We start from the raw sequence: 45,878 nt of genomic DNA, 5'->3' as shown, positions 1-45,878 counted from the left end.
GCGGTCAGCGCCCGGCCGAGCCCGCCGCGGTGGGCCGACGGGTCCACACCGAGGACGTAGACCTCGCCGATCCGGGCCGAGCCGGGTCGTTCGTGGACCTTCGTCCAGTGGAAGCCGAGCAGCCGGCCGGTGGACCCGTCGACGGCGAGCAGGAAGCCCTCCGGGTCGAACCACGGCTCGTCGGGGCGTACCCGCAGGTCGGCGGGGGACCAGCGGCCCTGTTCCGGGTGCTCCGCGAAGGCCCGCGCGTTGAGCGCCAGCCACTCCTCGTCGTCGGCGCCGGGCCGGTACGCGCGCAGCGTCACCCCGTCCGGCAGCGGGTGGTCGGGGATCGGGGCGGTCAGCGGCCGGCGCAGCTGCCAGAGCACCCGGGCCCGGCGCAGGCCCAGGTCGACGCCGAGCGCGGCGGCGGAGGGGTGGTCGCCGTGCGCCCAGACCCGCAGCGGGCCGTCGGCCGCCGCCAGGACGCCCCGGGCCAGCGCGCGGCCCGTCCCGCGCCGCCGGTACGCCGGGTGCACCACCAGTTCCACGCCGATCCCCGCGCCCGGGTCGGTGGTGTCCAGGTGCGCGTACCCGGTCAGGGTGCCGTCGTCCGCCCGGGTGGTCAGGTGCACGGCGGGCGCGTCCGGGTCGCGCAGCCGGAGCAGGACGTGCTCGTCGAACGGGTCCGCCCCGTCCGCGTCGCCGGCGACCCGGGCGAGGGTCGTCACGTCGGCGATCTCCGTGGGGCTGAGGCGGTCGGACCGGGTCACCCGGCCGCTGCTCGCTTCGGGGTTGCTCATGTCGTCACCGTAGTCCGGTCGATCCCCGCGCCGCCGCGCTCGGCCGGCCGCCGGGGCGGTGCGGCGGTCGCCTGGCCGGACCGCCCGTGGTCGGGCCGTCCGCCGGCCGGCTCACGTCCCCCCGTCGGGCAGCGCCTCCACCTCGAACCGGCTGGTCAGGTCGGGCAGGATGCGGTGCAGGGCGTCCACCGTGCCCTGCCGGTCGCCGCCGGCGTCGTGCAACAGCACGACCGAGCCGGGTACGACGTCCGCCACGACCGTCGCCGCGATCCGGCTGGCTCCCGGCAGCTCCCAGTCCGCCGGGTCCACGGTCCAGTGCAGCGGCGTCATGCCGAGTTCGTGGGACACCGACACCACCTGGCCCGTCCAGGCGCCGCCGGGCTGCCGGTAGTACGCGATCGGCGCGTCGGGCACCGCCGCCCGGATCGCCTCGCTGGTGCGCAGCAGGTCCGCCCGGATGGCGGCCGGCGACCGGCGGCCGAGGTCGACGTCGTGGTTCCAGCTGTGGTTGCACAGGGTGTGCCCGTCGGCCGCGATGGCCCGGATCAGGTCCGGGTGGCGCTGGGCGTTCTCGCCGACCACGCAGAAGGTGGCCCGCACCTGGTGCTCGCGGAGCAGGGCGAGCACCTGCGGCGTGTACCGCGGGTCCGGTCCGTCGTCGAAGGTCAGCGCGACCAGCGAGGTGCCGCTGGTGGTCTGCGCGCCGAACGGCCCGTCGGCCGGTACCGGCGACGGCGTGCCCTGGGGGCTGGCGCCGCCGTCCTGCCCGGCCTCCGCCGGGCTGGTGCTCGGCGCACCCTCCGGGGTCCGGCGCGGGGTGTCCTTCGTCGGCGGCTGGTCGGCGTAGTGCGGGCCGGTGGCGCTGGTGGTCACGCTGGACCGGGACGTCGGCGGGTCGGGGACCAGGCTGCGCCCGAGGGCGTACGCGGAACCGAGCAGCGCGGCGACCACCAGCGTGACGAGCCCGATGGTGCGCGCGGCCGAGGGGTCCCGGATCAGTGGGCCCCATCGCGTCGATCCGCCGCCGCCCCCGTGGTCGATGCGCACTCCGCCGCCCCCTTTTTGTCGCAAACCCGGCAGTCAGAATAGAACCGGCTAGCAGCGCAAAAAGGGCATATGCGAAACCGTCCCTGAAAGGGACGGGGAGGTCAGACCGGCAGGGGCGCGTGCTCGCTCTCCGGCAGGGACCGCGAGGGCGGTACGACGAACTTGTAGCCCACCTGCCGCACCGTGCCGATCATCGACTCGTACTCGGAGCCGAGCTTGGCGCGCAGCCGCCGGACGTGCACGTCGACGGTGCGCGTGCCGCCGAAGTAGTCGTAGCCCCACACCTCGCGCAGGAGCTGGTCCCGGGTGAACACCCGGCCCGGGTGCTGGGCCAGGAACTTCAGCAGCTCGAACTCCTTGTAGGTGAGGTCGAGCGGCCGGCCCTTGAGCTTCGCGGCGTAGGTGTCCGGGTCGATCGTCAGCTCGCCGGCGCGGATCGAGCCGCCGGCCCCGGAGGTGGCGTTGTTCAGCCGCCCGACGGCGAGCCGCAGCCGGGCCTCCACCTCGGCCGGCCCGGCGGCGGCGAGGATGACGTCGTCGACGCCCCAGTCGGCGTTGAGCGCGATCAGGCCGGCCTCGGTGACCACCGCGACCAGGGGCACTCCGAGCCCGGTGGCGTGCAGCATCCGGCAGGTCGCCCGCGCCTCGCTCAGCTCGGAGCGGGCGTCGACCAGCACCGCGTCCGGACTGGGGCCGGCGACCAGGGTGCGGACGTCGCGTGGCGCGGTGCGGACCGAGTGCGGCAGCAGGTCGAGCGCCGGCAGCACAGCGGATGGTTCGCCTGCGCGCGCGGTCACCAGCAGCAGGATCTCCACGATCACCTCCGTCCCGGCGGCCGTCGGCCGCGCGCGACCAGCGCACTCCGTGGCGGGGCGTGACGCTGATGAACTTGCGTGGGTCCCGGCGTCGCTGACGGGCGGGTAACGGCTTGAGCGTAACCGAAGGCCCCGGTCGCGCCTCCGCGTCCTTTCCCGTTTGCCCGGCTTGCCCCTGATCGTGACCCCAGGTTTTAACGTTGCCGAAACCGTGGCCCCCGCATCGGCCGGCGGGTCTGGCACGATCGGGGCGTGTTTCCCTCCAGCTCGCCCGAGACCGGCCGCGACCAGTGGCCCGACGGGCCCCGCCCCGGGCCGTCCGGCCCGTCCCGTGGCCAGCCGCCGGCGCCGCGCACCGGGCCGGCCCCCGACGACGACGGCGAGCGCCGGGAGCGCAGCGGCCCGCGCCGCGCCCGGCGGGCCGGTGAGCCGGCCCGGCGACCCGACGACGAGCCGGACGACGAGCCGGACGAGGAGCTGGTGGAGCCGGTCGAGGTGCGCCGCCCGCTCGCGCTGACCGTCGCCGGGTTCGCCACGCTGCTCGGGGTGGGTCTGGTGCTCGGGGCGCAGACCGCCGGCCCGGGGCACCGCCTGCCCTTCGCGTTCGTCGTCTTCGGCGTGCAGTTGCTCTTCGTGCTGGCCTGGACGATGGCCATGCGACCGCCCGCGCTGCTGCTGGTGGCCGCCGTCAGCGCCGCCGCCGCGGTGGCGGCCGACACCGCGGCCGTGCAGACGGACGTCGCCGGCCTGGCGCCGCTGGGCTACGTCGCGGCGGGCGGCTTCGCCCTCGGGGTGCTCGGCCAGCTCGTCCGGCGGGTCGACCGGGTGCGGGTGACCGACTCGCTCGGCAGCACCCTGCTGATCGTGGTCGGCGTCGTCGCCTTCGCCACCCTGATCGTGCTCAGCCGGATCCCGGCGGGCACCCAGGCCATCACGGTGTGCCTCACCGCCAGCGCGGTCGCGCTCACCGTCGCCCGGCTGACCGACGCGGTCGCGCCGTGGCCGCGGCTGGCCCCCCAGGTGCCCCGGGGCGCGGCCGGCGTGGTCGCCGGCGCGATGGTCGGCACGCTGGTCAGCGCCGTCCTCGGCAGCTACCTGGTGACGCCCTTCACCCCGACCCGGGCCGCGATCATCGGGCTGGTCGCGGCGGTCACCGCCGTGCTGGCCGACCTTGCCGTGGGCTACGCCGAGGCGGGCCGGCTGATGGCGGGGGAGCCGCCGACCATGTGGGTGGCCCGGCACATGCAGGGGCCCCTCGGTGGCTTCGCCCTGGCCGCGCCGGCCGCGTACGCCATGTGCAAGCTCGTTCTCTGACACGGCGGTTGAGCTTTTCCCCGATCGGGTACCACCGGTGGGCCGCTCCGCGGCACCCTCGGCACTGACGACAGGAGGCGGCGTGGCGCACGACGACACGTACGAGGAGCGGCCCCGGCGACGCGGGCGCAAGGTGCTCATCACCCTCGTCGTGCTGCTGCTGGTCCTGGGCGGACTGATCGTGGTGGCCGACCGGGTCGCCGTGGGGGTGGCCGAGCGGGCCATCGCCGACCAGGTCCGACAGGAGATCGCCAAGCAGGGGGCGCAGTCCTCGCCGCCGGAGGTGGAGGTCGGCGGGGTCCCGTTCCTCACCCAGGTGCTCGACGGCCGGTACGAGCGCATCTCCATCGCGCTGCGCGACGTGCAGGGCTCGGTGCGGGGCGACGCGGTCGCGCTGCCGAAGCTCGACGTGGACGCCCGCAACGTGCGCGCCTCGCTCGACACCATCCGCTCGGGGCAGGGCGACGTGGTCGCCGAGACCGTCGACGGGACGGGCACCATCAGCTACGACAGCCTCGCCAAGCTGCTCGACCGGCCGGGGCTGACCCTCGGCGAGCAGAACGGCCGGCTGGCCGTCACCGCCCCGGTCGACATCCTCGGCCAGCGTCTCACCGTGACCGGCACCGCCGACATCACGGTCGGCAAGGAGGGGCAGGTGGCGCTGAAGTTCAACGACCTGAGCGCCGACGGCCTGCCGAACCTGCCGCTGGCCCGGACGCTGCTCAGCAACTACGCCCGCAGCATCTCCATCGACGTGCCCCTGCCCGAGCTGCCGTTCCAGCTCGCCGTCCGGGAGGTCCGGCCGCTGCCCGAGGGGCTGACCGTCACCGCGGACGCCAGGAACGTGCCGATCAACTCCGCCGCCGGCTGACCGACCCGACCGATCCACCGCCTCCGGCCCCGGCCCCGAGCCGCCCGCGCTTGCGCCCGCGTCCGCCCGCGCCTGCCGGTCAGGAAGGGTCCCTTCCTCCACCGATTGCGACAGGAAGGCGCCCTTCCCTGCACCCCGGGCTACCAGTACGTGCGTCCCGGATGCTGGTCGGCCCCCTGGTGTGGCCGTGCCCGGCTGGTAGGCTCCCTGCTCATGGGGACGCTCCTCACCAAACGGCGCGCGGTCGACCTGTGCCGCGTGGCCACCTGCCTGTGTCGCCCCGTCATCTGACGGCGGGGCTGTCCTCGGCCGCCTAGCGGCCACCGGCACACAGGGATTTTTCTTCTCCCGTGCTCTCTTTCAACGCCCGGCAGCGGCGCCGTCGCACGAACCCGTGATCCGTCCATACGGTGGATCCCGCGCGTGGTGCGATCGTCACGACTTTCGATGCCCTCGTGCTGGTTCACCATCCATCCTCACCAGGGAGTGATCTGATGAGTCGCGACACCGCACTCGTCTCGGCCGAATGGGCCGAGAAGAACCTCGACGCCCCGGGCGTCGTCTTTGTCGAGGTAGACGAGGACACCTCGGCCTACGACACCGGCCACATCGCCGGCGCGATCAAGCTGGACTGGAAGACCGACCTCCAGGACCAGGTGCGCCGGGACTTCGTCAACAAGAGCCAGTTCGAGGCGCTGCTCTCCGAGCGGGGCATCAGCAACGACGACACCGTCATCCTCTACGGCGGCAACAACAACTGGTTCGCCGCGTACGCGTACTGGTACTTCAAGCTCTACGGCCACCGCGACGTGAAGCTGCTCGACGGCGGTCGCAAGAAGTGGGAGCTGGACGCCCGTCCGCTGGTTGGGGACGCGGTGACCCGCCCGGCGACGCAGTACGTGGCGCAGGAGCCGGACACCTCGATCCGGGCCTTCCGTGACGAGGTCGTGGCCGCCATCGGCACCAAGAACCTGGTCGACGTGCGCAGCCCCGACGAGTTCGCCGGCCGGCTGCTCGCCCCCGCCCACCTGCCGCAGGAGCAGGCGCAGCGGGCCGGGCACATCCCCACGGCGATCAGCGTGCCGTGGTCCAAGGCGGCCAACGAGGACGGCACCTTCAAGTCCGACGACGAGCTGCGCAAGATCTACGCCGACGCCGGGCTGGACGACAGCCGCGAGACCATCGCGTACTGCCGGATCGGCGAGCGCTCCTCGCACTCCTGGTTCGTGCTCCAGGAGCTGCTCGGCCACCGCAACGTGAAGAACTACGACGGATCCTGGACCGAGTACGGCTCGCTGGTCGGCGTGCCGGTCGCGCTCGGCGACGAGCCCGGGGAGGCCTGAGCCATGACCGCACCCACCGCTGCCGGCTGCGCCGCGCCCGACCAGGCCGCCCCGCTGCCCGCGAGCCTGGACCTGGAGAAGGAAACCGTGATCACCGGCGTCGTCCGCTCCGACGCGGGCGAGGCCGTCCCGGGCGCGTACGTCCGGCTGCTCGACTCGACCGGTGAGTTCACCGCCGAGGTGGTGACCTCGCCGGCCGGCCAGTTCCGGTTCTTCGCCGCGCCGGGTGCCTGGACCCTGCGGGCGCTCTCCCGGCACGGCAACGGCGACACCGCCGTGACCGCCGCCCGGGGCATCAACGAGGTCGCCGTCACGGTCGCCTCCTGACCCTTCCACGCTCTGATCGGTCCGTGGCCCGTCGCCTTCGCAGGTGGCGGGCCGCGACCGTCTCCGGGCACGGTCGACCGGCGTGACACGATTGCCCCCGTGAACGGCGTGGAAGCGGCGGGGCAGGCCCCGCCTACCGGTCCCGATCGGCCGGCGGCCCCCCGACGGTGGCTGCCCTGGCTGCTCGCCGGCACGGTGGCGTGGGCGGTGCTGCTGGCGGCGCTGACCTGGCTCTCGGTGCGCAACGATCCGCCGACCGTCCGGGAGCAGCGCACCCTGACCGAGGCCGGCCCGCTCGTCGACCGCGCGGTCGGCGCACTGGTCGCGGCGGCCGGCGACACCGCCGTGCTGACCCCGCCCGTGGTCGACCGGGGCTGCCGCGTCACCCCGTTCGCCGAGGGCGCCACCCTGACCCGCGGGGTGGACGTGTTCGTTCCCAGCGGCCTGGAGCGGTCGCTGCTGGAGCGGGTCGCCGACCGACTCCCCGAGGGCTGGCGGGCCGGGGTCCGGGTGACGGCGGAGGACGGCCCCCGGCTGCGCGCCGACGCGGGCGAGTTCGTCACCGTCTCCGGCGGGGTCGAGGCGGACGGCCTCGTCCGGCTGACCGCCGACACGGGCTGCCGGCCGGTCGGCGAGGGCTACACCGCGCCGGCGGTCGGCGCCGACGGCGCCGAGGCCGAGGCCCTGGCCGCGGCGCTGCGGGCGCTCGGCGGCCCGCCCGGGTCGGCCGCCGAGGTGGTCGTCGCGCCGTGCCCCACCGGCGGCACGGCCCGCACCGCCCGCGCCGCCGCCATCCCGGCCCCGCCGTCGCCGGCCGACGCGCTCGCCTCCGTGGCCCGCGTCCCGATGCTGGACACCGCGCAGGCGTACGCCTACCGGCGCGGCGCCGCCATGGTCGTCGCCGACCTCTCGGGCGACCAGGTCGTCGTCTCCGTCAACACCGGCTGCCCCGCCTGAGGAGGTGGTCAGCGGCCGCGCGGGTGGTCGTGCGGGGCGCGGCTGCGGCCCAGGGCGTCGACGTGGCCCCAGCGGCCGGGGATGTCGAGCAGCTCGATCCGCCCCATCCCCTCGGGCACGGCGGGGTCGATGATCAGGTGGTCGCCCTGCGGCTCCAGGCCCAGCATCACCCGGAGCAGCAGCAGCGGCGTGCCCGCCGACCAGGCCTGCGGGCTGCACGCGGTGGGGTACTCCACCGGGTAGTCGGTGAGGTCCCGCTCGTAGCCGGCGAAGGCCTCCGGCAGTCGTCCGTCGAAGAACGGGGACGCGGCCAGCATGGCCTCGCAGATCTGCCCGGCCTCCCGGCGGAAGCCGTACCGCCACAGCCCCCAGGCGATGATCGAGTTGTCGAACGGCCACACCGTCCCGACGTGGTAGCCGACGGGGTTGTAGCGCCCCTGGTCGTCGGCGAGGGTCCGGACGCCCCAACCGGAGTAGAGCCGTGGCCCCATCAGGTGTTCGGCGATCCGGCCGGCCCGTGACTCGTCGACGATGCCGCTCCACAGCAGGTGCCCGATGTTGGAGGTGAGCGCGTCCACCTGCCGGCCGTCGGCGTCCAGGGCGAGCGCGTAGTACTCCCGTTCCGGGATCCAGAAGTCCCGGTTGAACCGGATCTTGAGCTCGGCCGCCTCCCGCTCCAGCCGGTCGGCGTACGCGGGGTCGCCCCAGAACTCCCGGGCCAGTCGGGCGCCGCGGATCTTCGCGTCGTACGCGTAGCCCTGGAGTTCGCAGGTGGCGCGGGGGAAGCCGGGGAACCGGCCGTCGCGGTACGAGATCGAGTCCCAGGAGTCCTTCCAGCACTGGTTCGCCAATCCGGTGTCCGGGTTGCGCGTCTGGTACCAGAGGTAGCCGGTGCCGAGCAGGTCCCCGTACGTGTCGATCCAGGCGAGGGCGGCCCGGGTCTGGGCCTCCAGTCCCCGTACCAGCTTGTCGTTGCCGGTCCACCGCTCGTACTCGTCGAGCAGGATGACGAACAGCGGCGTCGAGTCCGCCGAGCCGTAGTACGGCGAGTGGGGCTGTTCCTCGAAGCCCGCCGTCTCGCCGTAGCGCAGCTCGTGCAGGATCTTGCCCGGCTCCTCGTCCCGGAAGTCGTCGATCCGGTGCCCCTGGAGGCCGGCCAGCATCATGAGGGTCGGCGGGATCAGCTCCGGCAGGAAGGGCAGAACCTGGAGCGAGGTGATGATGCTGTCCCGGCCGAACAGCGTCATGAACCACGGCAGGCCGGCGGCCACCAGGCGTACGCCGAGGGTGATCGACTCGTAGCGCAGCGCCGCCAGGTCGTGGAGGCTCTGCCGGTACGCCCCGGCCAGCGGCTGGCAGTCGCAGCCGAGCTTGGGCGCCCGGGCGACGAGCTCGTCCTGCTCGGCCCGGATCGCGTCCGGGCTGCGGCTGCCCCCGTACTGCGGGAGGTTGGCCCGGATGTCCTCGCCGCGCGCGCCGTAGACGACTGTGGACACGTGCAGCCGCGTCGTCCACTCGCCGCGCGGGCCGACCCGGACCCGGTAGGTCATGCCGGAGACCTCGATGTGCGCGGGCATGCTGGTGCGGATGACCGTCTCGCGGTGGAACCTCTCCCGGCGGTAGGTCAGGCGCAGCTCGTTCTCGCCGACGGTGGCGGTGGAGTGGCCCTCCTTGCGCCGGACATGCTTGATCTCGAACAGGTCCGCGAAGTCGGCGCCCATGGCGAGGTGGACGACGAACTCCATGTCCTCGCCGGAGTGGTTGAGCAGCGTCAGCTCCTCCTCGAAGCTGCCGCCGATGGCCCGGCTCCGGATCATCGAGACCTTCGCGTCCAGGTAGTGCGTCGGTTCGCCGGGCACGAGGAAGAAGCGGGTGCGGAAGGACTCCGCGGTGTCGACGGAGAGGGCGTGCAGCCGTTCGCCGTCGAGGGTCAGCAACCAGGTGGAGAGGTGCCGGGTGTCGAACGAGAAGAGCCCGGTCGGGAAGTCGAGGGACGGCTCGATGTCGCCGCGGCTGTCGCTGACCAGGAAGGTGTTGCCGTCCAGGATGCTGACCAGTTCCTTCACGGCAGCCGCCCGGCCTGTTTGCGGGCGACCGTGCGGGGGTCCCGGGTGCCGGGCGGGTCGGGGAAGAACCGGTGGAACAGCAGGAAGAGCACGATGTCGCCGCTGAAGCTGCTCTCGTTGCGCAGCACCGACGAGATCGCCTGGGCCCGGCCGGTGACGAGCCGGTCGAACAGGTCCGCGCTGGTGTACCAGATCGCGTCGGCGGGCCCCCGGTCGCGGCTCACCTCGATCTCGCCCGGACGAAGGCGGACCAGCCAGTGCACCGTCTGACCGCCCTCCGCGAGGTCGATCTGCATCGTTCCGCTGACCGGGCTGACCAGCACCTTGGGGGCGCGCGCCGGCAGTGATTCGAAGAATCGCTCCGTCGCCTCGGTCACACCCGAATCGTAGGCATCTGTCCGACCTGTCGGGCCGGTATCGGCGGGCGGCGGTCAGTAGACCAGGGCCTGGGCCCCCTCGGCCATCGTCTCCTCGACGAACACCGCCGCGCCGGCGATGCGGACACCCGGCAGCACGTCGTCCGGCCCGATGTCCCGCCGGGCGGCGCACTGCGTGCAGGCGGTCACCGTTCCGGTGGTGAGGATCACGTGCAGCAGCTCGGCCAGCGGGGCCGAGTGCGGCAGCTCGAACTCCTGTGCCTTGCCCGGCAGCGCGAACCAGGTCGACTCCCCGGTCAGCCAGAGCGACACGTGCACCCCGGCGGCGGCTGCGGTGGCGGCGACGGTGAATGCCTGGGCGCACCGCTCCGGGGCGTCCGCGCCGGCGGTGGCCTTGACGACGAGAGTGCGGGCCATGGGGCCCAGCATAGGATGGTCACGATGGTTACCGAGATCGGGTTCGTCAGCCTGCTGGTCGCCGGCCTGGGCGCGCTCGCCGGTGGCCTGGTCTACCTGGCCGTACGCATGTCAAGAGGGCGCTGGTGAGCTGTCGTGGCCGCCGGCGGAGAGGCGGAGTGAACCGGTGAGCGACGAGAACCCCCTGCAGCCGCCGCCGTGGCTGAACGCGCCGCCGGTCGACCCGTACCCCTACGAGGAGAGCCACGACCTGCGCGTGGGCCCGAAGCTGCATCCCGCGCTGGACGGCCTGCTGCCGTACGTCGGGGTGTGGCGCGGCCGGGGGCGGGGTGGCTTCCCCACCATCGAGGACTTCGACTTCGCGCAGGAGATCCGGATCAGCCACGACGGCCGGCCGTTCCTGTCCTACGAGTCGCGCGCCTGGCTGCTCGACGAGCAGAGCCGCCCGGTCCGCCCGGCGGGTCGCGAGGTCGGCTGGTGGCGGCCGGTGATGGACGGCGACCGGGCCACCGACGAGCTGGAGGCGCTGATGAGCGTCCCCACCGGCGTGATGGAGCTGCACATCGGCAAGCGCAAGGGCACCCAGATCGAGTTCGTCACCGACGCGGTGGTCCGTACGGCGACCGCCAAGGAGGTCACCGCCGGTCACCGCCTCTTCGGCATCGTCGAGGGCGCGCTGCTCTACGCCCAGGAGATGGCGGCCCTGGGCCACTCCCTCTCCCCCCACCTCTCCGCCCGCCTCACCCGGGTGGCCGGCTGACCCTCCTCCCGGGGGTCACGGGCGGGGAAAGCCCAGGAGCGCCTGGAGGGCGGGGGTGTGCGCGCAGCGGCGCAGCGGGACGGCGTCCAGGGTGCGGATCTCCGCGAGGCCACGGACGGACGAGCTGAGCCAGACGCCGTCGGCGGTACGCAGCTCGGCCGGGGTGACCAGGCGCTCCTCGGCGCGCAGGCCGAGTGCGTGGGCGTGCGCGAGCAGCCAGGCGGCGGTCACGCCCGGCAGGATGCCGGTCTCGGCGGCGGGCACCGTGCAGAGGGTGTCACCGGCCAGCCAGACCAGGTTGGCCGTCGGCCCCTCCAGCGCGTACCCGTCGGAGGAGACCCAGAGCGCGTCGTCCACGCCGGCGCGGGCGGTCCACCGGCGGGCGGCGGTGCTCACCGCGTACGAGATGGACTTGACCCCGGCCGGCAGCCAGTCGAGTTCGGCGCGGGCCCGCGCCGCGACGCCGAGCGGCAGGGTCGCCACGGTGATCCCGTGCCGGCGCGCCGCCCGGGTCGCCGCCGGCACCTCGCCCAGCGTGGCGTAGCCGGTGGGCGAGGTGCCGCCCTCCGGGCCCCGGGTGCAGACCAGGCGCAGCGCCCCCTCCACCTCGGCGGGCCAGCCGGCGCGGACGGCGTCCAGCAGTTCGTCCAGCACGTCGGCGGCGGGCAGCGTCAGGTCGACGGCCGCCGCCGCCCGGGCGAGCCGGGCCAGGTGCGCGTCGCGCAGCCACGGCCGCCCGTCCCGCAGGTGCATCGTCTCGAAGAGCCCGTCGCCGTGCAGCACGCCCCGGTCGTCGCCGCGCAGCACCGGCTCGCCGGGCGGCACCAGCCCGCGGCCCGGCACGGCGATCCTCGACGCCACCATGACCGCCGAGCCTAGCCGCGGACCGGTCGACACCGGCGGCGCGCGTGGCGGGGCGAACTATGATCGGACGGTGTCCGAATCCTCCCTCGCGGAAATGCTCCGCGCCCGTGGGCTACGGCTGACGGCGCAACGGCAGTTGATCCTCCAGGCCGTGCTGGACCTTGGGCACGCCACCCCGGAGCAGGTGCACACCGCCGTCCGGGAGGTGGCCGCAGGGGTCAACATCACCACCATCTACCGCACGCTGGAGCTGCTGGAACGGCTCGGCCTGGTCACCCACACCCACCTCTCGCACGGCTCGCCGACCTATCACGCGGCCGGCGAGGACCAGCACGTCCACCTCGTCTGCCGGGGCTGTGGCGCGATCGACGAGATCGATCCGGAGCTGCTACGCCCGCTGGCCGACCAGTTGGCGAGCCAGCGCGGGTTCCGGGTGGACATCGGCCACGTCTCGTTCTTCGGCCTCTGCGTCCGCTGCGAGAACGGGGACCGGAAATGATCGACATCGCGGGCGCGGTGAGCGTCGAGAGCATCGACGAGGCCAGCCGCGACCAGCCCGAGCCGGCGCACGCGGCGGCCGGCGTGCGGGGCGTGGCGGCGCACTACGGCGACCCGATGCGCGAGCAGCGCACCCTCGACACGGCGGTCGGCCTCGTCGACCGGTCGCACCGGGGCGTCGTCGCGGTGCCGGGCGAGGAACGGATCGGCTGGCTGCACACCCTCACCAGCCAGCACCTCGCGCAGCTCGGTGCCGGCCAGGGCACCGAGCTGCTGGTGCTCTCCCCGCACGGGCACGTCGAGCAGCACGCCATGGTCGCCGAGGACGGCATCACCACCTGGCTCGACACCGAGCCGGGCGCCACCGCCGGCCTGCTGTCGTACCTGGAGCGGATGCGGTTCTTCAGCAAGGTCGAGCCGCGCGACGTGACGCCCGAGCACGCGCTGCTCTCCCTGGTCGGGCCGGAGGCGCCCGCCGCGGTGGAGACGCTCGGCGCGACCGGGCTGGCCGCGCCCGACGTGGTCGCGGTGCCGGGCCCGAAGTTCCGCTCCGGCGAGCTGCCGCCACGGCCGACCGCGCTGTACGACGTACGCCCGCTGCCCGTGGGCGGCTGGGCCCGCCGGGGCCCGCTCGGCGTGGACCTGCTGGTGCCCCGGGCCGCGATGGAGCAGGTGGTCACCCAGCTGCGGGGCAACGGGGTGCCGGTCGCCGGGCTGTGGGCGTACGAGGCGGTGCGGGTGGCCGCCCGGCGGGCCCGGGTCGGGGTGGACACCGACCACCGGACCATCCCCGCCGAGGTGGACCTGGTCGCCCCGGCCGTGCACCTGGACAAGGGCTGCTACCGGGGCCAGGAGACCGTGGCCCGGGTGCACAACATGGGCCGGCCGCCGCGTCGGCTCGTACTCCTGCACCTGGACGGGGTGACCACCGACCAGCCGCCGGTCGCCGGCACGCCGGTGACCCTCGACGGCCGGGCGGTCGGCTTCGTCGGCACGGCCGTGCACCACCACGAGCTGGGCCAGGTCGCCCTGGCCGTGGTCAAGCGCAACGTCGCCGACGACGCCCGCCTCCTGATCGGGGAGACCGCCGCCGCGATCGATCCGGCCTGACCGCCGATCGGCGAAAGAATCTCTGCTTCGTGGCGCTGAGGCCGGAAAAGTTCCGGTCGACTGGCTCGCTGACCTCGGTCTAGGATCCGGGCATGACGACAGGGACGTTGATCACGGTTGCCCCCACCGGCGCGGAGTCGGCCAAGGCCGAGGTGCCGGCGCTGCCGGTGACGCTCGACGAGCTGCTGCTGACCGCCAAGGAGTGCGAGGCGCTCGGCGCCGCCGTGATCCACGTCCACATCCGCGACGACGAGGCCAGGCCCACCCTGGACCAGGGGCGGCTGCGGGAGACCGTGACGGCGCTGCGGGAGAGCACCGACCTCGTCGTGCAGCTCTCCTCGGGCGGCGCGGTGACCGACCCGGAGGCCGACCGGCTCGCCGTGCTCGACGCCGGGCCGGACATGGCCTCCTGCACCATGGGCACGCTCAACTTCGGTGACGACGTCTTCCTCAACCGGTGGGAGTTCATCGTCGACCTGCACACCCGCATGCAGGAGCGCGGCATCGTGCCCGAGTACGAGATCTTCGACCTCGGCCACCTGACGGCCCTGCAACGGCTGCTCGGCAAGTACGGCCTGCCGGCCGGTGGGCACGTGCACGTCGACTTCGTGATGGGCGTGCCGGGCGGCATGCCGGGCACCACCCCGGCCCTGGTCGCCGCCCACCAGGCACTGCGCGACCTGCCCGAGGGCACCACCTTCTCCGCCACCGGCATCGGCCGCAGCACCATCCCGGTCATGCTGGCCTCGCTCTCGGCCGGCGGGCACCTGCGGGTCGGCATGGAGGACACGGTGAACTACGCCAAGGGCCGCCCGGTCGAGTCCAACATGCAGCTCGTCGCCCGGGCGGTCGGCTTCGCCCAGCTCGCCCAGCGGCCGCCGCTGACCACCGCCGAGGCGCGCGGGCTGCTCGGCGTGCCGGCCACCGGGCGGTAAGCGGCGACCCGGGCCGGCACTGCTGTACACCGGGTCGCCGACGACCTGCTCACCCGCCCGCCGACCGCTGCCGGAGCTGCCGGTACCGTCCACCCTGTGGGAAAGACGTACGAGGGCGGCGCGCCGCTCGCCGAGGTGGTCCGGTCGGGGTTCGTCGAGGGCGTGCACCGGGGCTCGGTGGTGGTGCTCGACGCCTCGGGTCAGACGGTGGCCGGCGCCGGGGACGTGACCTCCCCGGTCTTCCCGCGCTCGTCCAACAAGCCGATGCAGACGGTCGGGATGCTCCGCGCCGGGCTGACGCTGGCCGACCCCGCCGACGTGGCGCTGGTCTCGGCCAGCCACGCCGGCGAGGAGTTCCACCTGGCCCGGGTGGGCGCGCTACTCGCCCGCGCCGGGCTGGACGAGTCGGCCCTGCACTGCCCGCCGGACCTGCCCGTGGGCGACGAGGCGCGGACGGCCGTGCTGCGGGCCGGCGGCGGCCCCACCCGTACGCAGATGAACTGCTCCGGCAAGCACAGCGGGATGCTGCTGACCTGCCTGGCCGCCGGCTGGCCGCTCGACGGGTACTGGCGTCCGGAGCACCCGTTGCAGCAGCGGCTCCGGGACGCGGTGGAGGAGTTCACGGGCGAGCCGGCTGCGGCGGTCGGGGTGGACGGCTGCGGCGCTCCGGTGCTCGCCGTCTCGCTGACCGGCCTGGCCGGGGCGTACCTCCGGCTCGTCTCGGCGGAGCCCGGCTCCGTGCCACGGACGGTGGCCGACGCGATGCGCGCCCACCCGGATCTGGTCGGCGGCACCCGGGCCGAGGACAGCCGGCTGATGCGGGGCGTGCCCGGGCTGCTCGCCAAGATCGGCGCCGAGGGGGTTGTCGCGGCGGCGGTGCCCGGGGTCGGCGCGGTCGCCCTCAAGATCGACGACGGCGCGGGCCGCGCCCGGATGCCGGTGCTGGTCTCCGCCCTGCGCCGCCTCGGGCTGGACGCGCCGGTGCTGACCGAGTACGCCGAACTGCCGCTCTTCGGCGGCGGCCTGCCGGTCGGTGCCGTCCGGCCGCTCTCGTAGCCGTTTCCCGCCTCGTCGCGACGTTCACCGGGCGTTCGAGGGGCGCGACGCGGCGTCGTCAGGGTGGAGGGTCATGGTCGTCACTCGTATCCCATGGCCGGGATGACCTTGCCGAGTGCTTCCTCGATGAACTCGCGGGTTTCGTCGTCGAACTGGTTGTTGCGCTGCGCCAGCTTGTGCGACTGGAACGCCGAACGGGTTTCGAAGTCGTCGACGTCGAGCCGTTCGAACAGGGCGCGGCGCTGCCCGGGCCAGTCGGCTGCGAGATCTTCCGCCTTCACCTCGACGTATCGCCTGCCCGTCAGGTCGACCGTGTCCTTCCAGGTGAGCCACCGATCGTAGATCGGCTTGAGGTAGGCGAGCGCGCCGTCGACCGTGGCCGGCGCCCATGGCTGGGCCAGGTGGGATGCGAGCACTGAGACCGGGTGACGCTTGATGTGCACGATGGTCGCCTCGGGGACCAGTTCCCAGAGGAACTCCATGCACAGCAGGTTGAACGGCGTCTTCTCGCACCAGGTCGGCTTGCCCGCGTCGGCGGCTGCTCCGCCGAAGATGGTGTCGACCAGGCCCCGCAGGATTCCGAGTAGTTCGCTCCGGTCGCTGAAGTACCGGGGAACCACCCGCCGGCGGCTCAGCGGCTCGAACGGTCCGGCAGGACGGTCGGCGTTGCCGAAGCCTTCGGCGGGCGCGGGTTCGTCGAAGGTGTACGCGATCAACTGAGGCCAGAGCTGTTCCACCGCGTCCCGGTAGCGTCGCTCGCCGACCAGTTCGGGAACGGTCTTGCCGCGATCGTCGCGCCGGCCGGGCACTCGTACGGTGAGGAAGTCGCTCAGCCGGTGCAGGGCGTCCTCACCGACGGTGGGGTCGTATCGACCGGTGAGCGCGTCGGCCAGGTCCCGCAGGCCGCCCGGGTCGACGAGGAACCTGGTCTCCATGGGAATCCGGTGGATCAGCGGATGTTCGCCGATGATGTCGGCGAGCCGTGACGTTCCCGAACGACCCGTACCCGCAACGAAGACGGGTGAGGGGGAAGGAGACATGGCGAGCAGTCAAACTCCCAGCCCGGCGCCCGTGCAATCCATTTATCCCCTTCAACCGTTGAGTGCGGGCCGAGAGGCTGGCGGGCTGATCGGCAAGGACCGCCACGACCGCCCACCTCCGCACCCCGCGGAGGCGGACGACGGGCCGTACCGCACCGTCGTCGACGACGGTGCGGGTGTCAGGGCAGGAAGTCGAGCAGGGCGGCGTTGACCGGGGCGGGTCGCTCCAGCGGCAGCAGGTGTCCGGCGTCGGGCACGTCGGGCAGGCGGACAGCGTCGGGCGCCTCGGCGGCGATCCGGTCGGCGAGGCGGCTGATGTCGGGCACGTCGGCCGCGCCGGCGCCGACCAGGACGGGCATCCGCAGCTCGTGGAGGCGGCCGATCGCGGGCGGGTCGAGTTCGGCGACGTCGACCGCGCTGAGCGCCAACTCGGCGGCGAGCGCCCGCTGGTCCATCTCGCGGGCGAAGGCGAGCAGCTCCGGGTCGACGTCGGCGGGCTCGCGGCCCGGGCCGACCACCCAGAAGCGCACCTCGCCGGCGGCGCTGGCGGCGAAGTCCTCCGGGTCGACCTCGCCCACCAGGCTCTCCCAGAGGTCGTTCGCCTCGTCCGACCATTCGTGGCCCGAGGCGGCGGTGCCGAGGAGGGCGAGCGCGCTCACCCGCTCCGGGTGGGCCAGCGCGGTGTCGATGGCGACGGCGCCGCCGAACGAGCAGCCGACCAGGGCGGCCCGGGGGAGGTCGAGCGCGTCGAGCAGTCCGGCCACGTCGTCGTGGTGGGCGAACGGGGTCGGCGGCAGCTCGGAGTCCCCGTACCCGCGCAGGTCGAGGGCGATCACCCGGTGCCGCGCGGCCAGCGGGCCGACCTGCTCCCGCCACATCCGCCGGTCCGCGATGCCGGCGTGCAGCAGGACGACGGGCGTGCCGCTGCCGGTGTCGTCGTACGCGAGCAGGGCGCCGTTCACCTCGATCTTGGTCACTGCGGCAAGGTACGCACCGGGAGACCGGGGCGCAACCGCCTTGTGCCGGCGCGGGCGTCGGGCGAGCGGCCCCAGGCGCGACTGCCGGGTGGTGCGGGGATCCCGGTCAGAGGCCGAACATCGGCAGGCAGGCCGCCACGGCGTGGACCGTCGCCGCCGGCCGCTCCTGTCGGCGCCACTTCGCGCGGGTGAGCCGTAGGCGATCGGACACCAGGGCCTCGTCACCGCGGGCGTCGACGGAGATGCCGTCGTGCTCGTAGCCGAGCTTGCGGGACACCCCCTGGGACGAGTGGTTGTCCTGGAAGACCTCGGTGAGCGCGGCATCGGCGCCGAGGTGGTCGAAGGCCAGCGTGAGCAGGCCGGCGCGGGCCTCGGTTCCGTAGCCCCTGCCCTGGTGTTCGATCCCGAGCCACGCCGACGTCGTGACCTGCCGGACGACCCGGAAGTCGCGCGCGCCGAGCGTGACCACGCCGAGCGGATTCCCGAGCCGGAAGACGCCGAGCCCGAGCCGCCACGCCGAGTCGCTCCACTCGGCGAGCCGGCCCCAGTGCCCCTGCAACACGGCGCGCGCCCGCTCCTCCGGGCCGCCGTCGGTCCACGGCGTCAGGAACGGGCGCTCGTCCGGACGGTGCACGCCCCGGCCCGCGAGATTCGCGAGTGCCGCCAGCTCCTCCTCGCGGGGCAGGCGAAGCTCAAGTCGTGGCGTGGAGATGGTGAGGCCGTAGAGGGGCCACAGGTCGGCGAGCACGGCTTGATCGTGACGATCGGGACCGCCGTGACGCCACCGGTTTACCGACGGCGACCGGCCCGCCGAAGCCTGCGCGGGCGTGGCCGGGGCGGCGGGATGAGACGTCGCTAACTCTGGTTAGCATTCTGCTTGCAGGAGCTAGCAGGGCGCGTTAGCGTCGGGCCATGGCCACTGGTAAGGACCTTCCCGACGTCGGCGGGTTCATTCGCGACCTGCGCCGCAACGCGAAGATCTCGCTGCGGCAGCTCGCCGAGCAGGCGGGGGTCAGCAACCCGTACCTCAGTCAGATCGAGCGCGGTCTGCGCAAGCCGAGCGCGGAGGTGCTCCAGCAGCTCGCCAGCGCGCTGCGCGTCTCCACCCCCGCGATGTACCTGCGGGCGGGGCTGCTCGACGACAAGGAGGGCCAGGGCGTGCTCGCGGCCATCTCCGTCGACCCCGACCTGACCATGGCGCAGAAGCAGTCGCTCACCCAGATCTACGAGACGTTCCGCCGGGAGAACGCGCGGCTCGCCGAGGCGACCGCGGCGGCCACCGGCGCGACGCCCACCGCCGGGGCCGAGGCCGCCGGCACGGGCACGCCGGATCCCGTCGGGGCCGCGCCCGACCTGGCCAACCTCGCCGCCACGGGCCCCACGACACCGGAGGGCACCCCGACCGAGGCCGTGCTGGAGTCGGTTGCCGTCACCGAGGCCGGCCCCGCCCCCGCACCGATCGACACCCCCGAGAAGAAGGCCGCCCGCGACGCGGCCCGGAAGGCCGCCGACGCGGCCGAAGAGGAGAAGTGATGACCCAGCCGAAGACCAGCCGCATCCCGGCCCCGATCTACGCCGCCGCGGGCGCGGGCGAGCTCGCCCTCCAGCAGCTGCGCAAGCTCCCCGCCGTGGTGACCGACCTCGGCACCAAGGTCGTCGCCGACCTGGGTGGCAAGGCCGTCGTCACCGGCGTCGAGCTGCGCCAGAAGGCCAACGACACGCTGCGTACGGCGAACCTGACCGCCGAGGGCCTGCGCGAGAAGGCCGTCCCGGCCGAGCTGGACCTGAAGCGCCTGCGTGAGGCCGCCGACCTGAACAAGCTGCGCGAGGTCGCCGACCTGGAGCGGCTGCGCGAGGTCGCCGACCTCGACCGGCTCCGTGCGCTGGCCACCCGCAACGCCGCCGTGGTGGTCGCCGGCGCCCAGGCCGCGCAGGAGCGGGCGCAGGCCGCGTACGTCGCGCTGGTCGCCCGGGGTGAGCGGGTCGTCGGGGCCGGCGTGCTGGAGGCCGCCGAGACCGTGAACGCCGACATCGAGGCGACCGGGGCCGAGACCGAGCCGGCCGAGGCCGTCGCGAAGCCGGCCACCGTGCGGTCCGTCACCGCCGACGTGCCGACCCCGGCCGTGACCACCGACGTGCCGACCCAGGCCGCGACCGACGAGGTGCCGACCCCGGCCGACGTGGCCGAGGTGCTGGAGGCCAAGCCGGCCGCCGCGAAGAAGGCGACGACCCGGGCCACCAAGGCCGCCAAGGCCGCCGCCGAGCCGGCCGCCACCCCGTCGGCGAAGCTGCCCCGGGCCACCAAGCGGACCCGCCCGGCCGCCGAGTAGTTCGTTCCGCCGGTGACCCCGGATGCGTCCTGTCGGACGATCCGGGGTCACCGGCATAAGCTTGCCGACATGGCCTACGCCGCGCCGCTCTTCGCCTTCGATGTTCGCTACGTGATCGAGCTGATCCTGCTCGTCTTCGCGTTGGTCGTGCAGGGCATCGCCCTGGTGCACGCCATCACCCAGCGTTCCGACGCCTTCTCCGCCATCGGCACCCTGCCCAAGGGCGGCTGGATCGCCATCCTCGCCGTCTGCCTGGTGCTGACCCTGCTCGGCTTCGGCCCGATCAGCCTCTTCGGGCTCGTCGGCATCGCCGCCGGCCTGATCTACCTGCTCGACGTCCGGGTGGGGCTGCGCGACCTGAGCGACGGCAAAGGCTTCTGGTGAGGGGTTTCCGCTGGCCGCCCCCGCCGGACGGCGGGCCCCGCACCTGGGGGCCGGGCCCGGGTGGCCCGCGTACCGGCCGACCGGCCCTGCCGGAGCCGGACACCGAGCTGGTCGCCACGCCGCACGGCGTACACCTGGAGCAGCTCCTCACCGGCGCGGGTGACCCGGTCACGGTGTTCGCCCACGGGTTGGGCAACGGCATCGCCACCACCCGGCCCTTCGGCAGCGGGGTGACGGGCCGCAAGCTGTTCTTCCAGTTCCGCGGGCACGGCCGCTCCGACGCGCCGCCCGGCCCGTGGAGCTACCTGGACCTCGCCCGCGACCTGCGCGCGGTCGCCGACCTCGGCGGCGCCACCCGGGCCTTCGGCGCCAGCCTCGGCGCGGGCGCGCTCTGCCGGCTGCTCGCCGAGAGCCCCGAACGCTTCGAGCGACTCGTCGTCTTCCTGCCCGCGGCGCTCGACCGGCCGCGCGGCGAGGTCGCCCGGGCCCGGCTGACCGCCCTGTTCGAGGCCGTGGAGAGCGGCGACGCCGCCGCCGTGGCCGACGTGGTCCAGGCCGAGCTGCCGCCCGCCGTACGCAACACCCCGGCCGGCTGGGCCTACCTGCGCCAACGCCTCGACCAGCTCCTGCGCGACGGGCTCGCCCCGGGGCTGGCGAGCCTGCCCGAGCAGGCACCCCTGCGCGACGCCGGTTCGCTGGCCGCCGTCACCGCGCCGGCCCTGGTGATCGGCTGTGCCGGCGACGACCTGCACCCGGTCGAGGTCGCCGAGCAGCTCGCCGCCGCGCTGCCCCGGGCCACCCTGCACGTGTACGACCGGCCCGGCGTCCTCTGGACGGAACGCGCCGACCTGCGAAGCCGGATATCCGCCTTCCTCAACGAGTAACGTGCCCTGACATGGGCGTCACACACCACGGTCGTACGCACCGGCTGGACCTCGCCGATCCGACACTGCGGGAGTGGGAGTGCACGGTGCTGCACGCCGATCCCGCGCAGGGCATCGTGCTGGACCGGTCGGCGTTCTATCCGGGCGGCGGCGGGCAGCCGCCGGACCACGGCGTACTGCTCTGGCAGGGGGTGCAGACCCGCATCGCCGGCACCCGCAAGGGCGACGACCTCTGGCTGATCCCGGTCGAGGGCGACCCGTTGCCGCCGGCCGGCACGGCGGTCACCGGCGCGGTCGAGGACGACCGGCGCACCCGGCTGATGCGGACCCACTCCGGGCTGCACGTGCTCTGCGGGGTGGTGTTCCGCGACTTCGGCGCGCTCGTCACGGGCGGCAACATGGAGCCGGGCGAGGCCCGGATGGACTTCAACCTGCCCGAGGTGCCGTCCGACTTCAAGAGCCGCATCGAGGAGCTGGTCAACGCCGAGGTCGCCGCCGACCGGGCGGTGGCCGTGCGGGTGCTGCCCCGCGACGAGGCGCTCGCCCTGCCCGACATCATCCGTACCCAGTCGAACCTGATCCCGCCGGAGGAGCAGGAGGTGCGGATCGTCGACATCGTCGGGCTGGACGTCCAGGCCGACGGCGGCACGCACGTCGCCTCCACCGCGCAGATCGGCAAGGTGCAGGTGGTCAAGGTGGAGAGCAAGGGGCGGGCCAACCGTCGGGTCCGCGTACGCCTGGCCGACTGAACCGGGTGGCTCCCGGCGCCGGTCGTCGGCGCCGGGAGCCGGGCCGTCACACGAGATCGATGCGTTCCCGCTCGATCGGGTAGCCCGCCTGGGCGAAGGCGGCGGCCATCGGGTGGTTCGTCTGGTCGGTGGCCGCCACGATCTCGGTCACTCCCGCCTCGACGAGCAGGTGGGTGGCCTCGACCAGTAGGTCGTACGCGTAGCCGTGCCCGCGCTGCTCGGGCACCACGCCGACGAAGCCGACGACCGGATCGCTGTGGTTGCGGGCCGGCACGGTGACGCCGACCAGTTCACCGGCCGGCGTCCAGGCCAGCCGCCACCAGTCGCGCGGGCTCGGCAGCCAGCGCAACAGGTCGAGCTCCTCCCGCGCCGCCGCCTCCGGCCCGTGCTCGGCGGCGGCGCGGCGGGTGTGGGCGTCGAGACTCCCCTCGCCGATGCGGCGCAGCACGTCGAGGATCACGGCGTCGTCGGGTTCCGGGCGGAACTCCAACCGGCCGGGCCGGGCGGGCAGCCCGTGCTCTCGCGTCCACCGGTACCGGTACCGCGCGACCAGCGGGGACATGCCGGCGGCGGTCGCCGCGTCGATCCGGGCCTGCGCCTCCGCCCGGACGGCCGGGTCGTTCCGCCAGCCGGATGGCAACGAGAGGGAGTACTCGGCCCGCAGCGGCGCGGCGCGCAGCAGCCGGACCGCGGCCTCGTGGTCGGTGAAGTCGAGCCAGTCGAGGGCCAGCGGAGACTCGTCGTCCGGCCCACCCCACCAGGCGGCGCGGGCCACCACGGTGCCGGCGCGCAGGGCGACCCAGCTCCACTCGGGACGGTACTGGCCGTCGGCGGCCATGTCGGAGTAGTTGTCGCCGAAGGCGGCGCGCCCCACCAGCCTGGTGTGGGGCAGGGAGTCGAACAGTGCTTCCTCGCCCGCGGTGAGCGGGCGGATGACCAGGTCGGTCATGAGGTCCTTCCGGGTTTCGTGCCCCCGGCTCAGAACCGTGGTGCCCTCGTGGCCGGGCGGGAGCACAGCGATGTCGTGGACACGGCGCTCACCTCCCTTTCCTCGACGAGGGCGTGCCGGAACCCTAACAGCGGACCGCGGCCGCCGGGCAACGGGTTTACTCGGCGCGGCGGGCGCGCAGCGAGCGGACCTTGTGCCGGTTGCCGCAGCGCTCCATCGCGCACCAGCGTCGCCGGCCGGGGCGCGAGGTGTCCACGAAGACGAGGTAGCAGTCGTGCGTGGCGCACTCGCGGATGCGGTCGCGGTACGGGCCGGTGAACAGGTCCACCGCGTCCCGGGCGATGCTGGCCAGCGGCTGTCCGCCGCGCCGCCCCGCCAGGATCGGCCCGGGGGGTCAGGGCGTGGCGGGAGCCGGTGGCAGGTGGGCGGCGCGCACGTCGAGCAGCCAGCGTTCCACGGCCGCCTCGTCCGGGCGGTCCGGCAGCGGGGTGCGGATCCGGTCGAAGTCCCGCTCCGCCTCGGCGATCAGCGTCCGGGCCTCGGCCAACGCGCCGCCGGCCACCCGCTCGCCGAAGCTGCGGAACCACTGCGGGTCGGCGAGCCGGATCTCCAGCACGCCGGTGGCGTAGAGCAGCCGGCCCTGGTGCACCAGCCGGGCCAGGTGCCGGGCGTGCTTGGCGGTGCGCCGCCGGGTGTCGGCGGAGAACGTGCCGTCGCCCCGGGACTCCAGCTTGCGGAACTGCTGGCCGGCGTAGCCCAGGTAGGCGTCGCGGACGCGGGGCGCGCTGAGGAACGCCGAGCGGATGGCGACCAGCCGGTCGCCGAACTCCGTACGGGTCTCGTAGCAGTCCTCCGGCAACCAGGCCAGCTCGGTGGCGGTCGGGTTGCCGCTCAGCGCCAGGCGGCACCACTTCGCCGCCTCGTGCAGGGTGATGTCGGGATCGGTGGTCACCACCGACTCGCGGGGCGGGCGCAGCCCGTGGAAGGCGACGGTGGGCGCGGCGAAGACGCCGATCCGGTCGACGTCGGAGCCCGGCCCGGCCAGCCCGTACGCGACCGAGCCGACGATCCCGGAGAGCAGCAGGTGCATGCCGGCGAGCATGCCGGACGACACGGCTTCGCGAAACCGGACTTCGGCTGTCAGGTATCGCTGACAGGCTCGCCGCATGACGAAACCGCTGACAGGAAAGATCGCGCTCGTCGCCGGGGCGACACGGGGCGCCGGCCGGCAGATCGCGGTGCAGCTCGGCGCCGCCGGTGCCACGGTCTACGCCACCGGCCGCAGTAGCCGGGCCGGCCGCTCCGAGATGGACCGCCCGGAGACCATCGAGGAGACCGCCGAGCTGGTCACCGCCGCCGGCGGCACCGGCATCGCGGTCCGGGTCGACCACCTCGTCCCCGAGCAGGTCCGCGACCTCGTCGCCAGGATCGACGCCGAGCAGGGCCGCCTCGACGTGCTGGTCAACGACATCTGGGGCGGCGATCCCCTGACCACCTGGGAGAAGCCGGTCTGGGAGCAGCCGCTGGAGGCCGGCTTCCGCAGCCTGCGCCTGGCGATCGACACGCACGTCGTGACCGCCCACTTCGCCCTGCCGCTGCTGATCCGCCGCCCCGGCGGCCTGGTGGTGGAGGTCGGCGACGGCACGAAGGCGTACAACGACGACCACTACCGGCTGTCGGTCTTCTACGACCTGGCGAAGACGTCGGTCAACCGGCTCGCGTACGTCTGGGGGCACGAGCTGAAGCCGCACGGCGGCACCGCCGTGGCGCTGACACCGGGCTGGATCCGGTCCGAGGCGATGCTGGAGCACTTCGGGGTCACCGAGGAGAACTGGCGGGACGGCGCCGCCAAGGATCCGCACTTCCTCATCTCGGAGACCCCGGCCTTCGTCGGGCGCGCGGTCGCCGCGCTCGCCGCCGACGAGGACCGGGCCCGCTGGAACCAGGCGTCCGTCTCAGCCGGCGAGCTGTCCCAGGTGTACGGGTTCACCGACGTCGACGGCAGCCGGCCGGACGGGTTCCGCTACATCACCGAGGTGGTGGAGACGGACAGACCGGCCGACGTGACCGGCTACCGCTGACCGGGCGCCACCCGGTAGACCGCGGCGGACCGCCTGGCGGCGTCGACCATCAGCTCCCGCAGGTCCGGCGGGCCGAGCACCTCCACCTCCGGCCCCAGGGACAGCAACTGGGGGTACGCGACGTCGACGGACTCGACGGGCAGGCGGGTCACCACCCACCCCTGCCCGTCGGGCTCGCCGGCCGCGGCGAGCGCCTCGTCGTACGCGAAGGGGGCGTCGGCGACGAAGCGGAGCCGGCGCAGGCCGACGGGGCTCAGCCGCATCGTGACCTCGGCCCGGAGCATGCCGCGCAGGAACTCCTCGGCCTGCTCCCGCCAGTATCCGGCCAGGTCGAAGCCGGCGTCCCGGTCGAAGGTCGCGGTCTGGACCCCGACGTGGGTGACCCGGTCCACCCGGTACGTGCGGTACGCGCCGCCGACCCGGCCGACGAGATACCAGACCCCGCTCTTGAGGACCAGCCCGTACGGGTGCGCCTCCCGTTCGACCTCGCGGTCGCCGCGCCGGTAGCGCAGCTCGACCACCCGGTCCCGCCAGACCGCGCCGGCCAGCTCGGTCAGCCACGGTGGCGGCCCTGCCTCCCGGAACCAGCCCGGCACGTCCAGGTGGAAGCGCTGCCCGGTGCGCACCGGCGCGTCGCGCAGGCTCGGTGGAAGCGCGGCGAGCACCTTCAGCTCGGCCGAGGCCACCGCGTCGGCGAGCCCCATGTCGCCCGCCGGTCCGGGCAGCCCGGCCAGGAAGAGCGCCTCCGCCTCGTCGCGGGTCAGCCCGGTCAGCCGGGTCCGGTAGCCGCCGAGCAGCCGGTAGCCGCCGGCCCGGCCCCGGTCGGCGTAGACCGGCACCCCGGCGGCGGAGAGCGCCAGCACGTCCCGGTAGACGGTCCGCTCGGAGACCTCCAGCTCCCGCGCCAGCTCCGCCGCGGTCATCGTCTCCCGCGCCTGGAGCAGCAGGACCAACGAGATCAACCGGGCCGCCCGCACGTATCCATCCTGCCGTGCCCGCTCGACGTCCCCAGCCGGCGGTCCGCCTACCGGGTGTACGGCGGCCACGACGTTGGCCGCGGCCAGCGGTAGGACCGGCACCGATGCGGCTTGACCCTCACGCTGCGTAAGGCCCCAGGGTGGGGTACATGAGTGACTACTACGACGCTTTCGAGATGAGTCCCGTGCCCGATCCCGGCCCGGACGCGGTTGCGCCTGAGCCGTTCCGAGGCATCTACGGGATGCCCGCGTTCGTGACGATCCCCACGAGCGACCTGGCGGCGTCGGTGGATTTCTGGACTCGTGGGCTCGGGTTCTTCGAGCTGTTCAGCATCCCCGGCACGCTCGTGCACCTGCGCCGGTGGGCGTTCCAGGACGTGCTCCTCCGCTCGGCGGAGAGCGTCCCGGCGCAGCCACCAGCGATGAGCTTCAGCTTCTCGGGCGTGCTCAGCCAGATCGATCCTCTTGTCGAGGCATGTCGTGCATTGAACCCGGACTCGGTCGACGGCCCACGGGACACCCCTTGGAACACCCGCGACGTGGAGGTGATCACCCCCGAGAACGCACGGATCGTCTTCACGGCGGCGAAGCCCTTCGATCCGGCCAGCCAGGAGGCGCGGAACCTTGAAGCCATGGGGATCACCCCACCGGGCGGCGGTCGCGGCGACAATGCGGAGCATGCCTGATGCCACCGACGCCGATGGCCTGACCGTCGGCCAGGTCTCGACGCGTCTGGGCGTGACGGTCCGCGCGCTGCACCACTGGGATGACATCGGTCTGGCGCGACCGTCGCTGCGCACGACTGCCGGCTACCGGCTCTACACCGCCGGCGACCTGGAACGCCTGCACCGCATCGTCGTCTACCGGGAGATCGGCCTCGGTCTGGACAGCATCCGGGCCATCCTGGACGACTCGACCGCGGACGTGCCCGGCGCACTGCGCGCGCAGCGCATCCAGGTCGCCCAGCGGATCGACCGTCTCCAGCAGCTCAGCGCCGGACTGGATCGCATGATCGACGCCCACGAGCGCGGCCTGCTGCTGACCGTCGAGCAGCAGGCCGCGATCTTCGGCCCCCAGTGGGACCCGGACCGGCACGCCCAGGCCCGTCACCGCTACGGAGACACGACGCAGTGGCAGCAGTACGCCGAACGCGCAGCCTCTCGCAGCCCGGAGGAATGGCAGGCCGTCGCCGACACCGTTGCCGACCTCGACCGTGCCCTCGGCGACGCGATGGACGCCGGGGTCACCCCTGGCAGCCCGGAGGCGAATCGACTCGTCGAGCGGCACCGCGAGGTCTTTTCCTCGTACTTTCCCCTCACCAGGCAGATGCAGGTCTGTCTCGGCCGCAGGTACGAGGCCGATCCGGCATTCGCCGCCCACTACGACGGCATCCGTGCCGGCCTCACCACGTGGTTCCGGCAGAGCATCGACGCCAGCGCACGCGCCCACGACATCGACCCCGACACCGCCACCTGGCAGTAGAGCGCGGGTCCGGAGGCCCGCCGTCAGTCGGCTGGCTGCGATGACCCTCATGACCGGGTACAACTAGGCTCTGCGGTCGTGAACGCACCCCGCATCGCCGCGCCCGTGACCGGCGCCGCCGGCCGGTTCTTCACCGGCGTGGGCCTGCTCCTGCGCGGCCTCGGCCTCTACGTCCGCAGCCCCGGGCTGATGCTGCTCGGCGTCATCCCGGCGTTGATCTCGGGCGCGATCTTCGTGGCCGCGTTCGCCACCCTGGCGTACTTCGTCGAGGACCTGGCCGCGCTGGTCACGCCGTTCGCCGACGACTGGTCGACCACCGGGCGCAGCCTCGTCCGGGTGATCGCCGGGCTGGCCTTCCTCGGCCTCGGCGGCCTGCTCGCGGTGGTCACCTTCACCGCCGTCACCCTGGTCATCGGCGACCCGTTCTACGAGAAGATCTCCGAACGCGTCGAGGAGCGCCTCGGCGGCACGCCCGGCGCGGTCGACGTGCCGTTCTGGCCGTCGCTGCGGCGCAGCATCGCCGACTCGGTGCGGCTGGTGGGCCTGTCGATCCTCTTCGGCATCCCGCTCTTCGCCGCCGGCTTCATCCCGGTGGTCGGCCAGACCGTGGTGCCGGTGATCGGGGCGGCGGTCGGCGGCTGGCTGCTCGCCGTGGAGCTGGTCGGAGCCCCCTTCTACCGGCGCGGGATGCGGCTGCCGGAGCGGCGGGCGCACCTCAAGGCGGACCGGCCGACCACGCTCGGCTTCGGCGTGGCGGTCTTCGTCTGCTTCCTGATCCCGCTCGGCGCGGTGCTCGTCATGCCGGCCGCCGTCGCCGGGGCGACCCTGCTGGCCCGCCGCTCGCTCGGCCAGTCCGTCACAGAGGGCTGACGTGGAGATCACCCTGGTCGGGGGCGACATCACGACGCAGCGGGTGGACGTGATCGTCAACGCCGCCAACTCGTCGCTGCTCGGCGGCGGGGGAGTGGACGGCGCCATCCACCGGCGGGGCGGGCCGGCCATCCTCGACGAGTGCCGGGCGCTGCGCGCCTCCCGGTACGGCCGGGGCCTGCCGACCGGCCGGGCGGTGGCCACCACCGCGGGCGACCTGCCGGCCCGCTGGGTGGTGCACACGGTCGGGCCGGTCTGGTCGGCCGACGAGGACCGCTCGGCGCTGCTGCGCGACTGCTACGCGAACAGCCTGCGGGTCGCCGACGAGCTGGGCGCGGGCACCGTGGCGTTCCCGCTGATCTCGGCCGGCGTCTACGGCTGGCCGGTCGAGGACGCCGTACGGCAGGCCCTGTCGGTGCTCGGCTCGGCCACCCCGGCGCACGTCACCGAGGCCCGGCTGGTGCTCTTCGGCGCCGAGACCCTGGCGGTCGCCCAGCGGGTGCGGGCCGCCGGCTGACCCCGGCCCTCGGGGCGGGCCGCCGGCTGGCCCTGGACCTCGGTGCGGGCCGTCGGCCGAATCGGACCGTCAGGAAGGCTCGCGCAGGCAGGACCAGCTCGAACCGACCGGGCGGTAGCCGAGCCCGACGTTGACCGCCAGCATCGGCGCGTTCGCCTCGTCGTTCGAGGTGTAGGCGACGCGTACGCCGCCGGCGGCGGCGCGGTGCAGCGCCGCCGCCTTGACCAGGCGGGCCAGCCCACGCCCCCGGTGCGTCGGCAGCGTGCCGGTGTAGTCCGACCACATCCGGTCGCCGTCGCGCTGGACGAGGCTGAAGGACGCCACCTCGCCGCCGATTTCCGCCACCGTGCTGGCCGCGCGGTCCAGGCCCGGGCTGTCCCAGATCTCGGAGCGCCAGCTCTCGTAGCTGATCGCGTCGGCGGGCACGTCCTCCGGCTCGTCGGCCGCCGCCGCCACCTCGGTCAGGTAGACCCGACGCGGCTCGACGTCGGTCAGCGCAAGCAGCCGTACGCCCGGCGGCGACTCCGGCATCGGCGGGGCCGGCCGCAGGTCGAGGGCCGAGTAGCGCATCTCCCGGCTCGGCGTGAAGCCGTGCCGGCGGGCGAACGGCAGCGACTCCGGCAGCGCCCAGGTACGGATCCGGCGCGCCCCGATGTCGCGCAGGTGCCCCAGCGCGGCGGTCAGCAGCGCGGTGCCGGCGCCCCGGCGCCGGTGCTCCGGGTGGACGTGCAGGGTGGAGATCTCGCCGACGTCGGGCTCCGAGGTCCGGTCGTTGCGGTACGCCGACACCCAGCCGACCACGGCGTCGTCGACCTCGGCGACGTACGCGGTCCACTGCTCGCCGGGCGGGGGCTGGGCGATCATCTGCCGGGTCGACTCGACGCCGCGCACCAGGTAGGGGTGCACGATCGCACGCATCGCCACCACGGCGGGCGCGTCGTCGGGGCGGGCGGTCCGGATCTTCACGTCAGTTCTCCCCGCGTACGGCTGCGACGGCCTCGACCTCGACGAGCTGGTCGGAGTAGCCGAGCACGGCCACCCCGAGCAGGGTGCTGGGCGGCTCGTGGTCGCCGAACGCGTCCCGGACCACCTCCCACACGGCCACCAGGTCCTCCTGGCGGGACGACGCCACGTACACGGTGGTCTTGACGACGTCGGTGAGTCGGGCCCCGGCCGCCGCGAGGGCGGTCTCCAGGTTGGCCATCACCTGCCGGGCCTGTCCGACGGGGTCTCCGGGCGCGACGGTCCGCCCCTCGGCGTCGAGCGGGCAGGCGCCGGCGGTGAACACCAGCCGGGCCGGTGGCTCGACCGTGGCCGCGTACGCGTACTCGGCGACGTCGGAGAGGGCGGGTACGCGGATCAGCTTCACGGTCACGCGCGCGACGCTACCGGCGCCCGCACAGCGCCTCCACGGATTAACTCCGGCGCTCGTCGGGCGGGGGCGTCAGGAAGGGACCCTTCCCTGCACCTCAGGCCGACTCGCGGAGGATCAGCTCGGTGGGGAGCACCACGGATTCGATGGCCTCGCCGGCGGCCAGCCGCAGCAGCAGCCGGGTCATCTGCCGGCCCAGCTGCACGATGGGCTGCCGGACGGTGGTCAGCGGCGGCTCGGTGTACGCCGCCGTCTCGATGTCGTCGAAGCCGATCACCGCCACGTCGTCCGGCACCCGCCGCCCCGCCTCGCGCAGCGCCCGCAGGGCGGCGTGCGCCATCAGGTCGGAGGCGGCGAAGACGGCGTCCAGGTCGGGGTGCTCGGCGAGGAGCTGCCGCATGGCCGTCGCCCCGGACTCGCGGGTGAAGTCGCCGGTCGCCACCAGCTCCGGCAGGCCGGCCTCGGCGACCGTGTTCCGGTAGCCGGCGAGGCGCTCGATGCCGGCCACCATGTCCTGCGGGCCGGCGATGGTGGCGATGCGGCGGCGTCCGCTGTCGAGCAGGTGCCGCACCGCCGTGGCCACCCCGCCGACGTGGTCGACGTCGACGTAGGGCACGTCGGCGCCGTCGAGCGGCCGGCCGCTGCACACGACCGGGATGCCCAGCCGGGCGAGCCGGCCGGGCAGCGGGTCCTCGCCGTGCAGCGAGGCGAAGAGCACCCCGTCGACGTGTCGCCCGGTCGTGTAGCGCTCGACCCGGTCGTGGCCGGCGGGCGAGCCGGCCAGCATCAGCACGAGCTGCTTGTCGGCCGCCTCCAGCTCCTGCGCCGCGCCCCGGATGATCCCGGGGAAGACCTGGTCGTCGGAGAAGACCCGGGTGGCGGCCTCCGGCAGCACCAGGGCGATCGAGTCGGTCCGCTGGGTGACCAGGCTGCGGGCGGCCAGGTTCGGCACGTACCCCAGCTCGGCCACCGCCCGGCGGACCGCGTCCCGGATGGGCTCGGCGACCGTCGTGGAGCCGTTCACCACCCGGGACACGGTTGCCCGCGAGACGCCCGCCCGCCGGGCCACTGCTTCCAGCGTCGGCCGCTGCGCCGTCGTCATCCCCGTTACCACCCTCGTCACAGCCCGTTCCGGGAGATCACCTCCTGGTACCACCGGGCGCTGGACTTCGGTGTGCGTCGCTGCGTCAGGTAGTCGACGTGGATGATGCCGAACCGTCGACGGTAGCCCTCGGCCCACTCGAAGTTGTCGAGTAACGACCATACGAGATAGCCCCGGAGGTCCACGCCCCGGGAGATCGCCTCGTGCACGGCGCGCAGGTGCCCGTCGAGGTAGGCGATGCGGTCCGCGTCCATCACCTGCCCGGCACCGTCGGCGTCGGCCTTGTCGGGGAACGCCGCGCCGTTCTCGGTGACCATCAGCGGCACGCCGGGGTAGTCCGTGGCGATGCGTTCCAGCAGCCGGGTCAGCCCGGCCGGTTCGATCATCCACCCCATGTCGGTCAGCGGCCCGGTCGGCGGGAGGAACTCCACCGCGCCGTCGGTGCCCGGGTAGGCGCTGCCGCCCGCGCCGTCCGGCCGGCCGGCGACGTAGGTGGGGGCGTAGTAGTTGACGCCGAGCAGGTCGATCGGGGCGGCGATCAGCTTCTCGTCGCCGTCGCGGATGAACGTCGGCTCGACGATGCGGGCCACGTGCTCCAGCACGTCGTCGGGGTAGGCCGCGCGCAGCAGGGGGTCGAGGAAGATCCGGTTGTGCAGGCCGTCGACGAGGCGGACCGCCGCCGCGTCCGCGGCGCTGTCCGGGTCGGCCGCGCGTACGTCGGCCGGGTTGACCGTGATCCCGACGGTCTGCGCGCCGGCCGCGCGCAGCGCGCGGGCCGCCAGGCCGTGCCCGAGCAGCAGATGGTGTACGGCGGTGAAGGCCGCGCCCGCGTCCTGCTCGCCGGGGGCGTGCACCCCGTTGCCGTAGCCGAGGTAGGCCGAGCACCACGGCTCGTTGAGGGTCGTCCAGGTGCGGATCCGGTCGCCGAGCCGCGTGTGCACCGCCGTGGCGTACGTGGCGAAGTGCTCGGCGGTCTCGCGGTTGGTCCAGCCGCCCCGGTCCTGGAGGGCCTGCGGCAGGTCCCAGTGGTAGAGGGTGACGATCGGGTCGATGCCCCGGGCCAGCAGCGTGTCGGTCAGCCGGTCGTAGAAGTCCAGGCCGCGCGGGTTGACCGGGCCGGTGCCGTCCGGCTGGATCCGGGGCCAGGCCACCGAGAAGCGGTACGCCTTCAGCCCCAGCTCCGCCATCAGCGCCACGTCGTCGACGTAGCGGTGGTAGTGGTCGCAGGCGACGTCGCCGGTGTGGCCGTGGTGGACCTTTCCCGGCGTACGGCTGAAGGTGTCCCAGATCGACGGGCCGCGACCGTCGTCGGTGGCCGCCCCCTCGATCTGGTACGCGGCGGTGGCCGCCCCCCAGACGAAGTTGTCGGGGAATCGCAGAGTGCTCACGCCTTGACCGCACCTTCCATGATGCCGCCGATGATCTGGCGGCCGAACAGGACGAAGACCAGCAACAGCGGGAGGGTGGCGATGGCCGTTCCCGTGAACACCTGGGACATGTCCGTGTAGTACCCGTCGGACAGCGTGCGCAGGGCGAGCTGCACGGTGGGGTTCTCCGGGTCGTTGAGGACAGCGTACGGCCACAGGAAGTCGTTCCAGGTGGTCATGAACGTGAGCAGCCCCAGCACGGCGGCGGCCGGGCGCAGTGCCGGCAGCACGACGTTCCAGTAGATCCGTGCGGTGTTGCAGCCGTCCACCCGGGCCGCCTCGATCAGCTCGTTGCTGACCGCCTGGCCGGCGTACTGCCGCATCATGAACACCCCGAAGCCGGTGACCAGGGCCGGTACGATCACCGCCGGCAGCCGGTCGTTCCAGTTCAGCTTCGTCATCAGCAGGTAGAGCGGGATGACGCCGAGCTGGGTGGGCACCATCATCGTCGCGATGATCACCATGAGCAGCGCGTTGCGTCCCCGGAACCGCAGCTTGGCGAAGGCGAACCCGGCCAGCGTGGAGAAGAAGACCACCGAGACGGTGACCGTGACCGCCACGATCGCCGAGTTGACCAGGCCGGCGACGAAGTACGCGTCGGTGTTGTTCAGCAGCCGGGACACGTTCGCGCCGAAGTTGCCGCCGGGGGTGACCGGTGGTGGCAGCTGGCCCATCGCGTCGTTGGAGCGGCTCGCCACCACGAACATCCAGTAGATCGGGAAGATCGACAGGACCCCGGCGGCGATCAGCGCGGCGTAGGTGAGCCGGCTGGCGGCCCAGAGGCGGGTCATCGCGCTCCCTCCTTCGACTTCGCGTGATCCTTCGGGGGCTTCGCGCCGCCGAGCCGGCGCAGGAGCAGCACGTTGATCGCCGCGACGACCGCGATCAGGGCGAAGAGCAGCCACGCCACCGCCGAGCCGTAGCCGAAGTTGTAGTGGGGCGCGAAGGCGTTCTCGAACATGTACATGGTCACGGTCTGCGACTCCCGTAGCGTTCCGCCCCGGATCGGGTTGGTTCCGGAGTGGAACAGCCGGGGCTCGGTGAAGAGCTGGAGCCCGCCGATGGTGGAGATGATGACGGTGAAGATGATCGTCGGCTTGAGCAGCGGCACGGTGATCGACCAGAACTGGCGGGCCCGGCCGGCCCCGTCGATGGCGGCCGACTCGTAGAGGTCGCGCGGGATGGCCTGCATCGCGGCCAGGAAGATCAGCGCGTTGTAGCCGGTCCACCGCCAGTCGACCATGGTGGAGATGGCCACCCAGGACGCGAACCGGTTCGACTTCCACTCGATCGCGTCGATCCCGACCAGGTCGAGCAGCCAGTTGACCATGCCGAACTCGCGGCCGAAGAGCACCCCGAAGACGATCGCGACCGCTGCCGTCGACGTGATGTTCGGGATCAGCACCGCCATCCGGAACGTCGTCCGGGCCCGCAGCTGCCGGTTGAGCAGGTTGGCCAGCCAGAGCGCGGCCAGCAACTGCGGGACGGTGGAGATGACGAAGATGCCGAGGGTGTTGACGACGGCGTGCCAGAAGTCGGGGTCCTCCAGCAGCCGGCTGTAGTTCTCCAGCCCGACGAACGGGTGGTTGCTGCCGAGCAGGTCCCAGTCGTGCAGGGAGACCCAGAAGGTGTAGATCAGCGGGTACGCCCCGAACACCCCGAAGAGCACGAAGAACGGGGCGATGAACAGGTAGGGCGAGTACTTCGTGTCGAGGCGGCTGAACCGCATCGCCGGTGTGCGTCGACCGGTGCGGGGCGCCGGTGCGACCGGCGGGCGCGGGTCGAGCTGGACGGTCATGCCCGGACCACTCCTTTCCCGGGTGCGGGCGGGACCGGCGCCCCCGGCGCCCTCCCGCCCGCACTCCGGCTCGGGCTACTTGGCGGCGGCCTTCTTCGCGTTGTTGACCGCGTCCGTCCAGCCCTGGTCGGGCTTGCGCTGACCCAGTTCCACCGTCCGGACGGCGTTCTCGACCTCGGTGCGGACGGCCTGGTTCTTCGGCCCCATGTAGACGGGCTTCAGCGTCTTGGCGCCCTCGCCGAAGATCTGCCCGACGGGGGCGTCGGAGAAGTACGCGTTCTTGGCGTCGACGATCGCGGGGTCGGCCAGCGCCTGCGGCGAGGAGGGCAGCGGGCCCTTGGCCTTGAACGCCCCGATCTGGCCCTTGGCGCTGGTCAGGAACTTCGCCAGCTCGATCGCCTCGGCGCGGTGCTTGCTCTGGGTCGGCACGGCGAGCCACGAGCCGCCCCAGTTGCCGCCGTTGCCGGGCACCCGGGCGATGTCCCACTTGCCCTTGGCCTCGGCGCCGGCGTTGCCCTCGATGACGCCCATCATCCAGGCCGGGCAGGCGATGGTGGCGAACTTGGCCTGCTTGAAGGCCGACACCCACTCCTCGGACCAGGAGCCGTACTTGCCGGAGAGGCCGGAGTCGATGATGTCCATGGTGGTGTCCCAGGCCTGCCGTACCGCCGGGTTGCTGTCCACCACCAGGTTTCCGCTGGTGTCGTAGTAGTGGTAGCCCTGCGCGTTGCCGGCCGTCTGGAGCACGATCGTGTTGAAGATGTTGGTCGCGGCGTCCAGGAACGAGGCGCCGGTGTTCTTCGCCTTGAACTGCTCACCGACCTTGACGTAGTCCTGCCAGGTCGGCCAGAGCTTCGACACGGCCTCGCGGTCGGTGGGCAGGCCGGCCTTGGCGAACAGGTCCGTGCGGTAGCACATGGCCATGCCGCCGACGTCGGTGCCCAGACCGATCAGCTTGCCGTCCTGGGTCATCCCGCCCTTCCACTTCCACTCCAGGAAGTTGCCCTGGAGCTCGGCCCCGCCGTGGTCGAGCAGGTTGACGAAGTTGTCGGGGTTGGCCTTGTACTCGACCATCAACCCCTCTTCGATGGCGACGACGTCGCCCGCGCCCTTGCCGGCGGCGAGCCACTGGGTCAGCTTCGGCGAGTAGTCGTCGAGGTTGGTGCCGGTGCCACGCTCGACGATCTTCACGTTCGGGTGGCTGGCCATGTACTCCTTGTAGAGCTCTTCATAGCCGAACTGGCTGAACACGTCCACGGTCAACGTGATCTTGCCGTCCTTGGCGGGTTCGTCGCCGGCGCAGCCGGCGGTGGCGAACAGCGCGGTGGCGGCGACGAGGGCCACCGCCGCCAGGCGGCGGCGCGGAAAGACACCCATATCGGTCGGACCCCTCTCAGGTCGTCTGAGGTGGTGAGGCAGGTGGTGGAGCAGAGCTGAGAGAGCGCTCTCACGACAGGGTGGTGGTTGGTCCGGTCCGGTGTCAAGAGAGCGCTCTCCGCTGGTTGCGGATCGAGACCGGACGCAAAGAGAGTGGCCGCCTGTGCCGGGCGGCCACTCTCGTCGTACGTGCGGTGGGAACTGCGCGGAGCCCTCGGGGCCCGGCTCCGCGCGGCGGTGGATCAGCCGACGCGGAGGCCCTCCAGCAGGGCCCGGTCGCCGGCCACGTCCAGCGTGTCGAGGCCGACCCGGCCCCAGAGCGCCAGCAGCAGGTCGCTCGCGGTGCCGCTGACCTGCGCCCGCGCGTGGTGGTCGTCGTGGTCGAAGATGGTGGCCGTGTCGAGCAGCGCCACGCCCTCGCCGCGCAGCCGCAGGAACCACTCCTGACCGGCGTCGACGGCGGAGATCTGCACCACCCCGCGCCACTGGCCGGCCGTGCGGCGCCGACCGGCCGGCAGCCAGGTGTCCAGGATCTCGCTCACCCCGTCGGCGGCGAGCTTCGCCTCGACCGGCTCGCCCGCCGCGATGGCGAGCTGGGCGTCCCACCGGTGCACCGCGGTCTCGTGCGCCATCCGGCGCGGCCAGAAGCCCGCCTTCTTCGGCTGCGGCGCCCAGTTCCACGCCGGGGCCTCCGGGTCGAGGCCGTCGAAGAGGGTCATCAGCCGGTCGTACGCCTGCTGCCAGAGCTGGAGCGGGGCGACGCCCGGCTCCAGCTCGACCGGCTCGGACCCGCCGGGCGAGGGGGTGGCCGCGCCGGTGCCCGCGAACGAGTGCACCCAGCGGTAGAGGGAGGTGAGGTGCAGGGTCAGGTCGGCGACTGTCCAGCCGGGACAGGACAGCACCGGTGTCTCCGGCGGGGCTTCCGCCACGGCGGCGGCGAACGCCGGGCCCTCCGCCCGGAGCGCTCCCAACCAGAAGTCCTTCGTTGCGTGCAGTCTGCTCATCGCCATCCTCCCGGGGGTGACCGGGCCACCAGTGGGCGCCGCGGCTACCCCTCAGCCTAGGGTGAAAGGCGTGTCAGACGTCTACGCCCAGCCGACAACCGGAACCGAACCCGCCACGACGTGCGACCTGGCGCGATACACCACCCTACGCCTGGGCGGTCCCGCCGCCCGTGTCGTCGCCGGCACCGACGCCGACGCGATCGTGCGGGCCGTACGGGAGGCGGCCGGACGCGACGAGCAGGTCCTGCTCCTCGCCGGGGGCAGCAACGTCGTGATCGGGGACGCCGGCTTCCCCGGCACCGTCGTCCTGGTGCGCTCCCGGGGCGTGCGGGTGGTCGCCGAGGACGCCGACGCCGTCACCGTACGCGTCGAGGCCGGCGAGCCCTGGGACGAGCTGGTCGCCACCACCGTCGCCAACGGCTGGTCCGGCCTGGAGTGCCTCTCCGGCATCCCCGGCTCGACCGGCGCCACCCCCATCCAGAACGTCGGCGCGTACGGCCAGGAGGTCGCCGAGACCATCGTCGGCGTCGGAGTCCACGACCGGGTCGAGGGGACCGTCGGGCGGATCGACGCCGCCGACTGCGGGTTCGCGTACCGGTCCAGCATCTTCAAGTACAGCGACCGCTGGGTGGTGCTCTCCGTCGACTTCCGGCTCGCCCGCTCGCCGCTGTCCGGCCCCGTGCGCTACGCGGAACTGGCCCGGGCGCTCGGCGTGCAGGTGGGGGACCGGGTGCCGCTGGCCGACGCCCGGGCCACGGTCCTGCGGCTGCGCGCCGGCAAGGGCATGGTGCTCGACGCCACCGACCCGGACACCCGCTCGGTCGGCTCGTTCTTCACCAACCCGGTGCTCGACGTGGCCGCGTACGAGCTGCTGCGGGAGCGCGCCGCCGACATCGGCGAGCCGCCGTCCTGGCCTTGCCCCGGGGACATGGTCAAGGTCAGCGCCGCCTGGCTCATCGACCGGGCCGGCTTCGGCAAGGGCCATCCGGGGCCGGAGGGCGTCGCCATCTCCAGCAAGCACACCCTCGCCCTGACCAACCGCAGCGGCACCGCCAGCACGGCGTCCCTGGTCGAGCTGGCCCGGGAGATCCGCGACGGCGTCCACGACCGCTTCGGCGTGACCCTGCACCCCGAACCGATCCTCATCAACTGCACCATCTGACCCGCCGCCGGGCAGCCGTCAGGCGGGGGCGATCTCGGGCCAGGGGAGGGTGAGTTCGCCGTGGCGCCAGCGGCGGGGGCCGTCCAGGACCGGCCAGCCCGCCGCCCGTACCGCGGCGACCGCGCGCAGCCAGCGTTGGCGCGGGCCGTACGGGGCGTAGCCGGCGGCGGCGTGCCAGGCGTCGTCGAGCGCGCGGATGAGGTCGTGGATCCGCTCGCCGGGGACGTTGCGGTGGATCAGCGCCTTGGGCAGCCGTTCGGCCAGCTCCGCGGGGGTGTCGAGGGTGGTGAGCTTCGCGGCGAGGGTGAGCGTACGGGGGCCGTCGGCGTCGATCAGCAGCCAGCCGCCGAGCCGCCCCAACTCGTCGCAGGTGCCCTCGACCAGCAGCCCGCCCGGGGCCAGCCCGGCGGTCATGGTGCGCCAGGCATCGGCGACCTCGCGCTCGTCGTACTGGCGCAGGACGTTGAACGCGCGGACCAGGGCGGGTCGCAGCCCGGCCAGCTCGAAGCCGCCCCGGGCGAAGGTGAGCCGGGGTGGGTCGGCGGACGGCTGGGCGGCGGCGACGCGTACCGGATCGATCTCCAGCCCGACGACCCGCACGTCGGGGCGGACCGCGGTGGCGAGCCGGGCGCGCAGTTCGACGGCGGTCACCGGGCTGGCGCCGTAGCCGAGGTCCACCACCAGCGGGTCGGCCGCCTCGCGCAGCGCCTCCCGGCAGGTCTCGACGATCCAGTTGTCCACCCGGCGGAGCCGGTTCGGGTTCGTCGTGCCCCGGGTCACCACGCCGAGCGGCCGGTGCCGCGCCGTGCCCGTCATCGTCCGCGACCGTCCGGGCCGGCTCAGCCGACCCGGTGCACCTTGTGCTGGGCGGCCTGGGCCAGCGGCCGTACGACGAGGCGGTCCACGTTGACGTGCTGCGGGCGCGTCGCGCACCAGGCGACGCAGTCGGCGACGTCCTCGGCGACCAGCGGCTCGGCGACCCCGGCGTAGACGGCCGCCGCCCGCTCGGCGTCCCCCGCGAAGCGGACCAGCCCGAACTCGTCGGTCCGGACCATGCCCGGGTCGATCTCGATCACGCGCACCGGTCGGCCGCAGAGTTCCAGCCGCAGCGTGCCGGCGATCGCCGTCTGCGCGTGCTTCGCGGCGGCGTAGCCGCCCCCGCCCTCGTACACGGTGAAGCCGGCGGTCGAGGAGACGACCACGATGGTGCCGGCCCCGGACGCCTCCAGCGCGGGCAGCAGCGCCTGGGTGACACGCAGCGTGCCGAGCACGTTGACGTCGTACATCCACTGCCAGTCGCCGACCGACCCGGACTCGACCGGGTCCAGGCCGCGCGCGCCGCCCGCGTTGTTGACCAGGAGGGTGACCGGGCCCAGGGCCGTCGCCGCCCCGGCCAGGCCGGCCACCGACTCGTCGGAGGTGACGTCGCAGGCCACGGCGGTGGCCGCACCCCCCGCGGCCTCGATCTCGGCCACCAGGGCGGCCAACCGGTCGGTACGCCGCGCGGCGGCGAGGACGTGGAACCCCTCGGCGGCGAGCCGGCGGGCGGTGGCCGCCCCGATTCCGCTGGAGGCTCCGGTGACGACGGCGACAGAGGTCATCCGGCCATTCTCCCCCGGGCCACCGGGGCGGGTGCCGGCGGCGTGGTGATGAGGTCCGTCACGCCCGGGCGCCGCCCCGGCGCATTACAGGTGCCCGATGGGGAAGATGACATCGGCCGGGGACGTTGTCCGAAGGGCGCCGGGCGTGCGGACGGCATCAACCGTGACAAAGGGGAGCGGACGTGGCGGAATTGCACACCGGTGTGGGTCGTCAGCGCGGTGCGCGCCCGTGGCCCCGCCCCCGGCGGATCGCGACGCTCTCGGTGCACACCTCACCCCTGCACCAGCCGGGCACCGGCGACGCCGGCGGCATGAACGTCTACATCCTGGAGGTCGCCCGGCGGCTGGCCGAGGCGGGCGTCGAGGTGGAGATCTTCACCCGGGCCACCTCCGGCGACCTGCCCCCGGTGGTCGAGACGGCACCCGGCGTGCACGTCCGGCACGTCACCTCCGGCCCCCTCGAAGGGCTCACCAAGGAGGAGCTGCCTGGGCAGCTCTGTGCCTTCACCGCCGGCGTGCTCCGCGCCGAGGCGTCCCGGCCCCCGGGCCACTACGACCTGATCCACTCCCACTACTGGCTCTCCGGGCAGGTCGGCTGGCTGGCCAAGGAGCGCTGGGGGGTGCCGCTGGTGCACACCGCGCACACGCTGGCGAAGGTCAAGAACGCCCAGCTCGCCGCCGGGGACCGGCCCGAACCGAAGGCCCGCGTCATCGGCGAGGAACAGGTGGTCACCGAGGCCGACCGGCTGGTCGCGAACACGACGGTCGAGGCCCGTGACCTCATCGACCGGTACGACGCCGATCCGGCCCGCGTCGCCGTGGTCGAGCCCGGCGTGGACCTGGACCGGTTCCGCCCGGCCCCGGGCAACCGCGACCGCGTCGCCGTCGAGGCCCGCCGCCGGCTCGGGCTGCCCGCCACCGGGTACGTGGTGGCCTTCGTCGGCCGCATCCAGCCGCTGAAGGCCCCGGACGTGCTCATCCGCGCGGTGGCCGCGCTGCGCGAGCGCGACCCGGTTCTCGCCGACGAGGTGACCGTGGTGATCTGCGGGGGCCCCAGCGGCAGCGGGCTGGACCGGCCGACCGCCCTGATGGAGCTGGCCGGCACGCTCGGCGTCGCCGACCGGGTGTGTTTCCTGCCCCCGCAGACCGGTGACGACCTGCCCGCCCTGTACCGGGCCGCCGACCTGGTCGCGGTGCCGTCGTACAACGAGTCCTTCGGCCTGGTCGCGCTGGAGGCACAGGCCTGCGGTACGCCGGTGGTGGCCGCCGCCGTCGGCGGCCTCGTGACCGCCGTGCGGGACCAGGTCAGCGGCGTGCTGATCGACGGCCACGACCCGGCCGACTGGGCCCGTACGCTCGGCCGCCTGCTGCCGGACCGGCCCCACCGCGCCGAGCTGGCCCGGGGCGCCGCGCGGCACGCCCGCAACTTCTCCTGGCACCGCACCGCCTCCGGGCTGCTCACCGTCTACGGCGAGGCGATCGCCGCGCACCGGGCCCGGCTCGCCTCCGAGCTGGCCTGCGGCCCGGCGATGTCCTGCTCCTGGTGACCGCTCGCGCGCCTGCCTGCCGGCCTACGGTCGCGCGCCGACCCCCGTTGCCTGATGCCGACCGTCGTTGCCTGGGCCGGCCGCTCTCGTGCCGGCCGTCGTCGCCTGGCGCCCGCCGCTGTCGCGTTGGCCGTCGTCGCCGGCCGTCGTCGCCTGGTGCCGGCTGCTGTCGTGCCGGCCGTCGTCGTCCGGTGCCGGGGCGGTGCCGGCCGTAGAGTGGATCCGATGAGCGGGAAGAGTGATCTTGCGGCCCTGATCGAGTCGGTCTGCGACGAGCGGGAGCTGGCCTGGGAGTCGACCGGCCCGGGCTCGTACGCGGTCACGCTGCCGGGCACCCACAAGCTGAAGACGGTCTGCAACCTCATCCTCGGCGAGCACGCGCTGCGCATCGAGGCGTTCGTGATGCGCCAGCCGGACGAGCGGCGCGAGGAGCTGTGGGCCTGGCTGTTGCAGCGCAACGCCCGCATGTACGGCGTGTCCTTCTCCGTCGACGCGGTCGGCGACGTCTACCTGACAGGTCGCGTCAACCCGGCCGGGATCGACGCCGACGAGCTGGACCGGCTCCTGGGCGCGGTGCTGACGTACGCCGACGAGTCCTTCGACACGATGCTGGAGATCGGCTTCGGCAGCTCGATCCGGCGGGAGTGGGAGTGGCGGGTCAAGCGGGGCGAGTCCACCGCCAACCTCGCGGCGTTCGCCCACCTCTTCGAGCCCTCCCCGGGCGCGGCCGGGCAGCCGGGCACGGCAGGGTAGGTCGGGCGTCGTCGGGCAGCCCTGTGCCGTTGGGCAGCCTGGTGCCCGCCGGGCAGTCGGATGCCGTCGGGCCGTACCGGTGTCGCCGGGCCGATCGGGGGTGCCGCCGACGACCGCCTCGGGTCGTGCTCGCCGGGAGGGTCCTGGCCGCGCTCGTCGACCGGCCTGGACCACGGGTGCCCCGGTCGGAGGTTCGGACCGGTCCTGACGGGTATGCCGCACTGCGCGGTGCGGCACTGGGACCCGCCGCGCGCCGAGGACCAACTGTCGAGGAGCGTGAGCGTCCCATGGCTCAGCGGAACAGCTCAGGTCGCGGCGGGACTGCGACCAGGACGAAACGGCAGCCGGGCAACCAGACCCCGAACACCCCGTCGATCTCCGAATCCGAGATCTCCGGGATGAAGGTGGACGAGATCCGGGGGCAGCTGCGCAAGCGCGGGGTCTCCGGCATCTCCGCCCTGCGCAAGCCGGAACTGGTGAAGACGCTGGCGAAGACCCTGCGGGCGGAGCGTCCCTCGGGCGGTGCCGCGCGTCGCAGCACCGGGCCCGCCGGTCGGGCGACGGGGACGCGGGCGTCCGCCGGACGGGCCGCCGCCACGAAGAAGGCGGCGTCGGGCCGGGCGGCGAACAAGGCAGCCCCGGGCCGGGCACAGGCGGCGAACAAGGCCGCTCCGGCGAAGAAGGCTGCGGCGAAGAAGACGGCCCCGGCGGCGAAGAAGGCTGCGGCGAAGAAGACGGCGGCTGCGAAGAAGGCACCGGCTGCGAAGAGAGCTCCGGCGGCGAAGAAGGCGGCGGCGAGGAAGACCGCTCCGCCGGCGAAGGCGGCGGCGAAGCGGGCTCCGGCCAGGAAGGCCGCCCCGGCGAAGAAGACCACGTCGGCGGCCCGGAAGTCCACGGCGGCCCGTACGTCCGCGTCGGCGTCGTCGCGGGCGGGCACGGCGCGCGGCGGTACGGCGACCGGTGTCCGGACCGGGCGGAGCACCTCGCGGTCGGTGCGCTCCTCGCAGCTCATCTCGTCCACCGCCGACCGGCCGGAGCGCCCCGGCCGAAGCCTGGTGACCACCAACCACGACGTGATCCGCAACTGGGCGCGGGAGCGCGGCGCCGCACCGGCGACGATCGCGGGAACCGAGCGGGAGGGGCGGCCCGGCGTACTCACCTTCAACATGCCCGGTTACCGCGAGAGCAGCCGGGTACGTGAGATCACCTGGGACGAGTGGTTCCGGACCTTCGACGAGCGGAAGCTGAACCTGATCTACCAGGAGCAGCTCCGTGACGGCCGGCCGAGCAACTTCTTCCGTACGGAATCGCCCGATCGTGAGGACGCCTGACGTGTTTGGGGGAATGGTCGACGGGTAACCGCTGTTGGCCACCACCGAGGCCCGAAGTGACGGTACTCCCGGTGGGAATCGGAGCTGTGACCGGCGAGACAGCCCGTCCAGGTTGTCTTCGTAATCCCGGGCGAACTAACTTTATTGCACCGCGCCACGCTTGGAACCGTTCGGGGGAGCGGTGGATCGATCAGATCCGTGCACCGAGTGAGGCGCGGGGGACGGGTGGAACAACACCGTTGGGGGACGGTGGCCACCTGTTTGGACCGGCGGCGCGAGCGGGCGACGCCTACGGGGGTGGGCTTCGCCCGCCGCCGCCGGTCATACGGTGCGAACGCCCATCGCGATCACGAGTCGCGGTGGGCGTTCTGCTGTCCCCCCCACCCGGGCTTTCCTTCCCGCCCGCCGCCTGCGTTGATCATGATGTCGGCGGCGATGTCGATCTCCCAGGGCCGCCAACCTGATGATCACCGCACCGAGGACGGGGCGGGGGTCGGGGATGGGGGAAGGGGGGTGGAGAGCTGGCGGAGGGCCGCTACGCGGCGTTCGCGGGGTGGGCCGGCGAGCAGATGGCAGCCGGCGGCCAGCAGCCCGAGTCCGCCGACGATGAGCCAGTGCCGGTCCCCGAGATACTGGAGGCTGACCCCGCCCAGGGTGGGCGCCACGAACGACGCCGCCGGGAAGGCCAGGTAGAACACCGACTGGTAGCGGGCCCGCAGCTCGAGCGGGGCGAGGTCGGCGTTGATCTGCGCGTTGGGCGGCGCGGCGAGCATCTGGCCGACCGTCCAGACCACCGCCGCGGCCAGGTAGACCGCCACGTCGTCGGCGAACGCGAGAGTGGCGAAGCCGAGCGCCAGCAGCGCGGTGGAGACGGCCAGGACGCGGTCCTTGCGGTGCCGTTCGATCAGCCGCGGCACGAAGAGCTGCCCGAGCACGATCAGGACTCCGCCGAGCGCCACCACCGCGCCGTACGCCGACGGGCGCAGGCCGTCCGACCGCATCGCCAGGGGCATGATCGTTGACGTCTGCATGGTCAGCACGGCCAACACGAAGGTCAGGCCCACGAAGGTGAGGAAGGTGCGGTCGGTCAGCGCCGTGTGCAGCCCCGGCTCCCGCTCCCGCCCCGCCTGCCGCTCCCGCCCCGCCTGCCGCTCCCGCCCCGCCCGCCGCTCTTGCCCCGCCCGCCGCGGCCACCCCACTCGCCGCTGCCGCTCCCGCCCCACCCGCCGCGGCACCGCTCCGCTGCCGCGGACCGGTGCCACCCGAAGATCTTGGACACTTTCTGACCGGTCGGAGCGGAAAGTGTCCAAGATCGGGGCAGCCTTGGCGGCGAGGCGGGGGAGCGTCTCCGGGACCTTCCAGGCGATGACCACCGCCGCGAGCGCGGTGGCGGCGGCGTCGACCAGGAAGAGCGCGACGAAGCTCGCCTCGGCGAGGAGGCCGGCCAGCAGCGAGGCGACGGCCATGCCCAGGTTGAACGCCCAGAACTGGAGGTTGAAGGCCCGGGAGCGCCGGCGTTCGGGCACCACGTCGACGATCGCCGCCACGAAGGCGGGGCTGGGCATCGAGTGCGCCACCCCGACCAGGGCGGCGAGCGCCGCGATCATCACCAGGTGCCGGCTGAAGGCCAGCCCGACCATCAGTCCGGCGGTGGCCAGGTGGGCGGCGAGCAGGGTGGACCGCCGCCCCCACCGGTCGGCCAGCACCCCACCGAGCAGCACGCCGCCCGCCCCGCCCAGCCCGTACGCCCCGACGACCGTGCCGGTGAGCGCCTCGCTCGCTCCCCGCGCCTCGGTCAGGTAGAGCGACAGGAAGAGCATCGCGAAGGCGCCGGCCCGGTTGATCAGCAGTCCGGCCCAGAGGTACCAGAAGGTGGCGGGGAGCCCGCCCGCGGTGTCGTCCAGCCAGCGGCGCAGGGCCCGCACCCGTCCTCCCGACAGTTCTGTTTCCTAACCGAGGCGTCCTCGGCCGAAGCGTCCTCGACCGTAGGAAGCCGAGGGCTGCCGCGCCAGCGTGTCGCTGGTCACCGCGCTCCCGTCGGCTCCGGCGCCCGCCCCGGGCCTCTGTCCGGCAGGCCGTCGCTCCCGGCCGGACCGACCGGCCCTGCCGGGCCCTTGTCCGGCAGGCCGTCGTCCCCTGCTGGGCCGATCGGCCGCCCCGGGTCCCTGTCCGGCAGGCCGTCGCTCCCTGCCGGGCCGACCGGCCGCCCCGGGCCCCTGTCCGGCAGGCCGTCGTCCCCTGCCGGGCCGACCGGCTCGGCGGGGGCCGTCGCCGCCGCCTCGGCGGCCTGCGGGGCGGGCGGGCGGATCGCCACCACCGGCACGACGGGACCGGTGGCCGCCCGCAGCAGCGTGGCCCGCCGCTCCCGGGCCGGGCCGGAGATCAGGTGGGCGAGCGCCATCAGCCCGCCGATGGCGGCGCAGCCGAACCAGAGCTGGGCGTTGCCGGCCTGCTCCCGGACCAGGCCGCCGAGGACGGGCGCGACCGCGGCGGCTCCCTGCCAGGAGAGCGAGAAGACGCCCTGGTAGCGGCCGCGCAGCTCGGCGGGGGAGAGTTCGGCGATCAGGGTGGCGTTGGACGGCGAGTTGAGCATCTCGCCGACCGTCCAGACCAGCACGGTCAGGC

The 45,878-nt window shown here is 73.7% G+C and carries 49 protein-coding genes and 3 pseudogenes (1 of these 52 only partly in view); 26 read left to right on the top strand and 26 right to left on the bottom strand.

Going from position 1 to position 45,878, the window contains the following annotated elements; all coding sequences use genetic code 11:
- The 3 genes from mshD to ABZ573_RS22885 all read right to left on the bottom strand — a co-directional run.
- A partial coding sequence (mshD, locus tag ABZ573_RS22895) for a mycothiol synthase (protein ID WP_358120733.1) occupies positions 1-782 on the bottom strand: 782 nt, incomplete at its 3' end.
- A gap of 111 nt (positions 783-893) precedes the next feature.
- Entirely contained in the window at positions 894-1,781 is an 888-nt protein-coding gene (locus tag ABZ573_RS22890) for a polysaccharide deacetylase family protein (protein ID WP_327031105.1), read from the bottom strand.
- 149 nt (positions 1,782-1,930) lie between these two features.
- Positions 1,931-2,650, bottom strand: coding sequence for a response regulator transcription factor (locus tag ABZ573_RS22885; protein WP_192581269.1), 720 nt, complete (start codon positions 2,648-2,650; stop codon positions 1,931-1,933).
- Between the two features lie 246 nt (positions 2,651-2,896).
- On the opposite strand from ABZ573_RS22885, the gene ABZ573_RS22880 reads away from it, so the two are divergent.
- The 6 genes from ABZ573_RS22880 to ABZ573_RS22855 all read left to right on the top strand — a co-directional run bounded on the left by ABZ573_RS22880 (position 2,897) and on the right by ABZ573_RS22855 (position 7,456).
- Positions 2,897-3,958, top strand: coding sequence for a hypothetical protein (locus ABZ573_RS22880; protein ID WP_358120729.1), 1,062 nt, complete (start codon positions 2,897-2,899; stop codon positions 3,956-3,958).
- Positions 3,959-4,040: 82 nt separating this feature from the next.
- A complete protein-coding gene (locus ABZ573_RS22875) occupies positions 4,041-4,829 on the top strand; it encodes a DUF2993 domain-containing protein (protein ID WP_327029758.1) in 789 nt (262 codons plus the stop codon).
- Between the two features lie 213 nt (positions 4,830-5,042).
- Entirely contained in the window at positions 5,043-5,120 is a 78-nt protein-coding gene (locus ABZ573_RS22870; protein WP_311202345.1) for an Ms5788A family Cys-rich leader peptide, read from the top strand.
- A 203-nt stretch (positions 5,121-5,323) separates the two neighbouring features.
- A complete protein-coding gene (locus ABZ573_RS22865; RefSeq protein ID WP_151452967.1) occupies positions 5,324-6,172 on the top strand; it encodes a sulfurtransferase in 849 nt (282 codons plus the stop codon).
- Between the two features lie 3 nt (positions 6,173-6,175).
- Positions 6,176-6,499, top strand: a complete 324-nt coding sequence (locus ABZ573_RS22860) for a DUF1416 domain-containing protein (RefSeq protein ID WP_132230747.1) — start codon at positions 6,176-6,178, stop codon at positions 6,497-6,499.
- Positions 6,500-6,598: 99 nt separating this feature from the next.
- The gene (locus ABZ573_RS22855) at positions 6,599-7,456 is read left to right on the top strand and encodes a hypothetical protein (protein ID WP_151452969.1); all 858 of its coding nucleotides are present in this window, start codon (positions 6,599-6,601) and stop codon (positions 7,454-7,456) included.
- Between the two features lie 8 nt (positions 7,457-7,464).
- On the opposite strand, the gene ABZ573_RS22850 is transcribed toward ABZ573_RS22855, so the two are convergent.
- Genes ABZ573_RS22850 through ABZ573_RS22840 form a run of 3 tightly spaced genes read right to left on the bottom strand, consistent with a single transcriptional unit; the run spans position 7,465 to position 10,328 of the window.
- Positions 7,465-9,522, bottom strand: a complete 2,058-nt coding sequence (locus tag ABZ573_RS22850) for a glycogen debranching N-terminal domain-containing protein (protein WP_358120724.1) — start codon at positions 9,520-9,522, stop codon at positions 7,465-7,467.
- Positions 9,519-9,899, bottom strand: coding sequence for an SCP2 sterol-binding domain-containing protein (locus tag ABZ573_RS22845; RefSeq protein ID WP_151452971.1), 381 nt, complete (start codon positions 9,897-9,899; stop codon positions 9,519-9,521). The genes ABZ573_RS22850 and ABZ573_RS22845 overlap by 4 nt, the downstream gene beginning before the upstream one ends.
- Before the next feature lie 54 nt (positions 9,900-9,953).
- Positions 9,954-10,328, bottom strand: coding sequence for a DsrE family protein (locus tag ABZ573_RS22840; RefSeq protein WP_132230751.1), 375 nt, complete (start codon positions 10,326-10,328; stop codon positions 9,954-9,956).
- A gap of 12 nt (positions 10,329-10,340) precedes the next feature.
- Here ABZ573_RS22840 and mtfM point away from each other — a divergent pair, with 12 nt between their 5' ends.
- Positions 10,341-10,445: a small membrane protein MtfM gene (mtfM, locus tag ABZ573_RS22835; RefSeq protein ID WP_036376929.1), complete on the top strand. Its 105-nt coding sequence runs from the start codon at positions 10,341-10,343 to the stop codon at positions 10,443-10,445.
- 37 nt (positions 10,446-10,482) lie between these two features.
- The gene (locus tag ABZ573_RS22830; RefSeq protein ID WP_151452972.1) at positions 10,483-11,076 is read left to right on the top strand and encodes an FABP family protein; all 594 of its coding nucleotides are present in this window, start codon (positions 10,483-10,485) and stop codon (positions 11,074-11,076) included.
- A gap of 15 nt (positions 11,077-11,091) precedes the next feature.
- Here the strand turns inward: ABZ573_RS22830 and ABZ573_RS22825 are convergent, their stop codons facing one another.
- Complete coding sequence (locus ABZ573_RS22825; protein WP_358120718.1) at positions 11,092-11,940, bottom strand: aminotransferase class IV; 849 nt, start codon at positions 11,938-11,940, stop codon at positions 11,092-11,094.
- Between the two features lie 70 nt (positions 11,941-12,010).
- Here ABZ573_RS22825 and ABZ573_RS22820 point away from each other — a divergent pair, with 70 nt between their 5' ends.
- The 4 genes from ABZ573_RS22820 (at position 12,011) to ABZ573_RS22805 (ending at position 15,539) form a co-directional block, all read left to right on the top strand.
- A complete protein-coding gene (locus ABZ573_RS22820; RefSeq protein WP_132230754.1) occupies positions 12,011-12,439 on the top strand; it encodes a Fur family transcriptional regulator in 429 nt (142 codons plus the stop codon).
- Positions 12,436-13,548, top strand: coding sequence for a folate-binding protein YgfZ (locus ABZ573_RS22815; protein WP_151452974.1), 1,113 nt, complete (start codon positions 12,436-12,438; stop codon positions 13,546-13,548). Before ABZ573_RS22820 ends, ABZ573_RS22815 begins: the two co-directional genes overlap by 4 nt.
- Before the next feature lie 92 nt (positions 13,549-13,640).
- Positions 13,641-14,483: a 3-keto-5-aminohexanoate cleavage protein gene (locus ABZ573_RS22810; RefSeq protein ID WP_151452975.1), complete on the top strand. Its 843-nt coding sequence runs from the start codon at positions 13,641-13,643 to the stop codon at positions 14,481-14,483.
- A gap of 96 nt (positions 14,484-14,579) precedes the next feature.
- Positions 14,580-15,539, top strand: a complete 960-nt coding sequence (locus ABZ573_RS22805) for an asparaginase (protein WP_358120714.1) — start codon at positions 14,580-14,582, stop codon at positions 15,537-15,539.
- Positions 15,540-15,619: 80 nt separating this feature from the next.
- Here the strand turns inward: ABZ573_RS22805 and ABZ573_RS22800 are convergent, their stop codons facing one another.
- The 3 genes from ABZ573_RS22800 to ABZ573_RS22790 all read right to left on the bottom strand — a co-directional run bounded on the left by ABZ573_RS22800 (position 15,620) and on the right by ABZ573_RS22790 (position 18,304).
- Positions 15,620-16,474 carry a sulfotransferase gene (locus ABZ573_RS22800; RefSeq protein WP_358120711.1) on the bottom strand — a complete coding sequence of 285 codons (855 nt, stop codon included), beginning with the start codon at positions 16,472-16,474 and terminating at the stop codon, positions 15,620-15,622.
- Positions 16,475-16,758: 284 nt separating this feature from the next.
- Positions 16,759-17,556 carry an alpha/beta hydrolase gene (locus ABZ573_RS22795; RefSeq protein ID WP_132230759.1) on the bottom strand — a complete coding sequence of 266 codons (798 nt, stop codon included), beginning with the start codon at positions 17,554-17,556 and terminating at the stop codon, positions 16,759-16,761.
- A 106-nt stretch (positions 17,557-17,662) separates the two neighbouring features.
- The gene (locus tag ABZ573_RS22790; protein ID WP_151452979.1) at positions 17,663-18,304 is read right to left on the bottom strand and encodes a GNAT family N-acetyltransferase; all 642 of its coding nucleotides are present in this window, start codon (positions 18,302-18,304) and stop codon (positions 17,663-17,665) included.
- A gap of 164 nt (positions 18,305-18,468) precedes the next feature.
- Here ABZ573_RS22790 and ABZ573_RS22785 point away from each other — a divergent pair.
- The 5 genes and pseudogenes from ABZ573_RS22785 to ABZ573_RS22765 form a co-directional block, all read left to right on the top strand.
- A pseudogene (locus tag ABZ573_RS22785) lies at positions 18,469-18,960 on the top strand (helix-turn-helix transcriptional regulator); the annotation flags it as partial.
- Positions 18,961-19,085: 125 nt separating this feature from the next.
- Positions 19,086-19,886: a hypothetical protein gene (locus tag ABZ573_RS22780; RefSeq protein ID WP_358120707.1), complete on the top strand. Its 801-nt coding sequence runs from the start codon at positions 19,086-19,088 to the stop codon at positions 19,884-19,886.
- A gap of 69 nt (positions 19,887-19,955) precedes the next feature.
- Positions 19,956-20,270 carry a DUF2516 family protein gene (locus tag ABZ573_RS22775; protein ID WP_151452982.1) on the top strand — a complete coding sequence of 105 codons (315 nt, stop codon included), beginning with the start codon at positions 19,956-19,958 and terminating at the stop codon, positions 20,268-20,270.
- Complete coding sequence (locus ABZ573_RS22770; RefSeq protein ID WP_327029750.1) at positions 20,267-21,154, top strand: alpha/beta hydrolase; 888 nt, start codon at positions 20,267-20,269, stop codon at positions 21,152-21,154. The genes ABZ573_RS22775 and ABZ573_RS22770 overlap by 4 nt, the downstream gene beginning before the upstream one ends.
- 11 nt (positions 21,155-21,165) lie before the next feature.
- Positions 21,166-21,903, top strand: a complete 738-nt coding sequence (locus ABZ573_RS22765; protein ID WP_358120703.1) for an alanyl-tRNA editing protein — start codon at positions 21,166-21,168, stop codon at positions 21,901-21,903.
- A gap of 46 nt (positions 21,904-21,949) precedes the next feature.
- On the opposite strand, the gene ABZ573_RS22760 is transcribed toward ABZ573_RS22765, so the two are convergent.
- The 3 genes and pseudogenes from ABZ573_RS22760 to ABZ573_RS22750 form a co-directional block, all read right to left on the bottom strand.
- A complete protein-coding gene (locus ABZ573_RS22760) occupies positions 21,950-22,852 on the bottom strand; it encodes a GNAT family N-acetyltransferase (protein ID WP_358120700.1) in 903 nt (300 codons plus the stop codon).
- 157 nt (positions 22,853-23,009) lie between these two features.
- Positions 23,010-23,153, bottom strand: a pseudogene (locus ABZ573_RS22755) (CGNR zinc finger domain-containing protein); the annotation flags it as partial.
- Between the two features lie 93 nt (positions 23,154-23,246).
- Positions 23,247-23,942: a nucleotidyltransferase domain-containing protein gene (locus ABZ573_RS22750; RefSeq protein ID WP_358120753.1), complete on the bottom strand. Its 696-nt coding sequence runs from the start codon at positions 23,940-23,942 to the stop codon at positions 23,247-23,249.
- 76 nt (positions 23,943-24,018) lie between these two features.
- Here ABZ573_RS22750 and ABZ573_RS22745 point away from each other — a divergent pair, with 76 nt between their 5' ends.
- Positions 24,019-24,933 carry an SDR family oxidoreductase gene (locus tag ABZ573_RS22745; protein WP_151452986.1) on the top strand — a complete coding sequence of 305 codons (915 nt, stop codon included), beginning with the start codon at positions 24,019-24,021 and terminating at the stop codon, positions 24,931-24,933.
- Here ABZ573_RS22745 and ABZ573_RS22740 read toward each other — a convergent pair.
- A complete protein-coding gene (locus ABZ573_RS22740) occupies positions 24,924-25,910 on the bottom strand; it encodes a YafY family protein (RefSeq protein WP_151452987.1) in 987 nt (328 codons plus the stop codon). The genes ABZ573_RS22745 and ABZ573_RS22740 overlap by 10 nt on opposite strands.
- Before the next feature lie 149 nt (positions 25,911-26,059).
- Between ABZ573_RS22740 and ABZ573_RS22735 the strand changes: the two genes are divergently transcribed.
- The 4 genes from ABZ573_RS22735 (at position 26,060) to ABZ573_RS22720 (ending at position 28,779) form a co-directional block, all read left to right on the top strand.
- Complete coding sequence (locus ABZ573_RS22735) at positions 26,060-26,596, top strand: hypothetical protein (protein WP_327029679.1); 537 nt, start codon at positions 26,060-26,062, stop codon at positions 26,594-26,596.
- Entirely contained in the window at positions 26,589-27,392 is an 804-nt protein-coding gene (locus ABZ573_RS22730; RefSeq protein WP_151452989.1) for a MerR family transcriptional regulator, read from the top strand. Before ABZ573_RS22735 ends, ABZ573_RS22730 begins: the two co-directional genes overlap by 8 nt.
- A 78-nt stretch (positions 27,393-27,470) precedes the next feature.
- A complete protein-coding gene (locus ABZ573_RS22725) occupies positions 27,471-28,262 on the top strand; it encodes an EI24 domain-containing protein (protein ID WP_151452990.1) in 792 nt (263 codons plus the stop codon).
- Between the two features lies 1 nt (position 28,263).
- A complete protein-coding gene (locus tag ABZ573_RS22720) occupies positions 28,264-28,779 on the top strand; it encodes an O-acetyl-ADP-ribose deacetylase (protein WP_358120693.1) in 516 nt (171 codons plus the stop codon).
- A 69-nt stretch (positions 28,780-28,848) separates the two neighbouring features.
- Here the strand turns inward: ABZ573_RS22720 and ABZ573_RS22715 are convergent, their stop codons facing one another.
- From ABZ573_RS22715 to ABZ573_RS22680, 8 genes are all read right to left on the bottom strand, one after another.
- Positions 28,849-29,745 carry a GNAT family N-acetyltransferase gene (locus ABZ573_RS22715; RefSeq protein ID WP_358120690.1) on the bottom strand — a complete coding sequence of 299 codons (897 nt, stop codon included), beginning with the start codon at positions 29,743-29,745 and terminating at the stop codon, positions 28,849-28,851.
- Between the two features lies 1 nt (position 29,746).
- Positions 29,747-30,148 (bottom strand): RidA family protein, encoded by a 402-nt coding sequence (locus tag ABZ573_RS22710; RefSeq protein WP_358120750.1) that lies wholly within the window; start codon positions 30,146-30,148, stop codon positions 29,747-29,749.
- A 100-nt stretch (positions 30,149-30,248) separates the two neighbouring features.
- Complete coding sequence (locus ABZ573_RS22705; RefSeq protein ID WP_132230773.1) at positions 30,249-31,253, bottom strand: LacI family DNA-binding transcriptional regulator; 1,005 nt, start codon at positions 31,251-31,253, stop codon at positions 30,249-30,251.
- Between the two features lie 17 nt (positions 31,254-31,270).
- Positions 31,271-32,641 (bottom strand): GH1 family beta-glucosidase, encoded by a 1,371-nt coding sequence (locus tag ABZ573_RS22700; RefSeq protein WP_327029675.1) that lies wholly within the window; start codon positions 32,639-32,641, stop codon positions 31,271-31,273.
- The gene (locus ABZ573_RS22695; protein WP_132230775.1) at positions 32,638-33,471 is read right to left on the bottom strand and encodes a carbohydrate ABC transporter permease; all 834 of its coding nucleotides are present in this window, start codon (positions 33,469-33,471) and stop codon (positions 32,638-32,640) included. Before ABZ573_RS22695 ends, ABZ573_RS22700 begins: the two co-directional genes overlap by 4 nt.
- Positions 33,468-34,478 carry a sugar ABC transporter permease gene (locus tag ABZ573_RS22690; protein ID WP_151452995.1) on the bottom strand — a complete coding sequence of 337 codons (1,011 nt, stop codon included), beginning with the start codon at positions 34,476-34,478 and terminating at the stop codon, positions 33,468-33,470. Before ABZ573_RS22690 ends, ABZ573_RS22695 begins: the two co-directional genes overlap by 4 nt.
- A 75-nt stretch (positions 34,479-34,553) precedes the next feature.
- A complete protein-coding gene (locus ABZ573_RS22685) occupies positions 34,554-35,855 on the bottom strand; it encodes an extracellular solute-binding protein (RefSeq protein WP_358120685.1) in 1,302 nt (433 codons plus the stop codon).
- Positions 35,856-36,097: 242 nt separating this feature from the next.
- Complete coding sequence (locus ABZ573_RS22680) at positions 36,098-36,859, bottom strand: maleylpyruvate isomerase family mycothiol-dependent enzyme (RefSeq protein ID WP_327029673.1); 762 nt, start codon at positions 36,857-36,859, stop codon at positions 36,098-36,100.
- Between the two features lie 70 nt (positions 36,860-36,929).
- Between ABZ573_RS22680 and ABZ573_RS22675 the strand changes: the two genes are divergently transcribed.
- Entirely contained in the window at positions 36,930-38,021 is a 1,092-nt protein-coding gene (locus ABZ573_RS22675; protein ID WP_327029672.1) for a UDP-N-acetylmuramate dehydrogenase, read from the top strand.
- A gap of 18 nt (positions 38,022-38,039) precedes the next feature.
- Here the strand turns inward: ABZ573_RS22675 and ABZ573_RS22670 are convergent, their stop codons facing one another.
- Complete coding sequence (locus ABZ573_RS22670; protein ID WP_327029671.1) at positions 38,040-38,837, bottom strand: class I SAM-dependent methyltransferase; 798 nt, start codon at positions 38,835-38,837, stop codon at positions 38,040-38,042.
- 23 nt (positions 38,838-38,860) lie between these two features.
- The gene (locus ABZ573_RS22665; RefSeq protein ID WP_151453000.1) at positions 38,861-39,622 is read right to left on the bottom strand and encodes an SDR family NAD(P)-dependent oxidoreductase; all 762 of its coding nucleotides are present in this window, start codon (positions 39,620-39,622) and stop codon (positions 38,861-38,863) included.
- Positions 39,623-39,804: 182 nt separating this feature from the next.
- On the opposite strand from ABZ573_RS22665, the gene mshA reads away from it, so the two are divergent.
- The 3 genes from mshA to ABZ573_RS22650 all read left to right on the top strand — a co-directional run bounded on the left by mshA (position 39,805) and on the right by ABZ573_RS22650 (position 43,253).
- Positions 39,805-41,169, top strand: coding sequence for a D-inositol-3-phosphate glycosyltransferase (mshA, locus tag ABZ573_RS22660; protein WP_358120679.1), 1,365 nt, complete (start codon positions 39,805-39,807; stop codon positions 41,167-41,169).
- A 225-nt stretch (positions 41,170-41,394) separates the two neighbouring features.
- Positions 41,395-41,922 carry a YbjN domain-containing protein gene (locus ABZ573_RS22655; RefSeq protein ID WP_151453002.1) on the top strand — a complete coding sequence of 176 codons (528 nt, stop codon included), beginning with the start codon at positions 41,395-41,397 and terminating at the stop codon, positions 41,920-41,922.
- A gap of 398 nt (positions 41,923-42,320) precedes the next feature.
- Positions 42,321-43,253, top strand: a complete 933-nt coding sequence (locus ABZ573_RS22650) for a hypothetical protein (protein ID WP_358120747.1) — start codon at positions 42,321-42,323, stop codon at positions 43,251-43,253.
- A gap of 467 nt (positions 43,254-43,720) precedes the next feature.
- Here the strand turns inward: ABZ573_RS22650 and ABZ573_RS22645 are convergent, their stop codons facing one another.
- Both ABZ573_RS22645 and ABZ573_RS22640 read right to left on the bottom strand, forming a co-directional pair.
- Positions 43,721-45,178: an MFS transporter gene (locus tag ABZ573_RS22645; RefSeq protein ID WP_358120676.1), complete on the bottom strand. Its 1,458-nt coding sequence runs from the start codon at positions 45,176-45,178 to the stop codon at positions 43,721-43,723.
- Between the two features lie 311 nt (positions 45,179-45,489).
- Positions 45,490-45,878: pseudogene (locus ABZ573_RS22640) on the bottom strand (MFS transporter) (its annotated part continues 937 nt past the right edge of the window); the annotation flags it as partial.

Origin of the sequence: Micromonospora sp. NPDC007220, from assembly GCF_040634035.1 — a bacterium.
Taxonomy (GTDB): domain Bacteria; phylum Actinomycetota; class Actinomycetes; order Mycobacteriales; family Micromonosporaceae; genus Micromonospora; species Micromonospora reichwaldensis.
This window is presented reverse-complemented; position numbering and strand designations above follow the sequence as displayed.

What these genes read in the sequence shown, in the direction of transcription:
- ABZ573_RS22735 (WP_327029679.1), top strand. Translation starts at nt 26,060, where the DNA reads ATGAGTGACTACTACGACGCTTTCGAGATGAGTCCCGTGCCCGATCCC.
- ABZ573_RS22655 (WP_151453002.1), top strand. Translation starts at nt 41,395, where the DNA reads ATGAGCGGGAAGAGTGATCTTGCGGCCCTGATCGAGTCGGTCTGCGAC.
- ABZ573_RS22865 (WP_151452967.1), top strand. Translation starts at nt 5,324, where the DNA reads ATGAGTCGCGACACCGCACTCGTCTCGGCCGAATGGGCCGAGAAGAAC.
- ABZ573_RS22765 (WP_358120703.1), top strand. Translation starts at nt 21,166, where the DNA reads ATGGGCGTCACACACCACGGTCGTACGCACCGGCTGGACCTCGCCGAT.
- mtfM (WP_036376929.1), top strand. Translation starts at nt 10,341, where the DNA reads ATGGTTACCGAGATCGGGTTCGTCAGCCTGCTGGTCGCCGGCCTGGGC.
- ABZ573_RS22840 (WP_132230751.1), bottom strand. Translation starts at nt 10,328, where the DNA reads ATGCTGGGCCCCATGGCCCGCACTCTCGTCGTCAAGGCCACCGCCGGC.
- ABZ573_RS22825 (WP_358120718.1), bottom strand. Translation starts at nt 11,940, where the DNA reads ATGGTGGCGTCGAGGATCGCCGTGCCGGGCCGCGGGCTGGTGCCGCCC.
- ABZ573_RS22670 (WP_327029671.1), bottom strand. Translation starts at nt 38,837, where the DNA reads ATGACGGGCACGGCGCGGCACCGGCCGCTCGGCGTGGTGACCCGGGGC.
- ABZ573_RS22815 (WP_151452974.1), top strand. Translation starts at nt 12,436, where the DNA reads ATGATCGACATCGCGGGCGCGGTGAGCGTCGAGAGCATCGACGAGGCC.
- ABZ573_RS22860 (WP_132230747.1), top strand. Translation starts at nt 6,176, where the DNA reads ATGACCGCACCCACCGCTGCCGGCTGCGCCGCGCCCGACCAGGCCGCC.
- ABZ573_RS22680 (WP_327029673.1), bottom strand. Translation starts at nt 36,859, where the DNA reads ATGAGCAGACTGCACGCAACGAAGGACTTCTGGTTGGGAGCGCTCCGG.
- ABZ573_RS22690 (WP_151452995.1), bottom strand. Translation starts at nt 34,478, where the DNA reads ATGACCGTCCAGCTCGACCCGCGCCCGCCGGTCGCACCGGCGCCCCGC.
- ABZ573_RS22775 (WP_151452982.1), top strand. Translation starts at nt 19,956, where the DNA reads ATGGCCTACGCCGCGCCGCTCTTCGCCTTCGATGTTCGCTACGTGATC.
- ABZ573_RS22685 (WP_358120685.1), bottom strand. Translation starts at nt 35,855, where the DNA reads ATGGGTGTCTTTCCGCGCCGCCGCCTGGCGGCGGTGGCCCTCGTCGCC.
- ABZ573_RS22695 (WP_132230775.1), bottom strand. Translation starts at nt 33,471, where the DNA reads ATGACCCGCCTCTGGGCCGCCAGCCGGCTCACCTACGCCGCGCTGATC.
- ABZ573_RS22705 (WP_132230773.1), bottom strand. Translation starts at nt 31,253, where the DNA reads ATGACGACGGCGCAGCGGCCGACGCTGGAAGCAGTGGCCCGGCGGGCG.
- ABZ573_RS22870 (WP_311202345.1), top strand. Translation starts at nt 5,043, where the DNA reads ATGGGGACGCTCCTCACCAAACGGCGCGCGGTCGACCTGTGCCGCGTG.
- ABZ573_RS22665 (WP_151453000.1), bottom strand. Translation starts at nt 39,622, where the DNA reads ATGACCTCTGTCGCCGTCGTCACCGGAGCCTCCAGCGGAATCGGGGCG.
- ABZ573_RS22810 (WP_151452975.1), top strand. Translation starts at nt 13,641, where the DNA reads ATGACGACAGGGACGTTGATCACGGTTGCCCCCACCGGCGCGGAGTCG.
- ABZ573_RS22800 (WP_358120711.1), bottom strand. Translation starts at nt 16,474, where the DNA reads ATGGAGACCAGGTTCCTCGTCGACCCGGGCGGCCTGCGGGACCTGGCC.
- ABZ573_RS22730 (WP_151452989.1), top strand. Translation starts at nt 26,589, where the DNA reads ATGCCTGATGCCACCGACGCCGATGGCCTGACCGTCGGCCAGGTCTCG.
- ABZ573_RS22650 (WP_358120747.1), top strand. Translation starts at nt 42,321, where the DNA reads ATGAAGGTGGACGAGATCCGGGGGCAGCTGCGCAAGCGCGGGGTCTCC.
- ABZ573_RS22745 (WP_151452986.1), top strand. Translation starts at nt 24,019, where the DNA reads ATGACGAAACCGCTGACAGGAAAGATCGCGCTCGTCGCCGGGGCGACA.
- ABZ573_RS22760 (WP_358120700.1), bottom strand. Translation starts at nt 22,852, where the DNA reads ATGACCGACCTGGTCATCCGCCCGCTCACCGCGGGCGAGGAAGCACTG.
- ABZ573_RS22750 (WP_358120753.1), bottom strand. Translation starts at nt 23,942, where the DNA reads ATGCACCTGCTGCTCTCCGGGATCGTCGGCTCGGTCGCGTACGGGCTG.